The organism is Ruegeria sp. CH2 (genome assembly GCF_056537065.1).
Map to the genome: position 1 here is coordinate 53,963 of NZ_JBQFQV010000014.1, position 53,090 is coordinate 107,052.

At 59.1% G+C, this 53,090-nt stretch carries 67 protein-coding genes (2 of these 67 running past the window's edge); 33 read left to right on the forward strand and 34 right to left on the reverse strand.

Annotated elements, in window-relative coordinates; genetic code table 11:
- The 3 genes from ACR0M9_RS16855 to ACR0M9_RS16865 all read right to left on the reverse strand — a co-directional run.
- Positions 1 to 1,510, reverse strand: partial view of a chromosome segregation SMC family protein gene (locus ACR0M9_RS16855; protein WP_480774164.1) — the 5' portion only. It extends 1,946 nt beyond the left edge of the window; the window shows 1,510 of its 3,456 coding nt (coding positions 1–1,510); the start codon lies at positions 1,508 to 1,510; its stop codon lies off the left edge, out of view.
- A gap of 140 nt (positions 1,511 to 1,650) precedes the next feature.
- Positions 1,651 to 2,058: a hypothetical protein gene (locus ACR0M9_RS16860; protein ID WP_480774165.1), complete on the reverse strand. Its 408-nt coding sequence runs from the start codon at positions 2,056 to 2,058 to the stop codon at positions 1,651 to 1,653.
- Positions 2,059 to 2,102: 44 nt separating this feature from the next.
- Positions 2,103 to 3,296 (reverse strand): aminotransferase-like domain-containing protein, encoded by a 1,194-nt coding sequence (locus tag ACR0M9_RS16865; RefSeq protein ID WP_480487172.1) that lies wholly within the window; start codon positions 3,294 to 3,296, stop codon positions 2,103 to 2,105.
- A 150-nt stretch (positions 3,297 to 3,446) separates the two neighbouring features.
- On the opposite strand from ACR0M9_RS16865, the gene ACR0M9_RS16870 reads away from it, so the two are divergent.
- On the forward strand, positions 3,447 to 4,217 hold the full coding sequence (locus ACR0M9_RS16870) for an FCD domain-containing protein (RefSeq protein WP_480487174.1): 771 nt from the start codon (positions 3,447 to 3,449) through the stop codon (positions 4,215 to 4,217).
- Between the two features lie 23 nt (positions 4,218 to 4,240).
- Here ACR0M9_RS16870 and ACR0M9_RS16875 read toward each other — a convergent pair whose 3' ends face one another.
- The 7 genes from ACR0M9_RS16875 to ACR0M9_RS16905 all read right to left on the reverse strand — a co-directional run bounded on the left by ACR0M9_RS16875 (position 4,241) and on the right by ACR0M9_RS16905 (position 8,969).
- Positions 4,241 to 5,095: a hypothetical protein gene (locus tag ACR0M9_RS16875; RefSeq protein WP_480774166.1), complete on the reverse strand. Its 855-nt coding sequence runs from the start codon at positions 5,093 to 5,095 to the stop codon at positions 4,241 to 4,243.
- Positions 5,096 to 5,275: 180 nt separating this feature from the next.
- Positions 5,276 to 5,836 carry a F0F1 ATP synthase subunit B gene (locus tag ACR0M9_RS16880; protein WP_480487178.1) on the reverse strand — a complete coding sequence of 187 codons (561 nt, stop codon included), beginning with the start codon at positions 5,834 to 5,836 and terminating at the stop codon, positions 5,276 to 5,278.
- 5 nt (positions 5,837 to 5,841) lie between these two features.
- Positions 5,842 to 6,393 (reverse strand): F0F1 ATP synthase subunit B', encoded by a 552-nt coding sequence (locus tag ACR0M9_RS16885; RefSeq protein ID WP_209506152.1) that lies wholly within the window; start codon positions 6,391 to 6,393, stop codon positions 5,842 to 5,844.
- A gap of 86 nt (positions 6,394 to 6,479) precedes the next feature.
- Complete coding sequence (locus tag ACR0M9_RS16890; protein ID WP_005981269.1) at positions 6,480 to 6,704, reverse strand: F0F1 ATP synthase subunit C; 225 nt, start codon at positions 6,702 to 6,704, stop codon at positions 6,480 to 6,482.
- Between the two features lie 48 nt (positions 6,705 to 6,752).
- Positions 6,753 to 7,538, reverse strand: coding sequence for a F0F1 ATP synthase subunit A (locus tag ACR0M9_RS16895; protein WP_480538728.1), 786 nt, complete (start codon positions 7,536 to 7,538; stop codon positions 6,753 to 6,755).
- Positions 7,539 to 7,540: 2 nt separating this feature from the next.
- A complete protein-coding gene (locus ACR0M9_RS16900; protein ID WP_480483780.1) occupies positions 7,541 to 7,873 on the reverse strand; it encodes an AtpZ/AtpI family protein in 333 nt (110 codons plus the stop codon).
- Positions 7,874 to 8,057: 184 nt separating this feature from the next.
- The gene (locus ACR0M9_RS16905) at positions 8,058 to 8,969 is read right to left on the reverse strand and encodes a DMT family transporter (RefSeq protein ID WP_480774167.1); all 912 of its coding nucleotides are present in this window, start codon (positions 8,967 to 8,969) and stop codon (positions 8,058 to 8,060) included.
- Positions 8,970 to 9,053: 84 nt separating this feature from the next.
- Here ACR0M9_RS16905 and ACR0M9_RS16910 point away from each other — a divergent pair, with 84 nt between their 5' ends.
- Complete coding sequence (locus ACR0M9_RS16910) at positions 9,054 to 9,389, forward strand: ArsR/SmtB family transcription factor (RefSeq protein ID WP_480774168.1); 336 nt, start codon at positions 9,054 to 9,056, stop codon at positions 9,387 to 9,389.
- On the opposite strand, the gene ACR0M9_RS16915 is transcribed toward ACR0M9_RS16910, so the two are convergent.
- The 3 genes from ACR0M9_RS16915 to ACR0M9_RS16925 form a co-directional block, all read right to left on the reverse strand.
- On the reverse strand, positions 9,386 to 9,799 hold the full coding sequence (locus ACR0M9_RS16915; RefSeq protein WP_267367733.1) for a universal stress protein: 414 nt from the start codon (positions 9,797 to 9,799) through the stop codon (positions 9,386 to 9,388). The genes ACR0M9_RS16910 and ACR0M9_RS16915 overlap by 4 nt on opposite strands.
- A gap of 125 nt (positions 9,800 to 9,924) precedes the next feature.
- Positions 9,925 to 10,839, reverse strand: a complete 915-nt coding sequence (locus ACR0M9_RS16920; RefSeq protein ID WP_480774169.1) for a DMT family transporter — start codon at positions 10,837 to 10,839, stop codon at positions 9,925 to 9,927.
- Positions 10,836 to 11,714, reverse strand: coding sequence for a LysR family transcriptional regulator (locus ACR0M9_RS16925; protein ID WP_480774201.1), 879 nt, complete (start codon positions 11,712 to 11,714; stop codon positions 10,836 to 10,838). Before ACR0M9_RS16925 ends, ACR0M9_RS16920 begins: the two co-directional genes overlap by 4 nt.
- Positions 11,715 to 11,833: 119 nt before the next feature.
- Between ACR0M9_RS16925 and ACR0M9_RS16930 the strand changes: the two genes are divergently transcribed.
- A complete protein-coding gene (locus ACR0M9_RS16930) occupies positions 11,834 to 12,415 on the forward strand; it encodes an FMN-dependent NADH-azoreductase (protein ID WP_480487184.1) in 582 nt (193 codons plus the stop codon).
- A gap of 72 nt (positions 12,416 to 12,487) precedes the next feature.
- Positions 12,488 to 13,225: an aspartate/glutamate racemase family protein gene (locus ACR0M9_RS16935; protein WP_480774170.1), complete on the forward strand. Its 738-nt coding sequence runs from the start codon at positions 12,488 to 12,490 to the stop codon at positions 13,223 to 13,225.
- On the opposite strand, the gene ACR0M9_RS16940 is transcribed toward ACR0M9_RS16935, so the two are convergent.
- Entirely contained in the window at positions 13,226 to 13,756 is a 531-nt protein-coding gene (locus ACR0M9_RS16940) for a prolyl-tRNA synthetase associated domain-containing protein (RefSeq protein ID WP_480519429.1), read from the reverse strand.
- 87 nt (positions 13,757 to 13,843) lie between these two features.
- Between ACR0M9_RS16940 and ACR0M9_RS16945 the strand changes: the two genes are divergently transcribed.
- Positions 13,844 to 14,359: a hypothetical protein gene (locus ACR0M9_RS16945; RefSeq protein WP_480538736.1), complete on the forward strand. Its 516-nt coding sequence runs from the start codon at positions 13,844 to 13,846 to the stop codon at positions 14,357 to 14,359.
- Positions 14,360 to 14,362: 3 nt separating this feature from the next.
- Here ACR0M9_RS16945 and ACR0M9_RS16950 read toward each other — a convergent pair whose 3' ends face one another.
- Complete coding sequence (locus tag ACR0M9_RS16950; RefSeq protein ID WP_480774171.1) at positions 14,363 to 15,250, reverse strand: sulfotransferase domain-containing protein; 888 nt, start codon at positions 15,248 to 15,250, stop codon at positions 14,363 to 14,365.
- A gap of 258 nt (positions 15,251 to 15,508) precedes the next feature.
- Between ACR0M9_RS16950 and ffh the strand changes: the two genes are divergently transcribed.
- From ffh to ACR0M9_RS17005, 11 genes are all read left to right on the forward strand, one after another.
- Entirely contained in the window at positions 15,509 to 17,017 is a 1,509-nt protein-coding gene (gene ffh, locus ACR0M9_RS16955; protein ID WP_480774172.1) for a signal recognition particle protein, read from the forward strand.
- Positions 17,017 to 17,571, forward strand: coding sequence for a GNAT family N-acetyltransferase (locus ACR0M9_RS16960; protein WP_480546184.1), 555 nt, complete (start codon positions 17,017 to 17,019; stop codon positions 17,569 to 17,571). The genes ffh and ACR0M9_RS16960 overlap by 1 nt, the downstream gene beginning before the upstream one ends.
- A complete protein-coding gene (locus tag ACR0M9_RS16965) occupies positions 17,568 to 18,110 on the forward strand; it encodes a GNAT family N-acetyltransferase (protein WP_480774173.1) in 543 nt (180 codons plus the stop codon). Before ACR0M9_RS16960 ends, ACR0M9_RS16965 begins: the two co-directional genes overlap by 4 nt.
- Positions 18,107 to 18,403, forward strand: a complete 297-nt coding sequence (locus ACR0M9_RS16970; RefSeq protein ID WP_209506121.1) for a chorismate mutase — start codon at positions 18,107 to 18,109, stop codon at positions 18,401 to 18,403. The genes ACR0M9_RS16965 and ACR0M9_RS16970 overlap by 4 nt, the downstream gene beginning before the upstream one ends.
- 122 nt (positions 18,404 to 18,525) lie before the next feature.
- Positions 18,526 to 18,915, forward strand: coding sequence for a 30S ribosomal protein S16 (gene rpsP, locus ACR0M9_RS16975; protein WP_209506119.1), 390 nt, complete (start codon positions 18,526 to 18,528; stop codon positions 18,913 to 18,915).
- A gap of 12 nt (positions 18,916 to 18,927) precedes the next feature.
- Entirely contained in the window at positions 18,928 to 19,563 is a 636-nt protein-coding gene (gene bluB / locus ACR0M9_RS16980) for a 5,6-dimethylbenzimidazole synthase (protein ID WP_480774174.1), read from the forward strand.
- A 6-nt stretch (positions 19,564 to 19,569) separates the two neighbouring features.
- Complete coding sequence (locus ACR0M9_RS16985; protein WP_209506115.1) at positions 19,570 to 19,719, forward strand: hypothetical protein; 150 nt, start codon at positions 19,570 to 19,572, stop codon at positions 19,717 to 19,719.
- Positions 19,712 to 20,215 (forward strand): ribosome maturation factor RimM, encoded by a 504-nt coding sequence (gene rimM / locus ACR0M9_RS16990; protein ID WP_480774175.1) that lies wholly within the window; start codon positions 19,712 to 19,714, stop codon positions 20,213 to 20,215. Before ACR0M9_RS16985 ends, rimM begins: the two co-directional genes overlap by 8 nt.
- Positions 20,215 to 21,030, forward strand: coding sequence for a hypothetical protein (locus ACR0M9_RS16995; protein WP_480774176.1), 816 nt, complete (start codon positions 20,215 to 20,217; stop codon positions 21,028 to 21,030). The genes rimM and ACR0M9_RS16995 overlap by 1 nt, the downstream gene beginning before the upstream one ends.
- Positions 21,027 to 21,836: a tRNA (guanosine(37)-N1)-methyltransferase TrmD gene (gene trmD / locus ACR0M9_RS17000; RefSeq protein WP_480774177.1), complete on the forward strand. Its 810-nt coding sequence runs from the start codon at positions 21,027 to 21,029 to the stop codon at positions 21,834 to 21,836. Before ACR0M9_RS16995 ends, trmD begins: the two co-directional genes overlap by 4 nt.
- A 134-nt stretch (positions 21,837 to 21,970) precedes the next feature.
- Positions 21,971 to 22,396: a hypothetical protein gene (locus ACR0M9_RS17005; RefSeq protein WP_480774178.1), complete on the forward strand. Its 426-nt coding sequence runs from the start codon at positions 21,971 to 21,973 to the stop codon at positions 22,394 to 22,396.
- Here ACR0M9_RS17005 and ACR0M9_RS17010 read toward each other — a convergent pair.
- The gene (locus ACR0M9_RS17010) at positions 22,393 to 23,193 is read right to left on the reverse strand and encodes a glycoside hydrolase family 25 protein (protein ID WP_480774179.1); all 801 of its coding nucleotides are present in this window, start codon (positions 23,191 to 23,193) and stop codon (positions 22,393 to 22,395) included. The two genes, ACR0M9_RS17005 and ACR0M9_RS17010, sit on opposite strands and share 4 nt — an antisense overlap.
- A 379-nt stretch (positions 23,194 to 23,572) precedes the next feature.
- Here ACR0M9_RS17010 and rplS point away from each other — a divergent pair, with 379 nt between their 5' ends.
- Complete coding sequence (gene rplS / locus ACR0M9_RS17015) at positions 23,573 to 23,956, forward strand: 50S ribosomal protein L19 (protein WP_117869922.1); 384 nt, start codon at positions 23,573 to 23,575, stop codon at positions 23,954 to 23,956.
- Between the two features lie 11 nt (positions 23,957 to 23,967).
- A complete protein-coding gene (gene rpmE, locus ACR0M9_RS17020) occupies positions 23,968 to 24,189 on the forward strand; it encodes a 50S ribosomal protein L31 (RefSeq protein ID WP_267366773.1) in 222 nt (73 codons plus the stop codon).
- A 54-nt stretch (positions 24,190 to 24,243) separates the two neighbouring features.
- Here the strand turns inward: rpmE and ACR0M9_RS17025 are convergent, their stop codons facing one another.
- Both ACR0M9_RS17025 and ACR0M9_RS17030 read right to left on the reverse strand, forming a co-directional pair.
- Positions 24,244 to 25,854, reverse strand: coding sequence for an MFS transporter (locus tag ACR0M9_RS17025; protein WP_480774180.1), 1,611 nt, complete (start codon positions 25,852 to 25,854; stop codon positions 24,244 to 24,246).
- 120 nt (positions 25,855 to 25,974) lie between these two features.
- Positions 25,975 to 26,205: a hypothetical protein gene (locus ACR0M9_RS17030; protein ID WP_480774181.1), complete on the reverse strand. Its 231-nt coding sequence runs from the start codon at positions 26,203 to 26,205 to the stop codon at positions 25,975 to 25,977.
- 135 nt (positions 26,206 to 26,340) lie between these two features.
- Here ACR0M9_RS17030 and ACR0M9_RS17035 point away from each other — a divergent pair, with 135 nt between their 5' ends.
- A complete protein-coding gene (locus ACR0M9_RS17035) occupies positions 26,341 to 27,150 on the forward strand; it encodes a division plane positioning ATPase MipZ (RefSeq protein ID WP_480774182.1) in 810 nt (269 codons plus the stop codon).
- A 46-nt stretch (positions 27,151 to 27,196) separates the two neighbouring features.
- On the opposite strand, the gene ACR0M9_RS17040 is transcribed toward ACR0M9_RS17035, so the two are convergent.
- The 3 genes from ACR0M9_RS17040 to ACR0M9_RS17050 all read right to left on the reverse strand — a co-directional run bounded on the left by ACR0M9_RS17040 (position 27,197) and on the right by ACR0M9_RS17050 (position 29,684).
- Positions 27,197 to 27,739 (reverse strand): hypothetical protein, encoded by a 543-nt coding sequence (locus tag ACR0M9_RS17040; RefSeq protein ID WP_480487205.1) that lies wholly within the window; start codon positions 27,737 to 27,739, stop codon positions 27,197 to 27,199.
- Between the two features lie 181 nt (positions 27,740 to 27,920).
- On the reverse strand, positions 27,921 to 29,192 hold the full coding sequence (locus ACR0M9_RS17045; RefSeq protein ID WP_480774183.1) for an adenylate/guanylate cyclase domain-containing protein: 1,272 nt from the start codon (positions 29,190 to 29,192) through the stop codon (positions 27,921 to 27,923).
- A gap of 39 nt (positions 29,193 to 29,231) precedes the next feature.
- On the reverse strand, positions 29,232 to 29,684 hold the full coding sequence (locus tag ACR0M9_RS17050; RefSeq protein WP_480487209.1) for a MarR family winged helix-turn-helix transcriptional regulator: 453 nt from the start codon (positions 29,682 to 29,684) through the stop codon (positions 29,232 to 29,234).
- A gap of 57 nt (positions 29,685 to 29,741) precedes the next feature.
- On the opposite strand from ACR0M9_RS17050, the gene hmgA reads away from it, so the two are divergent.
- The 8 genes from hmgA to ACR0M9_RS17090 all read left to right on the forward strand — a co-directional run bounded on the left by hmgA (position 29,742) and on the right by ACR0M9_RS17090 (position 36,633).
- Complete coding sequence (hmgA, locus tag ACR0M9_RS17055) at positions 29,742 to 31,097, forward strand: homogentisate 1,2-dioxygenase (protein ID WP_267365046.1); 1,356 nt, start codon at positions 29,742 to 29,744, stop codon at positions 31,095 to 31,097.
- A 42-nt stretch (positions 31,098 to 31,139) separates the two neighbouring features.
- Positions 31,140 to 31,268, forward strand: a complete 129-nt coding sequence (locus ACR0M9_RS17060; RefSeq protein WP_480492720.1) for a hypothetical protein — start codon at positions 31,140 to 31,142, stop codon at positions 31,266 to 31,268.
- A gap of 44 nt (positions 31,269 to 31,312) precedes the next feature.
- Entirely contained in the window at positions 31,313 to 32,575 is a 1,263-nt protein-coding gene (gene fahA, locus ACR0M9_RS17065; RefSeq protein ID WP_480774184.1) for a fumarylacetoacetase, read from the forward strand.
- A gap of 87 nt (positions 32,576 to 32,662) precedes the next feature.
- Positions 32,663 to 33,613 (forward strand): MBL fold metallo-hydrolase, encoded by a 951-nt coding sequence (locus ACR0M9_RS17070; RefSeq protein WP_480507312.1) that lies wholly within the window; start codon positions 32,663 to 32,665, stop codon positions 33,611 to 33,613.
- A 134-nt stretch (positions 33,614 to 33,747) separates the two neighbouring features.
- Complete coding sequence (locus tag ACR0M9_RS17075; RefSeq protein WP_480774185.1) at positions 33,748 to 35,358, forward strand: FAD-dependent oxidoreductase; 1,611 nt, start codon at positions 33,748 to 33,750, stop codon at positions 35,356 to 35,358.
- A gap of 5 nt (positions 35,359 to 35,363) precedes the next feature.
- Positions 35,364 to 35,561, forward strand: coding sequence for a DUF2783 domain-containing protein (locus ACR0M9_RS17080; protein WP_209506076.1), 198 nt, complete (start codon positions 35,364 to 35,366; stop codon positions 35,559 to 35,561).
- 11 nt (positions 35,562 to 35,572) lie between these two features.
- Complete coding sequence (gene maiA / locus ACR0M9_RS17085; RefSeq protein WP_480774186.1) at positions 35,573 to 36,211, forward strand: maleylacetoacetate isomerase; 639 nt, start codon at positions 35,573 to 35,575, stop codon at positions 36,209 to 36,211.
- A gap of 86 nt (positions 36,212 to 36,297) precedes the next feature.
- Positions 36,298 to 36,633 (forward strand): DOPA 4,5-dioxygenase family protein, encoded by a 336-nt coding sequence (locus ACR0M9_RS17090; protein ID WP_480519392.1) that lies wholly within the window; start codon positions 36,298 to 36,300, stop codon positions 36,631 to 36,633.
- On the opposite strand, the gene ACR0M9_RS17095 is transcribed toward ACR0M9_RS17090, so the two are convergent.
- Positions 36,630 to 38,258, reverse strand: a complete 1,629-nt coding sequence (locus tag ACR0M9_RS17095) for an acyl-CoA synthetase (RefSeq protein ID WP_480774187.1) — start codon at positions 38,256 to 38,258, stop codon at positions 36,630 to 36,632. The genes ACR0M9_RS17090 and ACR0M9_RS17095 overlap by 4 nt on opposite strands.
- A gap of 221 nt (positions 38,259 to 38,479) precedes the next feature.
- On the opposite strand from ACR0M9_RS17095, the gene ACR0M9_RS17100 reads away from it, so the two are divergent.
- Entirely contained in the window at positions 38,480 to 39,871 is a 1,392-nt protein-coding gene (locus tag ACR0M9_RS17100) for an aminotransferase family protein (RefSeq protein WP_480774188.1), read from the forward strand.
- 92 nt (positions 39,872 to 39,963) lie between these two features.
- Here ACR0M9_RS17100 and ACR0M9_RS17105 read toward each other — a convergent pair whose 3' ends face one another.
- The 6 genes from ACR0M9_RS17105 to ACR0M9_RS17130 form a co-directional block, all read right to left on the reverse strand.
- A complete protein-coding gene (locus tag ACR0M9_RS17105) occupies positions 39,964 to 40,554 on the reverse strand; it encodes a YeeE/YedE thiosulfate transporter family protein (RefSeq protein WP_480483805.1) in 591 nt (196 codons plus the stop codon).
- Positions 40,555 to 40,558: 4 nt separating this feature from the next.
- Positions 40,559 to 41,134 (reverse strand): YeeE/YedE thiosulfate transporter family protein, encoded by a 576-nt coding sequence (locus ACR0M9_RS17110; protein ID WP_480774189.1) that lies wholly within the window; start codon positions 41,132 to 41,134, stop codon positions 40,559 to 40,561.
- 197 nt (positions 41,135 to 41,331) lie between these two features.
- Positions 41,332 to 41,697: a 50S ribosomal protein L20 gene (gene rplT, locus ACR0M9_RS17115; RefSeq protein ID WP_039523695.1), complete on the reverse strand. Its 366-nt coding sequence runs from the start codon at positions 41,695 to 41,697 to the stop codon at positions 41,332 to 41,334.
- 15 nt (positions 41,698 to 41,712) lie between these two features.
- A complete protein-coding gene (gene rpmI, locus ACR0M9_RS17120) occupies positions 41,713 to 41,913 on the reverse strand; it encodes a 50S ribosomal protein L35 (RefSeq protein WP_010443552.1) in 201 nt (66 codons plus the stop codon).
- Between the two features lie 183 nt (positions 41,914 to 42,096).
- Entirely contained in the window at positions 42,097 to 43,647 is a 1,551-nt protein-coding gene (locus ACR0M9_RS17125) for an alanine/glycine:cation symporter family protein (RefSeq protein ID WP_480487220.1), read from the reverse strand.
- Between the two features lie 13 nt (positions 43,648 to 43,660).
- A complete protein-coding gene (locus ACR0M9_RS17130; RefSeq protein WP_209506060.1) occupies positions 43,661 to 44,098 on the reverse strand; it encodes a universal stress protein in 438 nt (145 codons plus the stop codon).
- Positions 44,099 to 44,306: 208 nt separating this feature from the next.
- On the opposite strand from ACR0M9_RS17130, the gene ACR0M9_RS17135 reads away from it, so the two are divergent.
- Positions 44,307 to 44,741, forward strand: a complete 435-nt coding sequence (locus ACR0M9_RS17135; RefSeq protein WP_480483856.1) for an Lrp/AsnC ligand binding domain-containing protein — start codon at positions 44,307 to 44,309, stop codon at positions 44,739 to 44,741.
- Between the two features lie 32 nt (positions 44,742 to 44,773).
- Here the strand turns inward: ACR0M9_RS17135 and pyk are convergent, their stop codons facing one another.
- Positions 44,774 to 46,219, reverse strand: coding sequence for a pyruvate kinase (gene pyk / locus ACR0M9_RS17140; RefSeq protein ID WP_480483807.1), 1,446 nt, complete (start codon positions 46,217 to 46,219; stop codon positions 44,774 to 44,776).
- A 143-nt stretch (positions 46,220 to 46,362) separates the two neighbouring features.
- Between pyk and ACR0M9_RS17145 the strand changes: the two genes are divergently transcribed.
- The 3 genes from ACR0M9_RS17145 to ACR0M9_RS17155 all read left to right on the forward strand — a co-directional run bounded on the left by ACR0M9_RS17145 (position 46,363) and on the right by ACR0M9_RS17155 (position 47,829).
- Positions 46,363 to 47,100, forward strand: coding sequence for an N-formylglutamate amidohydrolase (locus ACR0M9_RS17145; RefSeq protein WP_480774190.1), 738 nt, complete (start codon positions 46,363 to 46,365; stop codon positions 47,098 to 47,100).
- Positions 47,101 to 47,186: 86 nt separating this feature from the next.
- Entirely contained in the window at positions 47,187 to 47,426 is a 240-nt protein-coding gene (locus ACR0M9_RS17150) for a DUF6868 family protein (protein WP_480554763.1), read from the forward strand.
- A gap of 88 nt (positions 47,427 to 47,514) precedes the next feature.
- Positions 47,515 to 47,829, forward strand: coding sequence for a DUF1244 domain-containing protein (locus tag ACR0M9_RS17155; RefSeq protein WP_480546169.1), 315 nt, complete (start codon positions 47,515 to 47,517; stop codon positions 47,827 to 47,829).
- Between the two features lie 40 nt (positions 47,830 to 47,869).
- Here the strand turns inward: ACR0M9_RS17155 and ACR0M9_RS17160 are convergent, their stop codons facing one another.
- The 3 genes from ACR0M9_RS17160 to dgcN all read right to left on the reverse strand — a co-directional run bounded on the left by ACR0M9_RS17160 (position 47,870) and on the right by dgcN (position 50,783).
- Positions 47,870 to 48,730 (reverse strand): D-amino-acid transaminase, encoded by an 861-nt coding sequence (locus tag ACR0M9_RS17160; protein ID WP_480774191.1) that lies wholly within the window; start codon positions 48,728 to 48,730, stop codon positions 47,870 to 47,872.
- 10 nt (positions 48,731 to 48,740) lie between these two features.
- Positions 48,741 to 49,706: an N-acetyl-D-Glu racemase DgcA gene (dgcA, locus tag ACR0M9_RS17165; protein ID WP_480774192.1), complete on the reverse strand. Its 966-nt coding sequence runs from the start codon at positions 49,704 to 49,706 to the stop codon at positions 48,741 to 48,743.
- A 75-nt stretch (positions 49,707 to 49,781) separates the two neighbouring features.
- A complete protein-coding gene (dgcN, locus tag ACR0M9_RS17170) occupies positions 49,782 to 50,783 on the reverse strand; it encodes an N-acetyltransferase DgcN (RefSeq protein ID WP_480487226.1) in 1,002 nt (333 codons plus the stop codon).
- 295 nt (positions 50,784 to 51,078) lie between these two features.
- On the opposite strand from dgcN, the gene ACR0M9_RS17175 reads away from it, so the two are divergent.
- The gene (locus ACR0M9_RS17175; protein WP_480774193.1) at positions 51,079 to 52,041 is read left to right on the forward strand and encodes an L-malyl-CoA/beta-methylmalyl-CoA lyase; all 963 of its coding nucleotides are present in this window, start codon (positions 51,079 to 51,081) and stop codon (positions 52,039 to 52,041) included.
- Between the two features lie 50 nt (positions 52,042 to 52,091).
- Here the strand turns inward: ACR0M9_RS17175 and ACR0M9_RS17180 are convergent, their stop codons facing one another.
- Positions 52,092 to 52,670 (reverse strand): PA14 domain-containing protein, encoded by a 579-nt coding sequence (locus ACR0M9_RS17180; protein WP_480774194.1) that lies wholly within the window; start codon positions 52,668 to 52,670, stop codon positions 52,092 to 52,094.
- A 119-nt stretch (positions 52,671 to 52,789) separates the two neighbouring features.
- Positions 52,790 to 53,090, reverse strand: partial view of an Lrp/AsnC family transcriptional regulator gene (locus ACR0M9_RS17185; RefSeq protein ID WP_480774195.1) — the 3' portion only. Its footprint extends 152 nt past the window's final position; 301 of the gene's 453 nt are visible here — the last part of the coding sequence; its start codon lies off the right edge, out of view; the stop codon is at positions 52,790 to 52,792.

Consider the following 53,090-nt stretch of genomic DNA (forward strand, 5'->3'; position numbering starts at 1 on the left):
CCACCAGCTTGGCAAGCGCGGTGGTTTCGGCGCGGATTGCACCCAATTCACCTTCGGCCTCGGACCGTTGCGCGCGTGCCTCGGCTTCGCGGGCCTGCGTTTCATTGCGCAGCTCATCTGCGGCGGCCAGCGCCTCTTCGGCGGCCTCGGCGGCTTCGCGGGCTTCTTCCTCACCCTCCTGCGCGGTTTCAAACGCCTCGCTGGCGCGGGTCAGGGCTGTTTTGGCCTCATCCACGGCCAGCCGGGCTTTTTCCTCTTCCCCCTCAGAGCGGGCCAGTGTCTTGCGGCTGTCTTCGACCAGACGCTGCGCCGACTGGTGACGGGCGACAAGACGCGCCATATCTTCGGTCTGCTGCGACAGGTGGTCTTCGCGGTCCTGAAGGATCGAAGCCGCTTCGCGGGCAATTTCTGCGGCTTCCGCCACCTTCGCGTCATGCCCTTCTGCAGCCTTGGCCAGTTCGCGGGCTTCCCATTCCAGCCGTTCGATCATCTGGCCCGCATCGCGGTTCAGGCCGGTTTCCCGTTCGATATCCTTTCCGAGCTGATGAATGCGGCTGGTCAGCGTTTCAATGGTCTGGCGCGCGCGGGTTTCCTGATCGGTCAGTTGATCGCGCTGCACCTGCTGGCGTTGCAGGACAGCGGCGGCGATGGCCTCTTCCTCGCGCAGGGGCGGCAGGGTTTCTTCGATCCCGGCCCTTTTTGCGGCGGCAGCGCGGGCCTCGGCCTCGGCGCGGGAGGCCTCGGAAATCCGGTCCCTTAGCTTGTCTTCGGCCTGCTGGCGGGCCATGTCGGCCTCTTTCCAGCGGCGATAGAGCAGCATTCCCTCGGCCTGACGCAGCTGTTCGCCGATTTCGCGATAGCGTGCGGCCTGACGGGCCTGACGGGCCAGTTGCGCAAGCTGCCCACCCAACTGCTCGAGCACGTCATCGACGCGGGTCAGGTTGGACTCGGTCGCTTTCAGCTTCAGCTCGGCCTCATGCCGGCGTTGATAGAGCCCCGAGATCCCGGCGGCCTCTTCCAGAATGCGGCGGCGGGCGCGGGGTTTGGCGCTGATCAGCTCGGCGATGCGGTTCTGCCCCACAAGCGCGGGGGAATGGGCACCGGTCGAGGCATCCGCGAACAGCATCTGCACATCGCGCGCGCGCACATCCTTGCCGTTGGTCTTGTAGGCGCTGCCGACATCGCGGGTGATCCGGCGCACGATTTCAAGCTGGTCGGTGTCGTTGAACCCCGCAGGCGCCAGACGTTCGGAATTGTCCATGGTCAAGACAACTTCGGCGAAATTGCGGGCGGGCCGTGTGGCGGCACCGGCAAAGATCACATCCTCCATCGCGCCGCCGCGCATGGATTTGGGGCGGTTTTCACCCATCACCCAGCGCAAGGCTTCCAGAAGGTTGGACTTGCCACAGCCGTTCGGACCCACCACACCGGTCAACCCGTCCGCGATGATCAGATCGGTCGGATCAACAAAGCTTTTGAAGCCGGTCAGTTTGAGCTTGCTGAAACGCAATGGCCGCGTGTCCCGTGATTCCTATGAATTGAAAGTCTGCGCAAGGGATGGGGTCCGAGTCAACGCAGTTGCGCAGGATATGGGAGATCAGTGCAAGTTATCCACAACATCTTGCCGAAATGCGCAGGAACACGCGTATGTCAGTATGGGCTGCATTCGAAGACCTGATAGCCGCTGTCGCCCCCGACATTTTCATAGATACCATAGTCGATACATTCATACCGGGGCGTCGAGATAGCGGTCAGCAACAGCCGTTCCCCCGCCTCGCGGTCACACCCCAGTACACCAACCGTGACAGCCGCGTCACCCAGCACGTCGAGGATCGGGCAGCCTGAAACCTGCGCCATGGCCAGCGCGGCGCGATCCCGAACAGGGCCAAGCCGCGGGGCGTATTGCGCGTTGATCCGCACCGCCTCGGCCAGATCGCCGCGCACGCGCACGTCGAACACACTACCGTTCACCGCCACGCGGGTGGCCGGAACGTCGCGGAAATGCGGGGTCCCGGCGGCGCAGGCGGCCAGCAGGAGCGGAGCGAGAAACCGGATCATGCCGCAGAGTTGCAGCAATTTGGTTAACAGAACCTTTCTGGACGTCAGGCGCGCAGAACTTCGCCTAACCGGCGGATACCTTCGCGGATCGTCGCCTCGTCCGAGTTCGAGAAGCTGAGCCGGATCGTGTTCGCCCCGCTGCCGTCGGGGAAAAACGCCTGCCCCGGCACAAAGGCCACTTTCACCGTATCCAGCGCCTGCGCCAGCAGGTCAGACCCGCTGATTCCCGACGGGAGTGTCACCCAGACGAACATGCCGCCTTCGGGGCGCGTCCAAGCCACCCCGTCGGGCATGTGCTGTTGCAGCGCACCCAGCATCGCATCACGGCGCGCGCGGTAAGTGTCGCGCACTTTCGGGATATGGGTGTCAAAGCACGCTTCCGCCACCTGATGCACGGCCATCTGGTTGATGGTCGCCGAATGCAGATCCGCCGCCTGTTTCAGCAGAACCATCTGCGAGATGATCGGCTTGGCCGCAACAACCCACCCCATGCGCAGACCCGGTGACAGGGTTTTCGAGAAGCTGCCACAGTAGATCGTCCGGCAGTTTTCGATCGATCCCTTGCGCTCCTGTTCCAGAGCCAGGATTGGCGGGATCGGATCGCCGTCATAGCGCAGTGCCTGATAGGCGCCGTCTTCGATCAACGCGCAGTCCAGTTCGTCGGTCAGGTCCAGCAATGCCTCACGACCCGGGCGGGTCAGGGTTTCGCCTGTCGGATTGGCAAAATCGGGCGACAGATAGGCGAATTTCACAGCGCCATCCCCTGCCGCAACCCTGAATTCATCGGCCCCCTTGTTGCCATTAAGCCGGTCAAAGCGCGGCTCATACGCGTTGAACGCGGCAAGCGCGCCCAGATAGGTGGGCCACCCGACCAAAGCCGTGTCGCCGGGGGACAGGAACAGCTTGCCCAGATAATCCAGCGCCTGCTGCGAGCCCGAGGTGATCAGGACGTTGTCCATGTCACATTCCACCCCGATTTCGCGCATGTGCTGCACCAGCCACCGGCGCAGGGGGGCATAGCCTTCGCTGACCGAATATTGCAGCGCCTGCGCCTGCATGTCCGGCCCCAATGCCTGCTGAAACGCCTGAGCGAAAGCTTCAGCCGGGAAAAGCGCGGGGTCCGGAATGCCACCTGCAAAGGAAATGATACCGGGCTGATCGAGCAGTTTCAGCAGCTCGCGGATTTCTGACGCCTTCATCCGGGAAGCCCGGGTGGCAAACAAAGGGTGATGGGACATGAGGCTCCTCCGATCTCATTTCGGCGCAGCCTATGCTTTCTCAAATTAAAGTCAACACTTCTGACCTAATATTTCAGCGGATGTGACCGGGTATTCTTGAACAGCCCCCCTGTCCATGGTCAAATGAGTTGACCAATTTCGGAACGGACCATGCCATTTCAGAAAGTTCAGACGGAAAAACTGTCACTTGCGGTCGTTCGCCAGATCGAGCTGTTGATCCTGCGCGGCATCCTGCGCCCCGGGGAGCGCCTGCCGCCCGAGCGTGAGTTGGCCGAACGGATGGGTGTGTCGCGCCCGTCCCTGCGCGATGCGGTGTCCGAGCTTCAGGAACAGGGGTTGCTGACAACAAAAGCCGGCTCCGGGATCTATGTGGCCGAGGTTTTGGGCTCGGCCTTTTCGCCGGCGCTGATCCGGTTGTTCAGCAGCCATGACGAGGCCGTATTCGATTACCTGTCCTTTCGCCGCGACATGGAGGGGCTGGCGGCGGAACGGGCCGCGCGGCTGGGATCAGAAAGCGACCTGAAGGTTGTTCAGACGATCTATGACAAGATGCGGGCGGCCCATGACCGGAACGCTGCGGACCAAGAGGCGCAGCTGGATGCCGAGTTTCATATGGCCATCATCGAAGCCAGCCACAATGTGGTGATGCTGCATATGATGCGGTCAATGTATGACCTGCTGGTGCAGGGTGTGTTCTATAACCGGCGGACAATGTTCCGGCAGCGCGCGACCCGCGAGGCCATTCTGGACCAGCACAGCACTATCAACGCAGCCCTTCAGGCCCGCGATCCGGCAGCCGCACGTCAGGCCGTCGAAACGCATCTGAGCTTTGTCGAACGCTGCATGATCGATCAGCAGAAGGCCGAGCGGAACGAGGCTGTTGCGCAGCAAAGGTTGCAGCACGAAACCCGTCAGGCCTAGCGCTTTCCAAGTGCCCTCAGGGATCAGGCGGCCCCGGTCTCGGGCTGGATCAGGTGTGACGGGAAAGGTGCGCCGCTGCCTTCGCCCAGATCGTCATTCGGGGCGATGGTTGTCAGGGCCGGGTCGATGAACAGCCGCGCGCCCCGGTCCCTGAGGTGTTTATGCAGCATCACATGCTCGCACACGAGGTCGCCCTTTTCGTCCCGGCAGGAATAGCGCAGGCCACGCAAGGCGCGGGTCTTGTACATTCCTGCACCGCCGAAGGCGCTGTCGACCGGTATCAGGGGCATATCGGACGGGATGTGGTACTGCCGGTCGAAAACCGCTGATTTCAGAAGAACTTTCCGCCACTTTCGGCGCCCGAACAGCGGTTTGCGCGTTGTCTGAATTCTTTGCCAGACGTCTTCGTCACACCAGCCCGCGCAACGCAGGGCGTAGATATCGTAATAGGCCGGTTGGGAATTGGCGAAGACACCTTCCCAGCGCGGTGCGGACCGTTGTGCGGCAGTCAGAACCGTCTGAACGTCCAGACAGACATTCGGCCCGTTCAGATCCAGCACCAGTGTCAGGTCGTGACCGCTGTCGCGTTCTTCCAGCCTGTTGAGGACTGCGTTTCTGGCCGCCGTGATCCGCTCGACCCGGTCTGGCAGTCTGGACGCCAGACCATCCATGCGGACAAGGTCCACATTCGGGTCGCGGCGCGCGAATTCGGACAGAACCCGATCTGTACGATCGGCGTTGTCGTTTGTCGCGATGGTCACGGAATAGCGGTGCAAGCGGGTGGTCAGGTCTTCGATCCTGTTGATGCTTTCGATCAGCGCGGCCCCGCCGTTCCTGACCACCCCAACAATATTCATCGAAACGTCTTCGCCTGCCACGGCCCGTCTTTCCCTGCTCTTTTCGCACCCTTAGACCCCAAGCGGAACATTCAGACCCTCTGAAGGGTACAGAATCCGGGTGATGTTGCGGTCAATACAATCAGCCCCGTCACCAAAACAAAAGACCCGACAGCGCAATGCTCTCGGGTCATCTGCGTTTTTTACCGGCCGGTGTCCCCGTCAGTGCAGCTTGGCGCCCACATCTGCGATCGAGGCATCGATCAGCTTGTTCGCCTGCGCGGCTGTCATCTGCTTGGCCAGAACCGAGCTGGCAGCGGCAATCGCAACCGAAACGGCCTGATCGCGCACGTCTTTAACGGCAGAGGCTTCGGCCGAGGCAATCTGGTCCTGCGCAGCAGCCAGACGGCGTTCGATCGACTTTTCGAGATCGACCTTCGCCTGGTCCGCAGCCAGAGCCGCGTCCTGTTTGGCCGCCTCGACTATCGCGTCGGCCTGTGCCTGCACTTCACGCTGCTTGCGCTCGTACGAAGCCAGCAGGCTGCGTGCTTCTTCATGCAGGGCGCGGGCTTCGTCCAGCTCGGCCTTGATGCCTTCGGCACGGTTGTCCAGCGCACCGCCGATCATGCCCGGCACCTTGAAGTAGAACAGGACCGCGATGAAAACGATGAAGCCCAGAAGGACGACAAAGTCAGTATTGCCAAGCGAGAAGAACGGACCGCTTGCAGCCAGCGCGGGGCTGGCGGCACCAACGGTCAGGATAAGGGCAAGAGTGTTCCGCATGTCACTTATCCTTTCATCTGCGCGTCAATGGCACTGTCGATGGCTTTGGCATCCGCCTCGCCGCCCAGCGCGGTGACCAGTTCAGCCGCCGTATCCTTGGCGACCACTTGAATGCTTTCCAGCGCACCGGCACGGATTTCGGCAATTGCCTTTTCCGATTCAGCCGCCTTTGCAGCGATTTCCGCATCCGCCCTGGCAATCGCATCATCCAGACCAGCCTGGATTTCTGCGCGTGCTTCGGCCGCGATACGCTGCGCTTCGGCACGGGCATCGGCCAGCGCCTTGTTATAGGCCTCCTCGGCCTCGACCGCTTTGGCCTTCAGATCTTCGGCCGCAGCCAGGTCATTTGTAATGGTCCCCCGGCGCTCGGCCAGGATTGCCGCGATGCGGGGCAGAGCCACGCGAGACAGGACCAGAAAGATGACGACCAGCGTAATGACCAGCCAGAAAATCTGGTTGGGGAACCAATCGAAGCAGAGCTGCGGCATCCCGATGGCAGAGCCATGCGAGTCGACGCACGCGCCAACTACTTCTTCGCTAATGGGTTCAGTCGCCATGATGTCCTCCGTCGGAACGTTGTCTTTACAACAGGTGGGCCGCTATGGCTTGGACCCACCTGCGCGTAAGGATCAGGTTCCGCAGATTAGACGGCGAACATCAGCAGCAGCGAGACCAGGAATGCGAAGATCCCCAGGGCTTCTGCGAATGCGATACCGATGAACAGGGTTGCGGTCTGCGAAGCAGCCGCCGAAGGGTTGCGCAGGGCGCCGGCCAGGAAGTTGCCTGCAACGTTGCCCACCCCGATTGCGGCTGCGCCGGAACCGATTGCTGCCAGGCCTGCGCCGATGTGTGCGAGATCGCCTTCCATGATGTATCTCCTTACGAATTGGAAGTTTCGATGTTGGGTTATCGGACCTTAGTGCGAAGGATGCAGCGCATCTTTCAGATAAACACAGGTCAGAATGGTGAATACGTAGGCCTGAATGAAGGCCACCAGGACCTCGAGACCGTACATTGCGGTGATCGCCAGAACCGACACGGGCGAAATCAGGGAAATTGCGGCAAAGCCCGCAAACACCTTGATCACCGCGTGGCCCGCCATGACGTTACCTGCAAGACGAATGGAGTGGCTGACGGGGCGCACGAAGTACGAGATCAGCTCGATAATCGCCAGAATCGGGCGCAGCGCCAGCGGCGCGCTGGAGACCCAGAACAGGCCCAGGAACGCGGCACCGTTCTTGACGAAACCCAGAATGGTCACGGTCAGGAACACGGCCAGCGCCAGCGGGATGGTCACGGCGAAATGCGACGTGGTGGTGAACGAGGTCGGGATCAGGCCCAGGAAGTTTGCGGTCACAATGAACATGAACAGGGTCATGACATAGGGGAAGTACTTGACACCGTCCTTGCCGCAGATGTCTTCCAGCATCTTGTAGATGAAGCCATAGGCCAGTTCCGCAATCGACTGCATCCGGGTCGGGACGATGGCGCGCTTTGATGTGCTGAGAACCAGCAGGCCAAAGATCGCCACGATGGCCAGGAACAGCCACAGGGTCACGTTGGTGGGGGTGTACCAGGCAATCTCGCCACCGAACAGCGGCTTGACGATGAACTGGTCCATCGGGTGAAACACCAGGCTGCTGGCTTCTGCTGCGTGGTCTGCGCCTTCGGCGCCGTGTGCTGCGGTGGTCTCGCTTGCCACGTTCAGTCCCTCTCGTCCTTTTCGGCCTGCATATGGGCCGCTTGTTTATCTTGAACCTCTTTCGCGCTGCGGAGCATAACCTTCACGCCCGCGACAAGGCCCAGCAATGTGAACAGCACCAGAAAGATCGGGATTGTCCCGAGCAGGCTGTCCAGCCCGTATCCGATGCCAAATCCGATCCCCAGACCGGAAACCATTTCGATGACCATCCTCCAGGCAAGCTCGCCCCCGGATATGTCACTGTCAGCGCGGGCAGCCGGTTGTCTGGCCTTTTTCGCCGCGTCGATCTTGGCCTCAAGCTGCGCCATACGCTGCTTTTGGTCGTCATCGGTCACGGACGGAATCCTCGCGCTGTCTTGCGCATGGTGCTAAGGCGCGAAAGGCCCAGAGTCAACGGCGTTGATGGCGTGAAATGACGCAGGTTAGTGTGTTGTTTTTAAACTGTTATTACTGGTTAACTCGTCCAGCCAAATTGCTTGCCCATGCCCTGAACGGCAACAATCTCCCAAAAACCCATATTCAACCTTTTGGTTGATCTTTGTGCGTGCGCTGAGGCCACAGGTGTCGAACAAGGCGTCCGTCGATCAGCAAGAGCCCGGCAAAAATCGCCGCCATGCCCATCAAATGTTCGGGTTGCAGAGTTTCCCCCAGAACCCAGGTTCCAAGTATCAGGGCGGAAACCGGCGCGATCAGCGTGACGGTCGAAATGTTGGTTGGCCCGACTCTGGGCAGCAACCAGTAGAAGGCAATGAAAGCGGCCGAGGTCAGCACAAAACCGATCATCAGCAACGAAAGCCATGTTTCAGTGTGCTCGATCACCGGCAGGCCTTCACGCCAAAGCGCCAGGGGTAAAATCGCCAATGTCGCTCCTGTCAGGGCCAGGGCGACCAGCACCACCGGCTGCATGTCACGGAAGGCCCGCGCAATGTTGACGGAAAACGCGTAACAGATCGGCGCGCACAGGGTCAGCAGAACCGCCCAGAACTGAGAGGTTTCGCCATTGCGCAAAATCGGGACGGACAACACGACAATCCCGATGAAGCCGCACAACACGCCAAGCGATTTCAACAGCGTCGCACGCTCGCTTCCCGGCCAGAAATGCGAAACGATGACGGCAAAGGCCGGTGTTGTCGCATTCACGATCCCTGCCACGCCGGACGCGATATGCTGCTGCCCAAGCGCATAGAACGCAAATGGAGCTGCATAGCTGAGCGCCCCGAACCCCAGCAGACCGATGGCACGCCGGAGTGTCAGGTGAACCGGCATGCGGGCGGCAATCACATAGATCCAACAGCCCAGCGCCCCAAATGCAACGCGTCCCAACGATACGGATAGCGGCCCAAGTTCGCGCAGCAATATGGCATTGAACATGAAAGACATGCCCCACCCGATGCCAAGGACGCAGATCACCAGCCAGTATTTCAGCGCCATAGCCGCCCCCTTTGCGCATCGCCGCTGAACAGTGACGTGATGGGGGAAATTGTCAAACGGGTTCTCGCCCATTAGGAAAGACCCATGTCCAACGATCTCGACACCGTGTTTGCAGCCCTTGCCGACCCCACCCGCCGCGCCATTCTGGCGATGCTGCTGGAGGACGATATGGCCGTGACGGATGTGGCCGAGCCGTTCGAGATGTCGCTGGCGGCGATCTCGAAACATCTGGTCATCCTGACCAAGGCCGGGCTGATATCACAGGAAAAGCGCGGCCGGGTGAAATGGTGCAAGCTGGAACCCGACGCGCTGCGCAACGCTTCGGTCTGGATGCAGGGGTTCGGTCAGTTCGAACCCATCAACCTGGATGCGTTCGAACGGTTTCTGGAAGTCGAGCTTCCGATCTCGGACGAGACCTAGCGCACCACAAAGACCGACATGCTGGCATGTTTGGCCAGATATCCGGCGTGGCTGGAAAAGATGTAGTCGGTGATCCGGGGCGCATGGGTGCCCACGATGATCAGATCTGCACCGATCTCTTCCGCTGCGCGGGTCAGGTCGCTGTCCACTTCGGCAGCAACATCGACCGAGTGTATCTTGCGCACCGCAACTTCGGCCGCGCCTTCTGATGCAAGCTGTTCGGTGAAGTCGGCCAGTTGCTTGTCTATCTCGGCCTCGGTTTCCGAGGATGCACCCATATGGGCCCCGCTGACACTGACCAGAGTGATCTTGGCGCCCTGCCATTTTGCCACCTGCGCGGCGACATCTGCGGCCTTTCGAACCTCGGGCGGCAGGTGGCGGTCAATCGGCAGCATGATATGTTTGAACATAATCTCCTCCTTTTGTCCGCCTTCCAAGGTAGTCCTGAGACCAAGGGCCTGCCTTGATCTGGCTCAACAGATTTTGCCTTTGGAATTCGTGGGCAATCCGTACCGGTTTCAGACCGGGAGCGGCCTTATTCAGCTGCCCGGCGTTGGGGGCTGTTGCGCGGGGCCTCTTCTTTCAGCAGCATCAGCAGGGCAATGACCGTCAGCGCCACACCGCCCAGGATCAATCCCGTCGGGACAGGTTTGCCCAGCGCGATTTCCCACAGGATCACCCAGCTTGGCACCAGATAGGTATAGGCCATGACCTTGGCCGACGGCAGCCGAAGCGAGGAGAATTGCACCAGAACGAAACTGGCCGCTGTTGCGAAGAATGAGATATAGAACAACCCGATCCAGACAATGGCGGGAAGAGCTGCCCAATCGGTCGCCTTCAGGTCGGACCAGCCGAACAGGACCAATAACAGGCACCCGGCAACCAGCGTTCCGAACGTGAACACGACGGCAGGTTCTCCGCGGTTCAGCCTGCGGATCATGGGGGTATAGATCGCGTGCGCAACACATCCCCAGAAATAGATGATCTCGCCCCCGCCGATCTGGAAGGCGCGGAACATCTGCCAGTCGGCCCGAAAGATCACCCATAGCGCCCCAATCGCACCGATGGTCAGGGCCATTGCCATGCGCGGCGTGGTGATCTGGCGCAGCAGGACCCAACCCGCAATGGCCGAGACAACGGGGGTCAGGGTGAAAACCGCGGCAGCGCTGACCGGCGGGGCAGTTTGCAGCCCGTAAAACATCAGGACAAAGTAGGTGGCGAACAACCCGCCCAGCACCAGATACCGCCAAGGCGCCTGTGCGGCACTGCGGGACAGACCGGTTGTCGCCAATGCCGCCACACCAATCACCACAGCCGCAATGGCAAAGCGCACCGCATTCAAGGCAGCAGGGGCAATTTCGTTGGCAATCATCGACCCAAGCGAGAAGCTGCCTGCGACTAGGGCCGAAAAGGCCAGCATGGCCAGATGGCCACGCATCTGCGGGTTCATGGACACCAGCCTTTGGAGGCTTCTTTCAGAAAACTCAGGAACGCTTGCACCTTGGTCGTTCGGTGCAGGTCCACATGGGTCACCAGCCAAAGGTTGCCGAACCATTCCGGAAGCGGGTCGATCACTTCGACCAGAGTGTCATGACGGGCGGCCTCCCAACGGGCCATAAAGCCGATACCGGCCCCGGCCAGAACGGCCTCGCGCATACAGAAATTGTTAGTGCAGCGAAAGGTGATGCGGTCGGCGGATACCGTGTTACGCAGCCACCGGGTGAACGGCGCGCGGCTGCTTTCATCGTCAGAGCTGACGAAGTGGTGGTTTCCGAAATCCTCGATGCCTGAGGGTTTGCCGTGCCGTTCGATATACGAGGTGCTGGCATAGAGGCCGACTTCTTCCTGCCGGAAAGGTTGCACAACGTTGTCGGGTTGATCCGGGGCCGATCCCGCACGGATTGCAACATGCGCCTCGCCATATTCCAGCCGGAACAGGCGGTCTCCGGTCAGGTAGCGCACGATCAGCTCGGGGTGCACCTTTTGAAATTCGGTCAGCGTCGGCACCACCAATGGCGCGATGGAGCCCAGCGACGTCACCACCAGTTCGCCCGATACATCGTCACCGCGCCCCTTCATCCGGCCGACAAGCTGGTTGAACTGGTCTTCGGTAGCCTGCGCCACGCGCAGCAAATCGTCGCCCGCTTCGGTCGGGGTGTATCCCCGCGCATGGCGCTGGAACAGTTTGACACCCAACCGGGCCTCGATCGCGTCGATGTGGCGGATCACCGTGGCGTGGTGCACGCCCAGAACCTCGGCCGCACCGCTGACGGTTCCCATGCGTGCCACCTGATAGGCGGTCCTCACCTCATCCCAATTGTCCATCGTCACACCGTTCTGTGCAATTTCCAACAATAACTGTTGATGTATCCGAGTTTTGTTCGCAAACGCAACAGCCATATTGGGATCAGAACAAGATTACCCTGACCTTAAGGACCCAGAAAATGGCTAAAACCATCCTGCATATCGACGCCTCTGCCCGCCGCGTTGCTTCGACCACCCGCGACCTGTCTGACAGCATCGTCCGGCAGTTGGGTGCGGACCGCATCATCCGCCGCGACCTGGCTACCCCCCTGCCCCTGCTGACCGAAGACTGGATCGCCGCCAACTTTACCCCGGCCGAGCAGCGCGACGACCTGCAGCGCGACCGGCTGGCCCTTTCGGACGCGCTGGTGACCGAATTGCAAGAGGCCGATACCATCGTTATCGGCCTGCCGATCTACAACTTCTCGGTCCCCGCTGCATTCAAGGCCTGGATCGACCTGGTCGCCCGCGCGGGCCTGACCTTTTCCTATTCGGAGAACGGCCCAAAAGGGTTGCTGGAGGGGAAACGCGCCATTCTGGCAATCGCGTCGGGCGGTACTGCCGTCGGATCCGAGATCGACTTTGCCACCAACTATGTGCGTCACGTTCTGGGCTTTATCGGCATCCATGATGTAGCGGTCATCGCTGCGGATCAGATGGCGGTGAACCCCGAAGCCGCGTTGGAAAGCGCCAAAAAGGCGGTGACAGAACTGGCGGCCTGATCGCCTCTGGTCATTGAGCCCTGAAACGTCCAGTCTGCTGGTCAGATGGAACTGGCGGACTGGATGGCGCGCATGAAAAAGATCGGAATTCTGGGCGGTGTGGGTTGGGCCTCGACCGTGGACTATTACCGTGCCATTGCCGAGGGTGCCGGGCGTCACTTTGCGGCGCGCGGCCACGGCGCGCCCTTGCCGATCCCTGCCATGACCATCGAGTCCGTCACACAGGCCAAGACCCGCGCCTTGCGAGGTGTCGCCGGGGACGAAGCCAGCTGGGCGGCGTTTGATGCGGTGTTTCGCGACGCGCTGCTGACGCTGGAGCGCGCGGGATGCGATTTTGGCATCATAGCGTCCAACACCCCGCACGCGCGGCTGCACGCGATCAGACAGGGTGTTTCCATGCCCATCCTCAGCATTTTCGATGCAACGGCAGAGGCCACGGCCAGCACAGGCGTGTCAAACGCATTGGTGCTGGGAACAACCGTGACAATGCAGGCCACCAACTATGCGGATCGTCTGGCGGCCGAGGGCATCACCGCGAATGCGCGGCTGCCCGACTCCGAGATTTCCGAGATGCAGGCGATGATCGACAGTGATTTCTACGGTGGTGCCTCTGATGCGGCCCGCGCAAGACTGCTGGCCTTTTGCAACAAACATGCCCGTCCCGGAACCGCCATCCTGCTGGCCTGTACCGAGCTGCCGCTGGCCTTTCCAAAGCATCTGGATGACCCGGTATTCGAGGCCGACGGGCACCTGTTCATCAACCCGTCCGCCGCGCATGTCGCCGCCGCGCTGAAACTGGCGCTTGAGTGATCAGGGCAGCCACATAACGGTGCAACCGATGCGATCGAAGAACGCCATCACGTCGGATTGTTTCATCACAACGGTACGGTCATTGACCAACGGGTGCATATAAATCACCTCGGCCCCTTGGGCAGCGGCGTCCATGAAGAACTGCACATTGTTCTGCACACCGTTGATCATCGCCAGCGGGCTGACCGCGCCGGGGCGAATACCTAGGTTCTGCAACAGCCGGTCTGCCGACCCAAAGGACAGGGCGCCGACACCCAGTTCTGCGCCCAGCGCCTTGAGGTCAATCTCGCGGCTTTGTTCCAGCGTCACCAGGTAGTTGCGCTTTTTCTTGTCGCGCAGATACAGGTTCTTGACCCGCAACGCGTTCTCGCCCGGCACCATGAACTGGCCTTCTACGGCCTTGGAGTCCTCGACCGTGCGCAAGGGAACATGGGTATGCAGGCGGTAGGGCAGCCCCCAATCATCCAGCTGCGCCAACAGCGCGTCAGAACTGAGCGGCAATGTATCCTGAAATGTGGATGATGCGTCCATGAGGCCCTCCTGTTTGTAGCGCTCATCGCGCAACATGGCAGCGAATTCAAGCTGGGGCAGAGCAGAAAACGGTGCTAGCGTGCCGCCATGAAAGTCACACGAAACACTCCGACCCAACTGATCCTTGCCGACACGCCCTGGTTCATCGGAATCATGCTGGTCTTTTTCATACTGGCCTTTGTCGGCGCAGGGCTGGTCATGGTCAGTGACGGCGGCGAGAATATCTGGTTCGGGCTGTTCTTTGCACTAATCGGCGGCGGGCTAGGTGTCGGGGCGTTCTGCGTTTTCGTGCGGCGGGTTCAGGTCATTCTGGACCGCACAAAGAACCGCATTCTGATCCGCAGGCAGTCTGTCTTTGGCTATGAAGCGGTCGAGCATCAGCTGTCCAGCCTGTCCCATGCCGAAGTTGAAAGCTCGACTTTCCGCAGCGACAGCAGCAGTTCGACGCTGTATCGCCCGGTTCTGGTGCTGGACAAGGGAATGAGCGAAGGGCGTCATCCGATTGTCGATGCGTTCTCGAACGGGCGCGGCGCGCATAAACTGGTTGACGCGGTCAATGCATGGCTGCCCGCGCAGCAGGAAGACACGAAGGAACAGGCCTGACGATTACAGGACTTGTCCGTGCTCCAGCCAGGCTCGATCGGCCGGTGTCACCATTTCGGACAGGCGCGCGTCGTATCGGGCCATGTCATCGGCGGTCAGCTTGCCCTCCCATTTGTTGCTGGTCCCGGACGAGAAGAACTGCGCGTAGTCCTGAAACGCGCTTTTGAAACCAGGCTGCTGCGAAGCGCGCCGGGCGTTTTCCTTCATTGAACCAAAGCTTGCGGCCTCAGCGATATCGTCGATCAATTCTGGCGCGATCTCGGTCCCCAAGATGTTTGCGATCCGCGCCACCTGCCCCGGCAAATCGCGGCTGAGTTCGGCGTAGTGCAGGAAATGGATGTTTGGCAGATGCCGGAACGCGCAGAATGAACGGTAATGGTGGACGTATGAGGCCAGCGTCAGATCGTCGGTGCCCTTTGACGAGGCGGGCCGGTCCAGAAACATCGCGAAGGCTTCGGAAAGATCATCGGGAAACAGGTAGTCCAGCCAGTCGTCTTTCATGTTTTCCACATGGCGGCGCAGCGAGAAATGCACGTCAACCGGATGGCGATGCACCACCAGATAGGTCGCATCCGGGGAATAGGTGATCCCGTCCAATGGCGTGTGGGTCTTGATGCACCGTCTGTGCGTCTGTGCGGCAAGTATTCTGTCCTGCTCCTCACGATCTCTGAACCCGCAATCGAGCCAGGGAGAGACCGCGTTGTTGTACACGACTGGATCCGCGGTTTTGGTGATCAGCATTCGTACCAGCGTCTGCGTCCACGTGGTGCCGCATTTGGGAGGCGTGCAGACAAAGATGTCGTCGGGACGGATTACGAAGTCGGACCAGATATCGGTATTCGTGACTTCACCGACATAATCCCTGGTGCGCTGCGGCAATGGTTGACTCATGACCAAACTCCAAAACTGACCCCGACCTTTGGACGCTACACCAAGTGGCCAGATGCTCAAAGCGTTTGCCTTGACTCGCAGCGCCCAGAGGCGTAGATGACCGCCAAACATCCGGAAGCGTCTTGATCTTCCGGTCCCTTGAGTCGTTCAGGGATCGCCCCCCACCAGCGAGTTTCGCCCGTGGGGGCGTTTGTGCATTTAACCGACGCATCCTATCTAGGACGCGCCATCAGATAACCGGCTAAGGAGGCCGAAGGCATGTTTGAAAATCTATCCGAACGCCTTTCCGGCGTCTTTGACCGGCTGACCAAACAGGGTGCCCTGTCTGAAGAAGACGTCAAGACCGCCCTGCGCGAGGTCCGTGTTGCCCTGCTCGAGGCCGACGTCTCGCTGCCGGTGGCGCGTGAATTCGTCAAGAAGGTGCAGGACCAGGCAACCGGTCAGGCGGTGACCAAGTCGATCACCCCCGGCCAGCAGGTCGTCAAGATCGTGCATGACGCGCTGGTCGATACCCTGCGTGGTGAGGAAGACCCCGGCAAGCTGAAGATCGACAACCCGCCTGCCCCGATCCTGATGGTCGGTTTGCAGGGTTCGGGTAAGACCACCACCACTGGTAAGCTTGCCAAACGCCTGAAAGAGAAAGAGGGCAAGAAGGTCCTGATGGCCTCGCTCGACGTTTATCGCCCGGCGGCGATGGACCAGCTGGCGGTTCTGGGCGCGCAGGTCGGCGTTGATACGCTGCCGATTGTACCGGGCCAGAAACCCGTCGACATCGCCAAGCGCGCCAAGCAGCAAGCCACATTGGGCGGCTATGACGTCTATATGCTGGATACCGCCGGTCGCCTGCATATCGACGAAGTGCTGATGGACGAGGTCGAGCAGGTCCGCAATGCGGTTGACCCGCGCGAGACCCTGCTGGTGGTTGACGGCCTGACCGGTCAGGTCGCCGTTGAAGTGGCCGAAGAATTCGACGCCAAGGTCGGCATCTCGGGCGTGGTCCTGACCCGGATGGACGGGGACGGGCGCGGTGGTGCGGCGCTGTCGATGCGCGCAGTGACTGGCAAGCCTATTCGCTTTGTCGGTCTGGGCGAGAAGATGGACGCGCTGGAGACCTTTGAGCCGGACCGGATCGCCGGACGTATTCTGGGCATGGGCGACATCGTTGCCCTGGTCGAAAAGGCCCAGGAAACGATGGAGATGGAACAGACCGAGCGCATGATGAAGCGCATGGTCAAAGGTCAGTTCAACATGAACGACCTGAAGATGCAGCTGGAACAGATGATCCAGATGGGTGGCATGCAGGGCATGATGGGCATGATGCCGGGCATGGGCAAAATGGCCAAGCAGATGGATCAGGCGGGTCTGGACGACAAGATCCTGCGCCAGCAGATCGCCTTGATCCAGTCCATGACCAAACGCGAACGCGCCAACCCACAGCTGCTGCAAGCCAGCCGCAAGAAACGGATTGCAGCCGGTTCGGGAATGGAGGTCAGCGACCTCAACAAGCTGCTCAAGATGCACCGGCAGATGTCGGACATGATGAAAAAGATGGGCAAGATGGGCAAAGGCAAGATGCTGAAACAGGCCATGAAGGGCATGTTCGGCAAAGGCGGCCCCAGCCCCGAAGACATGGCAACCGGCATGGACCCCAAGGCACTGGAACAGGCGGCCAAGGCGATGGGCGGCAAAATGCCCGGCGGACTGCCCGGCCTGGGCGGAGGCATGGGGCTGCCTCAGGGCCTGAGCGGGTTTGGCAAGAAGAAGTAATGAACGCCATCGCCCAACATATCCCCCGGCTTGAAACCGAGCGCCTGATCCTGCGCGCGCCGTCCGAGGCTGATCTGGACGCCGATACCGCGTTTTTCGCCAGCGATGCGGCGAAATTCGTCGGCGGGCCACTGCGCCGGGATGAGGTCTGGCGACTGATCGCTTCGCTGCTGGGCCACTGGTCCCTGCGCGGTTACGGGTTCTGGAGCGCCGAAGAAAAAGCCTCGGGCACTTATGTCGGGCGGATCGGGCTTTGGTGCCCCGAAGGCTGGCCCGAACCCGAAATCGGCTGGACCCTGATGAACCATGCCACCGGCAAGGGATATGCGACCGAGGCGGCACTGGCCGCGCGGTCTTATGCGTATGATGTTCTGGGGTGGGAGACGGCGATCTCGCTGATTGATCTGGACAATCATGCCAGCAAGGCCGTGGCGAAACGGCTGGGCGCGCAGTTCGAGTATCACTATGACCATCCCAAATTCGGCAAGTCCGAGATTTGGCGGCACCCCGCGCCTGCCGATCTGGTGAATGGCGGGATGGAGGCCTACGCATGACCGCGTTCACCATCCCCACCGTTGAAACCGAACGCCTGATCCTGCGTGCCCCGCATCTGGATGATCTGCCTGCGCTGACCGCATTCTTTGCGACCGAGCGCAGCCATATGGTGGGCGGACCCCGGGACGCGCTGGAAAGCTGGGGCATGTTGGCCAGACGCCTTGGGCACTGGGCGTTGAAAGGATTTGGCCTTTGGCACCTGACCGAGAAATCCAGCGGTCGGTTCGCAGGCAACGTCGGCCTGATTAACGCCCCCGGCTGGGACGAGCCTGAACTGGGCTGGACCGTGATGGAAGATTTCGAAGGCAAAGGCTTTGCCTACGAGGCGGCGCTTGCCGCCCGGTCCTATGCGGCGCGGCATCAGGGCCTGAACGGGGTGATTTCGTATATCGCCCACAAAAACGACCGTTCGCGCGCTTTGGCCGAGCGGTTGGGTGCAACGCTGGAGCGTGACAATGCCGAACTGCTGGGCCAGTCCTGCCAGGTGTGGCGGCACCCCAAGATTGACGTTTCGACAGCCGAAAGGACCGGCCAATGAACAACCCCGTGACACGCGCGGCTGCATTGCTGAAAGAGCATCGCGAAAGCATCGACCGGCTGGATGCGATCCTTGTCTATACGCTGGGCGAGCGGTTCAAACACACACAGGCCGTTGGCAAGCTCAAGGCCGAACACAACCTTCCCCCGTCCGATCCCTCGCGTGAGGCCACGCAGATCGCACGGCTTGAAGACCTGGCGAAAGAGGCCGATCTGGACCCCGATTTCGCCAAGGCTTTTCTGAATTTCATCATTCAGGAAGTCATCCGACACCACAGGAAACACCAAGGGTGAACCAGAGGTTCAGCAAGTTAGAAGTGAACCAGAGGTTCAACAAACACCAGAATTAACCGGAAAAGACACCGGCCAATCAAATACACGCCTCCGGCGTGATGCCATTCAAAGGAGATACCACCATGGCAATGAAAATTCGTCTCGCCCGCGCAGGCTCGAAAAAACGTCCGTTTTACCGCATCGTGGCGGCTGACAGCCGGATGCCGCGCGACGGCCGTTTCATCGAGAAACTGGGCACCTACAACCCGCTGCTGCCGAAAGACAGCGAAGAGCGTGTGAAAATGGATATGGAACGCGTTCAGCACTGGCTGGATCAGGGCGCCCAGCCCACCGACCGTATCGCACGCATGCTGGAAGCTGCCGGCACCCGTGACAAGGCCGAGCGCAACAACCCCAACAAGGGTACCCCGGGCAAGAAAGCTCAGGAACGCGCGGAAGAGAAAGCTGCAAAGGCTGCGGAAGCTGCCGAAGCAGCTGCTGCACCGGCTGAAGAAGCGGCTGCAGAAGAATAAGCAGGCCGAAGCGTGCGGGATCAGACCTTTACTGACGCATTTCGCACGCAGTTCGATCTGTTGTTGCGGCTCCGGCGCGATGTGCGCCGGTTCCGAGGCGACGCGGTAGACGAGGCAGTGCTTGCGCGCTGCCTCGACGCGTTTCGGCTGGCCCCGTCGGTTGGGCTAAGCGAACCGTGGCGCGTGATCCGCGTCGAAAGCGCCGCAGCCCGGGCTGCGGCGCTAAGGAATTTCCAAACCGCCAACGATGACGCCCTGGCGGGCTATTCCGGCGACAGGGCGCAGCTTTACAGCCGCCTGAAACTGTCGGGAATGCAGGAAGCGCCGGTGCAACTGGCCGTGTTCTGCGACGACAACACCGACAAGGGAATGGGTCTCGGCGCGGGCTCGATGCCCGAGATGCGGCGTTATTCCGTGGTCTCTGCGATCACCCTGTTCTGGCTGGCCCTACGGGCAGAGGGGCTGGGGCTGGGCTGGGTATCCATTCTGGACCCCGAACAGATGGCGCGCGATCTGGATGTGCCGGGCAACTGGCGTCTGATCGGGTATTTCTGTGTCGGATGGCCGGAACAGATATCTGACACCCCCGAACTTGAGCAGGTTGGCTGGGAAAACCGGGCCGACAGCCTGAAGATCGAAACAAGGTAGGGCCGCATGTTCGGATTGATACGCCTTCCCATTCTGCTGCTGATCGCCTTTATTGTGGGCGTGTTCTTTGAGCGCAACAATCAGCGCGAAGCCTGCGAAGGGCTTGGCGAGTGGAGAAACGGGATCTGTTTGACGACGGGGGCTGCCAATGAATGATCTGATCTGCGTCGGCAGCGTCGCGGGGTCTTATGGTGTACGCGGTGAAGTGCGCCTGAAAAGCTTCTGCGCCGTTCCCGAAAATATCGAGACGTATTCGCCACTGACGGATGAAACCGGCAAGGAACGTTATCCGGTGGTTCTGACGCGTACGATCAAGAACGGTTTTGCCGCCCGTCTTGGCGGGGTCGAAACCAAGGAACAGGCAGATGCCCTGAACGGTTTGCGCCTGTTTGCGCGGCGCGATCAGTTGCCCTCGTTGCCCGATGACGAGTTCTACCACACAGACCTGATTGGGCTTGAGGTCTATGACACCGGCGGCACCCTTCTGGGCAAGGTCAAATCCGTGCAGAACCACGGGGCCACGGACCTGCTGGAACTACACGGGCCGGGCCTGAAGGCGACGGTTCTTCTGCCGTTCACGATGCAGGTGGTGCCAACCGTCGATCTGGAACAGGGCCGCATCGTGGCCGACCCGCCCGAAGGCCTGATCTGATGCGACGTGTTCTGCTGCATCTGGGTTTTCACAAGACCGGCATGACGGCAGCACAGTCCTTTCTGCACGAAAACCGCGAGCTGATCTGGCCGCATTTCGCTCTGGTTCTTCCGTATAAGACCCGCAAGGCCGGGTTGAACGAAGCGGCCACGCGCCATTCGATCTATCGACTGGATGACACGCTGGCGGGTTTTGGCGGTCAGCTGCACACTTTTTTCGACGGTCTGGATTTCGGAGCACGCCGGGGATTGATCCTGAGCGAAGAGAATTTTCTGGGCCTGCGCCCCAGCAGGAACAAAAGCGAAGGATACGGGGCGGCACCCGAACTGGCGGAAACGGTCGTCAGCGTGCTGCGCCGCCGTCTGATGGGCGAGGAAACCGACATCTCCATCTATCTGTCGTTGCGCAATCGCGATGAGTGGCTGCGCAGCCTTTGGGCGCATGATCTGCACCTGTCGCGCATGGTTCAGGACCTGGACGGATTTTGCGCCGATCTTGCGCATCTGCCATCGCCACAGGACACGGCAGACCGGATCAGGGACCGGTTGCCAACTGTCACGGTACAGACCGCGTGGATGGAAGCGCTGAAAGGCCACCACCTTGGACTAGGCGCACCATTTGCCGAATTTCTCGCCCTGCCACCCGGAAAATCTGCACGGCTTGTGAAGCCCGCGCATGAAAGCCTTCAGCTGTCCGACGACGTTCTGAGGGAAATGCTGGCCCTGAACCGATCATCGCTGGACGAAGCGGCATTGATCACTCAGAAAAAGGCCCTGATTCGAACCGCCCAACATGAATTGGCCCGCCAGAAATGACTGACAAACCCAGCAAATCCTATGGTCGCAAGGCGATCCGGGCCACGCTGAAACCGCGTGAGCTGATGACACCCACCCCGGACCTGCATGGCGTCTGGAAGGCGAAGATCATCACCCTGTTTCCAACCGCTTTTCCGGGCGTTCTGGGAGAAAGCCTGACCGGCAAGGCGCTGCAGGAAGGGTTGTGGCAGCTGGAAACCGTGGACTTGCGGCAATTCGGCGTCGGCAGGCATCGCAACGTGGATGACACGCCTGCCGGGGGCGGCGCGGGTATGGTTTTGCGGCCCGATGTGTTGGGCGAAGCCATTGAGCACACCATGGCGGGCATTCAGGGCAACTGGCCACTGATTTACCTCAGCCCGCGCGGGCGGCGCATGGACCAGCGTATGATGCAGACCCTTGCACGCTGCGATGGCATGACCCTGCTGTGTGGCCGGTTCGAAGGCGTGGATGAGCGTGTACTGGAGCATTACGGTGTGCAGGAGGTCTCGTTGGGGGATTTCGTGATGACCGGCGGTGAGATTGCGGCACAGGCCCTGATCGATGCCACGGTGCGCCTGATCCCCGGCGTTCTGGGCAATCAGGCCTCGACCGAAGAGGAAAGCTTTTCCTCGGGCTTGCTGGAGCATCCGCAATACACCCGCCCTGCGGATTGGAAAGGCCGCCCGATACCCGAGGTTCTGATGTCGGGCCACCACGGCCGCATCGCCGAATGGCGTCACAAGATGGCTGAGGACATTACCCGCGAGCGGCGCCCGGATATCTGGGCCGACTATGCAAAATCCCGATCGGATTCGTCTGATTAGAACGCCCGAATGTTGCAGACATGCCTTAGGTTCTGTGTTTGCCGGAATTCTATTTGCAGTTGATCGTCCTCCAAAATATGCACGTTTGAAAGCCCTGCGTTTTCAGGACCTTAAAACGAAAGACTAATTGCATAATGAAGAAGTTATTGCTTGGCGCTTTTCTGGTTGCCTCTGCCTGCACGACCAAACCACTGGGGATGTCCGTGCCAACGCAAGCCGGTCACAATCTGCATTCGGCGCGGGTTGCGGTCGATTCCTGCTCTCAGGAAGCTGACGAAGGTGGAAACAGCGCCGTCATCGGGGGATATGCAACGAATATCCTGCTGTGGGGTATCCTCATCGGCCCTGCGATTACCGCCCCGATCCAGGACGAACTGCGCACGCAGGGCGAAATCGATCAGGTGGACCGTTGCCTGCAAGAGCGCGGCTTCGAACGCCGGGAACTGAGCGCAGGTGAATCGTTCTGGGTGCGCAACGCCTTTGGGGAAGAGCGGGAGCGCCGGTTGGACCATCTGGTTGGCGGCGGCACTATGGAAACCTACGGTACTCCTAAGACCTAACCCCCGACCTTCCATCTGGCCCAGACGTCTGGTGTGCCGTTGAAGGTGTTGATGTCTACCCGGCCCTGAACGCCCGGCACCAGACCGGTGCCGGTATATTGCCAGAACCGCCAGACCGCGCGGGGATAGACAGTGCGGGGGTGGCCCGCAACCGATCTCAGCCAGAACTCGGTCTTGGGCAGGCGCCCGATATCGGTGTCTTCATAGAAATCCACCGTGGTATAGACGATCGGGCGGCGGCCATAATGTCGTTCGAGAATGTCCAGAAAACGCTGCGCCTCGGCGCGGACGGTTCTGCCATCAGGGCGCAGCGTGCAAGTCTTGGAATGCGGCGTCCATTCCATATCCAGCACATGCGGCAGGTCTGCCCCTTTGGGCACGTTCTGGATGAACCAGCGGGCCTGTTCCCGGGCCGAGCGGCAGAAATAATAATAGTGATAGGCGCCCCAGGGCACACCAGCCGACTGTGCGCCGCGGCGGTGATCATCGAACAGGGGATCGGCCACGTCGCCGCCTTCGGTCGCCTTCAGAAAAACAAAGCTGACGCCTGATGCCCGGGCCGTGCGCCAGTCAATCGGCCCCTGCCAGCGTGAAACGTCAAGGCCATGGATCGGGTATTGTCCGGGGTGACGCCCTTCCCAGTCATGGGGATCCGCGTCGCCAAAATCGGGGTAGATCACAAGCGGTGCTGTCCTGTCCACGCCCGGAACGGGTTCTACGGCCTGAGGTTTCGGGCCGCCCCGCCCGCAAGACATCAGCGCGACGGCCGTTATGGCCAGCATGAATGCCAATCGCATCATAGGGTCCTGTCTGAAATATCTGCTCATATTATTTGCCTCAGAATGCCTGATCTGGGCCGCTTGGCAACGCCTTACTTTCAGGCTGGCGGATTCCTACCGGCGCCTTGGGCAAGACAGGGCGTTTTTCCCTTGATCCCTGCCGGCAATACCCTTAAACGACCGCAATCCGGTGCCGCGTTCTGCGACTCCGGTGTTTTGGTTTGCACCATGGCGTGACGTCCCGCTTTCTTCGGCAGGGATGCGCCGGGTCAGGCCAGACCAAAGGAACATTCGATCTGACCTCTGGCGGGCTGTACGCAGGACCCGGTGAAGACCAAGAGCTCTCAGGCCGTACCCAACTTCGTGGACCAACCACGAGCAGATAGGAGAAACTGCGATGGACCTGATCGCACAGCTTGAGGCGGAACAGATTGCCGCCCTGGGGAAAGACATCCCCGATTTCAAAGCCGGTGACACTATCCGTGTCGGCTATAAGGTGACCGAAGGGTCGCGCACCCGTGTGCAGAACTACGAAGGCGTCTGCATCGCGCGCAACAACGGCAACGGCATTGCCGGTTCGTTCACCGTTCGCAAAATCTCGTTTGGCGAAGGCGTGGAGCGTGTGTTCCCGCTGTATTCGACCAATATCGACAGCATCACCGTTGTCCGCCGTGGTCGCGTTCGCCGCGCCAAACTGTACTATCTGCGCTCGCGTCGCGGTAAATCCGCACGTATCGCAGAGGTCACCAACTACAAGCCTAAAGCTGGCGCCGAAGCGTAAGGAGCGGAAAGATGAAAAAAGACATCCATCCCGATTATCACGTCATCGACGTCAAGATGACCGATGGCACCGTCGTTCAGATGAAATCCACCTGGGGCAGCGAAGGCGACCAGCTGGCACTGGAAATCGACCCTTCGGTACATCCTGCATGGACCGGTGGTTCGTCGCGCCTGTTGGACGCTGGCGGCCGCGTGTCGAAGTTCAAGAAGAAATACGAAGGCCTGGGTTTCTAAACCTTTGCCACAGTCTTTCAAAGGAAGGTCGCCAGCGGGCGGCCTTCTTTCGTTTCAGGCCCCTGCTTTCCCCGGTTTCTGATCCTTGGGTTTCGTGAGTTCGGCCGCGTCGTGCAATGGCGGAACCGGACCGCGCAGCAACAGCAGCGCGATCACCAGCCCGATACAGGCCGCGATAGCAGCCATGAGCATCGCCGCATCAAATGCATTATCCTGCAGGTCACGCAATGCTTTGGCTAGTGTTGAGCCTGTTGACGGGTCAAGCCCGGCAATCAACTGTTCCACCTGTGTTGCCGTGCCATGCGTCAGGGCGCGCGCAAGGTCGCCGCGCTGTGCCGACCCGTCGGGCAGCGCCGCGATGACTTCGGACAGGCCGGAGCGGATGGTCAGGGACGCGGCCAGACCGCCGACAACCGATCCCATCGTGGCCCCGAAATACAGGAATGTGTTGATCACCCCGGACCCCTGTCCGACATGTTCGTCGGGCAGCAACCGAAGCCCGAGACGGGGCAGCAACGAAAAACAAATGCCGATGCCAACCCCCACAATGATCAGCTTCCACCAGATTTCAGCATAGCTGTCGATGTTCGAGGTTGTTGTCAAAAGCAGGAAGCCGCAGGCCATCAATCCCATTGCGACGGTCACCGGCCATTGAAAACTGTATGGCGCAAGCAGGCGCGGAGCGGTGACGGAAATGACAAACATGCTCAGGCTTAGCGGCAGTATCGCGACGCCTGCCTCAACCGGTGAATAGCCGAACGCGTCCGGGGATTGGACGAACACGTTGAAATAGATAAAGAAACAAAACAACGCAAATCCCACAAAGAACATCCCCGTTGCCGCCATAAGGTAGCGCGGGTGCCGGAAATATCGGAACTCGACCAGCGGATCGTCGCTGCGCCGCGAGGTATAAACCAGACCGACAGCCGCCAAAGCGGCGACCCCCAAAGGAACAATGGTCAGGGCATTGTCCCATCCGCGTGCTTCACCGTTGCTGAGTGCGAATGACAATGGACCCAGAAGCAAGACAATAGCTATCGCCCCTGCGGTATCGAATTTCGCACCCTGAAGGCGCGTATCCGGGACATAGTTTTTCCTGCTGACCTGCAGGCCGATCACAAACGCAATGGCAAGTAACACAAGGTCTGTGGCGAATACCCCGCGCCAGCTTAGGAAATTGGCAAAACTTCCTCCGACTATGGGCCCGATGCCTATCGCAAGGCCCACGATCGCGCCCCACACACCGGTCACGCTGGCCCGTTCTTCCTCGGGCGTTGCGGCGGTCAGCAGGGACAATGAGGTGCCGAACAGGGCCGCAGCCCCTGCCCCTTGCGCGCCACGCCCAATCAGCAGCATCGACGCGTTCTGTGAAAACAGCACCGAAGCCGAGCCACAAGCAAACACGATCATGCCAAAGAAAAAGACACCCATCTTGCCCGTGATATCCCCAAGCCGACTTACAATCGTCACAAGGGCCGCGCTTGCCACCGTATAGATCGCCATCACCCATTGCAGACCCGAGGGCGTCAGATCGAACTCGGCCTTCAGATATGGAAGGATGGTCGCAACAGCGGTGGTGTTGAAGCCAACGACCATCATGCAAATGGCCGTCATTGCAAGAACAACGCGTGAACCGCCTGAACTGTCCGCAGCAGTGTCCGGCATGCCTATGCCCCTTTCACCTGCTTTGAAGATGAACCAAAGAGGACCTGCGCAAAGCCTGCGAGGTTATTCGATGTAAATCTGTTTGGTATTTAATCAAATTTTCCGTCCCCCGCATAGTTTTCACGATCCGGCCCAACCGGCGCTACCGCGAAAGGACCCATTGGGCGGGCGATCTGTGCGTGTATGAATCAGGCTAAAGGCGCGATTGATTCCGACGCGGATCGTTGCAGGCAGCGGTTGGTGTATGCGTTCGGAAACACGCACTGACGCGGCGATTTCGCTGCCAAACCCGTGATCAGATGGCAGATCGTGGCAGATCACCAGACAGGCACCTTCGCGTAACCCGCGCACGGCGCTGTGTTTTCCAAAATAGAGTCCGATAATGCCAAAAAGCGCCGCTTGAGGTTCTTTTCATCGCAGGCGACACAACATATAGTGGGTGCCAACAACGTGTAGTCAAACACGGCAAGACTTGGGAATACAAGCATGGCACATATCATTGTGGTCGGGAACGAAAAAGGCGGCGCTGGCAAATCGACCGTGTCGATGCATGTGGCAACCGCATTGGCCCGACTGGGGCACAAGGTCAGCACGCTTGATCTGGACCTGCGGCAACGCAGCCTTGGACGGTATTTCGAGAACCGGAACAACTTTCTGAAAAGCGCGGACCTGACACTGCCCAGCCCACGCCATCACGACCTGCCCGAGATCGATGCCAGCACGTTGAAACCGGGCGAAAACATCTATGACCACCGCCTGTCTGCTGCCGTGTCACAACTGGAAAGCGACAGCGACTTTATCCTGATCGACTGCCCCGGCTCTCATACCCGGCTGAGCCAGGTGGCCCATTCGCTGGCCGACACGCTGATCACGCCTTTGAACGACAGTTTCATCGATTTTGACCTGCTGGCGCGGATTGATTCAAAGGGTGAGAAAATCCTCGGCCCGTCCGTCTATTCCGAGATGGTCTGGAACGCCCGGCAATTGCGGGCGCAGGCCGGGCTGAAGCCCATCGACTGGGTCGTTGTGCGCAACCGCGTCGGTACCCAGCGCATGGTCAACAAGGAAAAGATGCAGCGCGCGATCGAAATGCTGTCGCAGCGTATCGGCTTCCGCGTCGCCGCGGGCTTTTCCGAACGGGTGATCTTTCGCGAACTGTTTCCGCGCGGCCTGACCCTGCTGGATCTCAAGGATATTGGCGTCAAACAGCTGAACATCTCGAACATCGCGGCACGGCAGGAACTGCGCGACATGATGCGAGAGCTGAACCTGCCGGGTGTCGAGATCGACTTCTGATCAGCTGTATTGGAGGTAGGGACGCGGACGAAGCGGATATCTATCGTCAATGAATGTCGTTCTGGTGTGCGGGAACTCTTGGCACATCAATCGCCAAGGAACTGACCCATTTACATTCGTGGCCGTTACGAGCAGCGACGATCCGGTCTTCAACATGACTTGCCTCCCAAACAGCAACGCATTCCAATCCAAGGCACTCGCTCAGAAGCGCTGGCCGTTCCCAGCCTTGCTCCGCAAAGTCTGAATGATAAAGCGAAAGAGCCCCAGAAACATTGTCCTGCTTGAAACGGTAGTCTTCCTTCATCACATCACTTCGAGGCTCAACCCAGCCAACTTTCAGCCAAAAACCTCTGCTAATAACGTCACGGTAGACAAAGGACTTGAACAATATCGGTAGGTGAATCAGATCTTTGATTGCCGGGCGCTCTGAGAAATATCCTTCAAAAACCGCGACGAAATACTCTTCCCCAAGTTGCCCATATGCCCAACAGTTTTCAGCTATTGGAATCTCAACTAAAGCCCCAGCTTGCCAGCGCTGCCGTTTTGTAGCTTGGCCTCTTTGTGCTCGTAGAAAGTTATTCGTGCCCATGCTTCGTGCATCGCACGCTCAGCACCTATTCTCAATGTCAAAGAAGGCCTCAAACCAGCCCTTCGTTCAAATCCTCGCTGCCCTCGAACATCCGCTCCAACCCGCCGTTCTTGTCCGGTAGAACAAAGGTGCTCCCTCAGGACTTTCAGTTTCGGAACCGCTGAACGGGGCAGCCTCGGTTTCACCCGGTAACTGATGGCCCGCCGGGACTGTATACCGTGAACAGCTCTTTGGGTTCGTTCACCCCGCGCAGCATGTAGCGCCCGACCGAGATGAGGTCTTGTGCGCAGGGGCGTGCCGCGACCGCGACGTCGTCCGAGATCAGGATTCGCTGACCCAGCGACCGGTGCATACCCGCGATGCGGGCGGCCTGATTGACGGCGGGGCCGATCACCGTGAAATCCAGCCGCGTTTCAGACCCGATATTGCCATACAGGATTTCGCCGGAATGCAGGGCCAGCGTGAAATTCGCAACCGGCAACCCCTGCGCCTGACGTCTGGCGTTCAATTCATCCATACGGGCTTGCAGCAAGGGCACCGCGCTGAGCGCGGCACGGGCGTCCTCGTCGATTTCGCCGACATCGAACATGGCCATCAGCCCATCGCCCATGAATTTCAGGATATTCCCACCCTTGTCGTGCACAACGCCCACGGCCACGGCCAGGTAATCATTGAGCATGTCGATGATCTCGTGACCCGGCAGATCTTCAGACAGGTTGGTGAACCCTTCCAGATCGAAATTCCAGATCACCGCATCGATCTGCTGCAATGATCCGCGACGAATCTCACCCGACAGGACGCGGCGCCCGGCATCACGACCCAGATAGACCCGCATCAGGTCTTCGGTCAGGTTCTGGTTCTTGGCGGATTTGAGCGCCAGCCCCAGATGCGGCAATACCGCATGAATGTGCCTGAGATCGCTGTCATCAAACCCGGACGGCGCATCGCTGGCCCAGGACATCAGGACGCCATCACTGACTTTTTTGGTACCGTCGGGGCGCATCTTCCCCGACCCCTCATACGAGATGCCGGTGGCATAATAATCGGTCGCCCCAACCTCTCTCAGGTCGTTCAACAACGGAAATCGGCTGGGTTCATTATGGTCGACCAGTTTGACCCGGATTTCATCCAGATCCTCGTTCAGCAGCGCATAAAGCGGGCTTTGTTGCCACATTTCGCTGGGCGTATCCGTGTTTTCAAACTTCTCGGATTCACCGCCGGTGCTTTTGTACCAGCTATATCCGGTTCCGCCATAAACCGGGTGCAAGGTCGACTGCGCCGCATGAAACCGCATCAGCGGAATGCCCATATCGACCAGGCTGGTGCAGAAGCCTTCCAGCAACTCTTCCTGCCCGGCACCCTCAAGCCCCTTCTGGACCAACCAGTCGATCAGGGTGTGTGTGGACACCTTGGCAGGTTCGAATGACGTCATTTCAAATTCCGTATCAAGCATGACACATATCTGGGGACGGCAGGTGCCAATTACCAGTGGTCAGTCCACACCAGCCAACCGTCGCAACATCTGGCGCAGCAAGGCGGCCTCTTTTTCGCTGAACAGGTCCGACAGCCTGGCGTCATAGCTTGCCGCCACCCCGTACAAGTCGCGATACACGGCTTGCCCGGCGGGTGTCAGTGTCAGCCATTCCGCCCGCCGATCAGCCTCGTCCCGTGTGCGTTTCAGGTACCGGCGCTCCTCGAGCTTGGAGACTGCACGGCTGATCTTGGTCTTGTGCATTCTGGCCCGTTCACCAATTTCCTTGGCGGTCATTTCGCCAAACAGCCCCAGATGGAACAGCACCCGCCATTCGGTTCTGAGCATTCCGTACCGCCCCTTGTAGACAGCCTGAAATTCCAACGAGGCGCGCTCGGCCGCCTGGTTCAGCAGGAACGGCAGAAAATTCTGCAGGAAAAAGTCATCATTTTTTTCAGATTCGTCATGTGTCATGCTTGTTAGTTACAAAATCAACTATTAACCGACAAGCAGCAAACGGAGGAATACGTAATGAACCGTCCGACGGATCCGCATTCATTGACGCAAGCAGCAACGCCTGTTGGTACCCATGCCGGTTACATGCCCGGCTTTGGCAACGACTTTGAAACCGAGGCGCTGCCCGATGCGCTGCCGCAGGGGATGAACAGCCCGCAAAGGTGCAACTACGGGCTTTACGGTGAACAGCTGAGCGGCACGGCCTTTACCGCCAACCCGCCTGAACGCACCTGGTGCTATCGTATTCGCCCGTCGGTAAAGCATTCGCACCGTTACGAAAAAATCGACCTGCCCTATTGGAAATCGGCCCCCTGCATCGACCCGGATGTGATCAGCCTGGGCCAGTATCGCTGGGACCCGGTGCCGCATTCCGATGAAGGTCTGAACTGGATGACCGGGATGCGGACCATGACGACGGCGGGGGATGTGAACACCCAGGTTGGCATGGCCTGCCACATCTATCTGGTCACCGAATCCATGGTCGACGACTATTTCTTCTCGGCTGATTCCGAGTTGCTGGTGGTGCCACAGGAAGGGCGCCTGCGCTTTGCGACTGAACTGGGAATCATTGACCTTGAGCCCAAAGAAATCGCGATCATCCCGCGTGGACTGCTGTACCGGGTTGAAGTTCTGGAAGGCCCGGCACGCGGCTTTGTCTGCGAGAATTACGGCCAGAAATTCGAACTGCCGGGTCGCGGTCCGATCGGGGCCAACTGCATGGCCAACCCGCGCGATTTCAAAGCTCCGGTCGCTGCCTATGAGGATCGTGAAACCCCGTCGACCGTGACGATCAAATGGTGCGGCCAGTTTCATACCACTAAAATCGGACACAGCCCGTTGGATGTGGTGGCGTGGCACGGCAATTATGCACCCTACAAATACGATCTGCGCAACTATTGCCCGGTTGGCGCGATCCTGTTTGACCATCCCGACCCGTCGATCTTTACCGTTCTGACGGCACCCTCTGGCCAGCCCGGCACCGCAAATATCGACTTTGTCCTGTTCCGCGAACGCTGGATGGTGATGGAGGATACGTTCCGCCCGCCCTGGTATCACAAGAACATCATGTCCGAGCTGATGGGCAACATCTACGGTCAATACGATGCGAAACCGCAGGGCTTCGTTCCCGGTGGCACCAGCCTGCACAACATGATGATCCCGCATGGCCCCGACAGGGAAGCCTTTGACAAGGCGTCCTATTCCAATCTGGGGCCGGAAAAGCTGGACCAGACGATGTCGTTCATGTTCGAAACCCGGTTCCCCCAGCACCTGACACCGTTTGCCGCCAATGAGGCACCGCTGCAGGACGACTATATCGACTGCTGGACATCGCTTGAGAAGAAGTTCGACGGCACACCGGGCAAGAAATGACCCTCAGACCGGGTTCGCCAGACGGCACCCGTCCTGACGGCGATGAACATACCCATTCCGGTTGCAGACGTCTTGTCGCCGCAACCGGAAAACAAAGACGGGACCCTGGCAGTCGACATGCTGCAACTGCGCCCGCTGTGGGCTTTGGCGCCTGTCTATTCGGGGTTATGATCGTTTCGAACCACGTACCAAATATAGCAAAATAGGGGCAAAATATGCCTTTGATGAAGTCCTGGGTGGCCTCGGCCAATGACGCGGCGCATCCGTTTCCACTGAACAACCTGCCTTACGGTGTCTTCTCGACCGAAGGCAATGATCCGCGCTGCGGCGTGGCCATCGGTGACATGATCCTCGACGTTACCGCCGCCGAGGCCGAGGGTCTTGTCGCGCTGAACGACTATCCGCTGTTCGACGTGCCCTATTGGAACGATCTGATGGAAGAAGGCCCCGCCGTCTGGGCCGCCCTGCGCGAGCGGCTGACCGCGCTTCTGTCCAAAGGGTCGAAAGAGCAGGAGACTGTTGAACCGCTGCTGGTGCCGATGGCCAAAGCCACGCTGCATATGCCGCTGGTTGTCAGCGAATACACAGACTTTTACGCCGGCAAGCAACACGCCCAGAACATGGGCGCCATCCTGCGCGGCTCGCCCGATCTGCCGGCAAACTGGCTGCATATCCCGATCGGGTACAATGGACGAGCCTCCTCGGTCGTGGTGTCGGGCACGCCGATCCACCGCCCCAATGGCCAGACCAAGGCCCCCGATGCCGAGATGCCGTCCTTTGGCCCCTCGAAACGGCTCGATATCGAGCTGGAGATGGGCGCCATCGTCGGCACCGGGTCGGAGTTCGGCCAGCCGATCACGGTGGACGAGGCCGATGCGATGATCTTTGGCTATGTGCTGCTGAACGACTGGTCGGCGCGCGATATCCAGGGCTGGGAGTATCAACCGCTGGGGCCGTTCCAGGGCAAGGCATTCGGCACCTCGATCTCTCCGTGGATCGTGACGGCTGCCGCGTTGGAGCCGTTCCGCGCGCCCACCCCCCCGCGTGAGAAAGAGCTTTTGCCCTATCTCAAGGGCAGCAAGGACGGGCTATACGACATCGAGCTTGAGGTTCTGATGCAGCCCGAAGGCGCCGACCGCGCCTCGGTCATCGCCAGGACCAACTATAACCGCATGTATTATTCGGCGGCTGAGCAGCTGTGCCATCACGCCATTGGCGGCTGCGCGATGAACCCGGGCGATCTGTTGGGCTCGGGCACCATCTCGGGGCCGGAACGCAGCGAATTCGGCTCGCTTATGGAACTCAGCTGGGCCGGGCGCGAGCCATTTACGCTTGAGACCGGCGAGACCCGCAGCTTTATCGAAGACGGCGACACAATGACCCTGACCGGCGCTGCCAGGGGCGATGGCTATACCATTGGCTTTGGCGATTGCACCGGCACCGTTCTGCCTGCACTCAATTCCCCATTCGGGCGATGACGCACTGAGCTTCATCTTTTTCCAAATACTCCCGCCGGAGGCATCCAACCTCTGCCTTCCGCGCAACCGCAAAAGGACAAAACCAAGATGGCCAAAGCATTCGCGTCCCAGGGGGACATGTCGGAAAAGAAAATCTCGTTCACTGAAGTGGGCGAAGGGCTTTATGCTTTCACCGCCGAGGGTGACCCGAACTCGGGCGTGATCATTGGCGATGACAGCGTGATGATCGTCGAGGCACAGGCGACCCCGCGCCTGGCCAACAAGGTGATCGAATGCGTGCGGTCTGTGACCGACAAGCCGATCACCCATGTGGCGCTGACCCATTACCACGCAGTGCGGGTTTTGGGTGCCAGCGCTTTTGGCGCGCAACAGATCCTGATGTCCGACATGGCCCGCGCCATGGTGGTGGAACGCGGTCAGGAAGACTGGGACAGCGAATTCCAGCGCTTCCCGCGCCTGTTCGAAGGGCATGAAAGCATCCCCGGCCTGACCTGGCCCACCACCACATTCAGCGACACGATGACCGTTTATCTGGGCAATCGCCGGATCGACCTGATGCATCTGGGGCGCGCCCATACCGCCGGTGATATCGTCATCCACGTGCCAGACCAGAACGTGATGTTCACCGGCGACATCGTCGAATATCACTCGGCCTGCTATTGCGGTGACGGGCATTTCAACGACTGGGGCGACACGCTGGACGAGATCAAGTGGTTCGATGTCGACGCCATCGCACCGGGACGCGGCGATGCGCTGGTTGGCAAGGACATGGTCAATGCCGCCATCGAAAACACCCGCGATTTCGTCGAAAGCACCTACCGCCCGGCGGCCAGGGTTGCGGCGCGCGGTGGCAGCCTGAAAGAGGCATGGGATGCCGTCCGTGCCGAATGTGACCCGAAATTCGCCAATTACGCGATCTACGAACACTGCCTGCCGTTCAACGTCGCCCGCGCCTACGACGAAGCCCGTGGCATCGACACACCCCGCATCTGGACCGCCCAGCGCGATCTTGAGATGTGGGAGGCCCTGCAAGGGTAAGGAAAAACGGCCCAGTTTGATCCAGATCGTTTTAGGCGGCGGGATTCAATGAAACCATATGCCAAAGGCTTCGGCACATGTTGCCGGGGCACAGGACATGCAGCACTTTGGCCCATCTGCTTGGGGGGAAGCCCATGAACAAGATCTTTGAAACTCCGCTTTACGGCTATGAACGCAGTCCGGATCAGGACAGCCCGACGCCAGTTCGGCGCAAGGTTATCGTGATCGGCGCGGGCCCGGTTGGTCTGGCCGCCGCGATTGATCTGGCGCAGCAAGGGGTCGACGTCGTGGTTCTGGATGAGAATGACAAGGTCAGTTTCGGCAGCCGCGCCATCTGTTTCTCGCAACGCACGCTGGAAATTGCCGACCGGCTGGGATGCGGGCGCCGACTGGTCGACAAGGGCGTCCTGTGGGACCGGGGCAAGGTCTTCTTCGATGATCGGCAAGTCTATGACTTCAACCTGCAACCGGATGAAGGTTATGCCAACCCTGCCTTCATCAACCTTCAGCAATACCATTTTGAGAACTATTTCGTTGAACGGGTCCGCGAGTTGCAGGCAGAAGGCGCACCGATTGAGATACGCGGACGCAACAAGGTCGAGGCGATTGGCACGCATGACGATCACGTGCGGCTGGAGGTCGAGACACCAGAAGGACCTTACACAATCGAAGCCGAATGGCTGATTGCCTGTGATGGCGCGACATCCCCTGCCCGGCGGATGTTGGGCATTGATTTCGAAGGACGGATATTTGAAGACAACTTCCTGATTGCAGACGTGATCATGGATGCGGATTTTCCGTCTGAACGCTGGTTCTGGTTCGATCCGCCGTTCAATCGCGGGCAATCCGCGTTGTTGCACAAACAGCCCGACAATGTGTGGCGCATCGACTTGCAGCTGGGTTGGGATATCGACAAGGAACGCGAAAAGCGCCCCGAGAACGTGATCCCCCGCCTCAAGGCGATGCTTGGGGATGATGTCGAATTTGAGCTGGAATGGGTCTCGATCTATACGTTCCAGTGCCGTCGCATGGAAAGCTTCCGCAAGGGCCGTGTCCTGTTTGCGGGCGACAGCGCGCATCAGGTCAGCCCCTTTGGCGCGCGCGGGGCCAATTCCGGCCTTCAGGACACCGACAACCTGTGTTGGAAACTGAAGCTGGTTCTGGACGGGAAAGCACCTGAAACTCTGCTGGACAGCTACAACGCCGAACGCGTGTACGGGGCGGACGAGAACATCCTGAATTCCAGCCGGTCGACCGATTTCATCACCCCGAAATCCGAGATGTCGCGGATCCTGCGCGATGCGGTACTGGACCTGAGCGAGCATTATGACTTCGCGCGCCCGCTGGTGAATTCTGGCCGCCTGAGCCAGCCCTGCACCTATGATGGATCTTCGCTGAATTCTGCGGACGCGCTGAACGGCCCCGCCGGAACGCGTCCGGGTTCGGCCTGTCCAGACGCTCCGCTTGGTGACGAGTTTCTGCTGCCCAAGCTTGCAGGCAAGTTCACGCTTTTGACTATCGATGCAGACGCCCCAGATACCCTGGAAGAAGATGGGATCGAGGTCACGCGACTGGCGCTGTCGGTCAAGGATGATATGACACTGGCCCTCAAACGCCGCTATCTGGGCGACGCGACCAGCGCAGTCTACCTGATCCGCCCGGACCAGCATGTGGCCGCCCGGCGTGACAGTTACGAAGAAAACACCTTCCGGCACGCGATCCGCAGAGCCTGCGGTAAGGAGTAAGCCCCATGTCAGACCTGATCCTAACCCCGAACATCAAAAACGCCGATGACTTCTATGCCGAACTTCTGGCCGCGCATGAAGGCCTGGAAAAAGCAGACAGCGACGCGCTGAATGCGCGGCTGGTACTGGTGTTGGCCAACCACATCGGTGACAGTACGGTGCTGACGGACGCCCTTCGCGCTGCCGCTTTGACTGACAGTTGACAGGCCCGGACGTGAGCGACGTCGTCCTTTATGACTATTGGCGATCCTCGGCCAGTTACCGGGTGCGGATCGCCCTGAATCTGGCCGGGATCGCGTATCGCCCGGTTGTTGTCGATCTGGTGGGCGGCGCACAAAAGGGCGATGAACATATCGCGCGAAACCCGCAGGGCTTTGTGCCGGTTCTGGATATTGACGGGCTGCGGTTGACGCAATCGCTGGCCATCCTCGACTATCTGGACCGGACCCGGCAGTTGAACCTTCTGCCTGATGATCCGGCGGAACGCGCGCGTGTTCAGGCGCTGGCTTATGCGATCGCCGTCGACATCCACCCAGTCTGCAACCTGTCGGTTGCGCGCTATGCCACGACCCTGAGCCATAACGCCCCCGACATGCCCGGCGACTGGATGCGGAATTTCATCAAACCCGGGTTGCAGGCGTTCGAAACCATGTTGGGTGATTTCGAACAGGCCCCCTACTGTGTTGGGTCAAAGCCCGGTCTCGCCGACCTCTGCCTGATCCCGCAGATCTATAACGCGCGCCGGTGGCAGGTTGATTTGTCGGATATGCCCCGCCTGCTGCGGGTTGAAGAGGCCTGCGCCAATCACCCGGCCTTTGTCGCGGCACATCCCGACGCACATGCGCCGGGTTAACATTGCACAGACCCTGTGTGCATGCGCAGCTAGGTTTTTTTCCTTTTAGGCCTTAGCTTTGAGCCAACAAAGCAGACGAGGTTCCTATGCCCGAGATCACCGGCTATCACGCCCATGTCTATTTCGACGCCGACACGCAGGACACCGCGCGGCAGGTCTGTGAAGAGGCGGCCCGCCTGTTCCCTGTTCAAATGGGCCGGATGCACGCCCGAAACGTCGGCCCCCATTCGCGCTGGAGCTGCCAGCTGGGCTTTGCTGCCAGCGCATTCGACCAAGTCATCCCATGGCTGATGCTGAACCGGCAGGGCCTGACGGTCTTCACGCACCCGGAAACCGGTGAACATCTGGAGGATCACCGCGACCGCGCGATCTGGATGGGTGAGATGCTGGCGTTGGACCTGTCGATCTTCGACAATCTTTAACCCAGCGCCCGTGCCTGATCCCGCAGAACGAATTTCTGCACCTTGCCGGTAGATGTCTTGGGCAGAGTGCCGAACACAACCGTTTTGGGTGCCTTGAAATGGGCCATCCGGTCTCGACAGAAGGCGATAAGCTCTTCCTCGGTTGCGGCTGCGCCGGGTTTCAATTCGACAAAGGCGCAGGGCGTTTCGCCCCATTTCTCATCGGGACGGGCCACCACGGCGGCCTCCATCACCGCCGGATGCTTGTAGAGGATACCTTCGACCTCGACAGATGAGATATTCTCGCCGCCCGAGATGATGATGTCCTTTGAACGGTCCTTGAGCGCGATATAGCCATCGGGGTGCATGACACCCAGATCACCGGACGCGAACCAGCCGCCGTGAAAGGCCTTGTCGGTAGCGTCGGGATTCTTGAGGTATCCTTTCATCACCACGTTGCCCTGCATGAATATCTCACCCATGGTTTCGCCATCAGCCGGAACCGGTTCCAGCGTTTCCGGGTCGGCCACCATCAGTCCGGACAACGCGGTATAGCGCACCCCTTGCCGCACCTTGAGGGCCGCGCGGTCTTCAGGCCCTTTGCTGTTCCATTCTTCTTTCCATGCGCAGACAACCGAAGGCCCATAGGTTTCGGTCAGGCCATAGACATGCGTGACCTCGACACCCATCGCCTCCATCGCTTCGATCACGGCCGCAGGCGGCGGGGCACCTGCCGTCATCACTTTGATCTGGTGGTCAAAGTCCTTCAACTCATCCGGAGCGTGGGCCAGCATGTTCAGAACGATCGGCGCACCGCAGAAATGGGTCACTTTCTCGTCCCGGAAAGCAGCATAGATCGGTTCGGCCCGCACCGCGCGCAAGCAAACGGAAACACCTGCATTGGCTGCCATGGCCCACGGGAAGCACCAGCCGTTGCAGTGGAACATCGGCAGGGTCCACAAATAGACCGAATGCTTGGGCATATCCCAGTCCAGCAAATCGGACTGCGCATTCAGGGTCGCGCCGCGATGGTGGTAAACCACGCCCTTGGGGTTGCCCGTGGTGCCCGAGGTATAATTCAATGTGATCGCGTCCCATTCGTCCGCTGGCAGTGACCAGTCAAACGCTGGGTCGCCTTCGGCCAGCAGGGCATCATAGGTCAGGCGGCCCAGCTTTTCACCGCCGTCGAAGGTGGGGTCTTCGATATCGATGACCAGAATGTCATGATCGACCTGTTGCAGTGCATCTTTCACCACATCCGAAAACTCGGGGTCGACCAGCAGCGCCTTGGCTTCGGCATGGTTCAGGATGAATGCGACAATCGGTGCATCCAGCCGCGTGTTGATTGCGTTCAGAACAGCGCCCGTCATGGGCACGCCAAAATGCGCCTCGTACATTTCCGGGATGTTGGCCGCGATAATCGACACTGTGTCACCCCGTCCAATCCCACGCGCTGTCAACGCACTCGCCAGACGCCGGCAACGGGCATAGGTTTCAGCCCAGGAATACCGGCGATCCCCATAAACCACGGATGGATAATCCGGGTAGACCTGCGCCGTCCGTTCAATGAACGTAAGGGGCGACAGGGGTGTGTAATTTGCCCGGCATTTGTCCAAATGACGCTCGTAGATATGTGTCGCTGCCATCCGCTGTCCTCCCGAAACGCAGTTTGGGCGAATTGAGCACAAAGTTCGCGTTCTGACAAACCCGTAGAAATACGGCGGCAAAATCGACTGGCAATACGGGATGATACGATCTGGCCCTATCTACAGCAGGGCTTTCGCGGTGATCTGAAGCATCTTAAACACATGCTGGGATGTGGTATTCCCATATCCCGCGCACCGCTTCCTCACTGAAAGGACATGTCATGGACGGCACGTTCAACGAAAACGATCTTTCCCGCGTAGTCGAGGCTGACCGCGCCCATATCTGGCACCATCTGATCCAGCATAAACCCTTTGAAACCAATGACCCTCGCATCATTGTCGAGGGCAAGGGCATGCGTGTCTGGGACCAGAAAGGCAAAGAGCATCTGGATGCGGTTTCTGGCGGCGTCTGGACCGTCAATGTCGGCTATGGCCGCAAATCGATCTGCAAGGCGGTTTACGATCAGCTGATGAAGCTGTGCTATTTCGCCAATTCGGCCGGTTCGATCCCGGGTGCGCTGTTTGCCGAGCAACTGATCGACAAGATGCCGGGCATGAGCCGCGTCTATTACACCAATTCAGGTTCCGAAGCGAACGAGAAGGCGTTCAAGATGGTGCGCCAGATCGCGCACAAGAAATATGGCGGCAAGAAAACCAAGATCCTGTACCGCGACCGGGACTATCACGGCTCGACGCTGGCGACCATGTCGGCAGGCGGTCAGGACGAGCGCACAGCGCAATACGGCCCCTTCGCACCTGATTTCGTGCGCGTGCCGCATTGCATGGAATACCGCAAGCACGAGCTGGATGGTGCACCCAAAGAGAATTTTGGCGAATGGGCCGCAGATCAGATTGAAGCCGTCATCCTGCGTGAAGGCCCCGACACCGTTGGCGCCCTGTGCCTTGAGCCGGTAACAGCGGGCGGCGGTGTGATCGAAGCGCCTGAAGGATACTGGCAGCGCGTGCAGGAGATCTGCAAGAAATACGACGTGCTGCTGCATATCGACGAGGTTGTCTGTGGCGTGGGCCGCACCGGCACGTGGTTCGGGTACCAGCAATACGGTATCAAGCCCGATTTCGTGACCATGGCCAAGGGCGTTGCGTCAGGCTATGCCGCGATTGCCTGCATGGTCACCACCGAGGAAGTCTTTGACATGTTCAAAGACGATGCCGCGGACCCGATGAACTATTTCCGCGATATCTCGACCTTTGGTGGGTGCACCGCTGGTCCGGCAGCGGCCATCGAGAACATGCGCATCATTCAGGATGAAAACCTGTTGCAGAACTGCACGGATATGGGCGCGCGTATGACGAACAACCTTCTGGCGCTGATGGACAAGCACAAGGTCATCGGCGATGTGCGCGGCAAGGGCTTGTTCCTGGGGGCCGAACTGGTTGTGGATCGCGGCACCAAAGAGCCGGTGGACGAGAAACTGGCGCAGGCCGTTACTGCCGACTGTATGGCACAGGGCGTGATCATCGGCGTCACCAACCGCTCGATCCCCGGTCGCAACAACACGCTGTGCTTCTCGCCTGCGCTGATTGCTACGGCCGATGACATCGACCAGATCACCGACGCGGTTGACGGCGCGCTGGGGCGTGTGTTCGGGTAAGATCACCGATATCCCTAAAAAAAGAAACCGGCGCGTGTTGCGCCGGTTTTTTTGTCGGGATGCTGGTCGTGAATGTGTACGTTCAGCCGTGATTATTCGGCCGCAACACCAACCTTTTCACCGGTTGCGATCAGGCTGTCCGGAAGAACGAAAGCAACCAGAACAAAGACGGCACCCAGTGCGATACCGAGAATATCGCCGGACATTAACAAAACACCCTCGTAAGCGGATCCCGGAACTGTACCCAGGGTGACTTTGCCGCCAGCAATTCCATCGAGCAGACCCGTGGCCTTCCAGGCCGGATATGTCGCCATATAGGCCGCAGCACCCAACAAACCACCGACGATGAAGAACAAGGCGTCACGGCGACCGGACGCAGCGGCGCAGACCCCTGTTCCCGGACAGTAGCCCGATGCAGCCCAGCCCGCACCCAGTAACAATCCGCCAATGAAGACACCGACATAGGCCGATTTCACCGACATATGGCCGACATCCACAAACCCCAGCATCTGCCCGCCGAACATGAGGATCGAACCGGTTCCGATTGCCAGAAGGATCGTTTTCATCAGCTGGAGTCGACGCAGTGTCAGCATGCCCACAATCCAATTTGGATTCGCTGCGCCAATCCGGTCAAGTACGGCTCCGAAAGCGGCGCCAATGATGATCGCAAGAATGATTTCCATCGCCTTATCCTTTCCGGTAGATCAGCATTGCCGTAGGAATTGCCGCTGCAAATGCCCCGGCTGCAAAGATATAGCCTGACAGGGCTGTCTGCATCATACCGGACATCATGTGACCGGATGTGCACCCACCCGCCAACCTGGCCCCATAGAGGACGACAAAGCCGCCCAATAGCGCAACCAGGTTTCGAGCCCAGGGCGTATCGCCGTAGTTTTCGCGCCAGATCATGGGCAGCTTGCCCTCTCCGCGTTCCAGACCACCGCGCGCCTTGACCGACAAGAACGCCCCCGCGGCCATAGCCAAAACGAAGACAAAGCTGTAATTCAACGGATTGGATACGTACTTGGCGTATTTGCCATTGGATTTCGCCATGTATGCGTTGGATGAACTGTAACCGTCATCCGTCTGCGTCACGAATTCCGAATTGACGGTGTCCGCGATAATTCCGTCAAGGATGACGAATTGGGTCGAAACACCGATCGGCTTCACCAGAAGAACTGCCCCGAAGAACACGAGCCCTAGCAGAACACCTCCAACTTTCCAGTTTAGTGTCATGATTTCACCCTTTTCATTTATATTCATAAAATCATATATAATATGATCCGAGGGCTGTTACATGATCTAGATCAAACCGGTCATGCCTGAAACTGGTTGGCGTCATCCCAATGCAGAAGGGATGGATGCCCTGATCCAAGAAGCGCTTGGAATGCACCGCATGTTGCAACAAAAAAGACCGCCCCAAAGGGACGGCCTTTCTTTCACTGTCTCTTTTCAGAGGTTCAGGCAGCCAGAGCAGCCTGAGCTTTGGCGACGATCGCGCCGAACGCTTCCGGTTCGTGCACGGCCAGGTCGGCCAGAACTTTGCGGTCCACTTCGATACCGGCCAGGTTCAGACCGTTGATGAAGCGGGAATATGTCAGAGCCTCGTCATGGCTGCGCACAGCAGCGTTGATCCGCTGGATCCACAGCGCGCGGAAGTTGCGCTTGCGGTTCTTGCGGTCACGGGTCGCGTACTGGTTGGCCTTGTCGACGGCCTGAGTTGCGACTTTGAAGTTGCTCTTGCGACGACCATAATAGCCTTTTGCGGCCTTGATGATCTTCTTGTGACGGGCGTGAGTTACGGTTCCACCTTTAACGCGGGACATCTCTTACATCTCCTCTTAGCGGTCGTAGGGCATGTAGCCCTTGACGATCTTTGCGTCGGGGGCGGACAGGGTGGTGTTGCCACGGGCGTCGCGGATGAATTTCTTGGTCCGCTTGATCATGCCGTGCCGTTTGCCGGCCTGGCCAGCAAGGACCTTACCGGTCGCAGTCACCTTGAAGCGCTTCTTGGCGCTTGATTTGGTCTTCATCTTAGGCATTTCCGTCTCCTTTTTCGGGTTCGGTTTCAGACGCGACTCGGCATGCCATCTCGGCCGGTCACGCGATCAGATGCGCCGTTTACGCAAGTTCGGTCATACTGGCAAGGGGGTTTGGACCAGAATCTGTGCTTTTTGCAGCCTGGTCAGGCACCGGGGCGACACAAGCCGCCCCGGTGATTGGATTTAGTGTTCGAATTTGCGGATTTCACCGCTCTTCAGCCTTGCGGAGTAGGACGCCAGTTCCTGCCGCACCACTTTCATCAGGAAGTAGAGAGCAAAGACGTTCACAACCGCCATCGCAAAGATCGCCGCATCCGAGAAGTCGATAACGGGGCCGAGGTTGGCCGCAGCGCCGATCACCACGAAGACACAGAAGATGACCTTGAAGATCAGCTCTTTTGTGTGTCCTTCTCCGAACAGGTAGGTCCAGGCCTTGAGGCCATAGTAGGACCAGCTGATCATGGTCGAGAAGGCAAACAGGATCACCGCAATCGCAAGGATGTACGGGAACCAGCTGAACGCGCTGCCAAACGCGGCAGAAGTCAGGCTGACACCGGAATTTCCATCCACTGTTGCGATGGCGGAACCCGCTTCGTTCAGCATGTAGTTGCCGGTTTCAGGATCGATGATCAGCTGTTGCGTGATGATGATCACCAGCGCCGTCATGGTACAGATCACGACGGTATCGATGAAGGGTTCAAGCAGCGATACAAAACCCTCGGTGATCGGCTCCTTGGTCCGAACCGCCGAGTGCGCGATAGCTGCAGAGCCCACGCCCGCCTCGTTCGAGAATGCCGCGCGCTTGAAGCCCTGGATCAGCGCGCCGACCATGCCCCCTGCAACGCCCAGCCCCGTGAAGGCACCGGCAAAGATCTGACCAAAGGCCCAGCCGATCATGTCCGCATTCATCGCGATGATGACCAGTGCAGTGGCAACATACAGCACACCCATGAACGGCACGACCTTTTCAGTCACCCGAGCGATGGATTTCAGACCGCCAACAATGACCATGAACACGACCGCAGCAAAAACAATACCGGTAATCCAGCCCGGATAGTCGCCAACGATACCTGCGATCTGCTGATGTGCCTGGTTGGCCTGGAACATGTTCCCGCCGCCCAACGCGCCCAGAATACAGAAGATCGAGAACAGCACCGCCAGGATCTTGCCACCGGGCAGACCCAGCTCGTCAAAGCCCTTGGACATGTAATACATCGGGCCACCTGAAACGGTGCCGTCTTCGTATTCGTTGCGGTATTTCACGCCCAGCGTACATTCGGTGAACTTTGATGCCATGCCCAGAAGGCCCGCAAGGATCATCCAGAATGTTGCACCCGGCCCACCGATGCCAATGGCAACGGCCACACCCGCGATATTCCCCAAGCCCACAGTTCCGGACAGCGCCGTGGCCAATGCCTGAAAGTGGCTGACCTCGCCCGCGTCGTTGGGATCGGAATAGTCACCTTTGACAAGGCTGATCGCGTGACCAAAGAACCGCAGCTGCACAAGCGCGAAATACAGTGTGAAAACCGATGCAGCAATCACCAGCCACATGACGATCCACGGAAAGCTGGTTCCGGGCAGCGGTGCAAAGATGAAGCTGACAAACGGTCCGGTCAGGTTTGCAAAGGCCTGATTGATTTTTTCATCCAGTCCCGGCGCCTCTTGTGCAAGGGCAGGGCTGGCGGCAATGGTGGCGGCCGTTACGGCGCCAAGTGTTTTTAGCGTTCTCATTTTAGCCCTCCCCTCAGTTCACGACCGTAACCGGAACGTCGGCATGCATTACCAGATATTGCGTCGAACTGCCGAACAGGCGTTTCTTGATCCCGTCCGCAGATGCCCGACCCACGACGATTTGCGAGCCTCCGTTTTCGACCGTGATGGCGTTCAGCGTTTCCGCAACATCGCCATGGCGCACAATGCCCTGCGCCTCGAATCCCGCAGCCCTGAGGGCCTCTACAGCAGGTGTCACGACACGCGACATTGCCAGGTCAACCTCTTCTTCGCGGCGCTTGTGGCGCTGGGCGTTTTCTTCAGGTGTCTGGAATGTGTAAGGTGACCATTCGATCACATAAGCGACCAGCAAATCGCACGTTCCGATCAGCTTTGCCAAATCCTTGGCAAAGGCAATCGCACGCTCGCCGGTTTCAGTCCCGTCGAGTCCTATGACAATCTTTGTTGTCATTTCGTTCCTCCGTTTTTGTTGTTAAGGCCGGGGCCCACGCCCCCGGCAGGGCGGCCGGAACTTGGAACTTTTCAACAAGACCGCCCTTTGGTAAGTATTAGGAAATTTCACTAGGAATTGGAGATTTTTTTGGGCCAATTTCAGTGTAATTTATCGTATTACGCCAAAAATACAGGGAATTTTACTGATTAGCAGAGATTTAGACAATATCGATCAACGCATCCTGCACGAGCTGGAGGCCAATGGCAGGCTCTCGATAGTTGAGTTGGCGGCGCGTGTGAACCTGACCAATACGCCCTGTTCCGAGCGTGTAAAACGACTTGAGAAGAATGGCTATATCAAAGGGTACAGAGCCGTTGTCGACAAAGAAAGAATGGGGCTGGCACTGCTGACCGTGGTGCAGGTATCCTTGGTCGCAACTGCGGAACAATCCCTTGTGAAATTCAATGAAGCCGTTCGGAGTGTTCAGGAAATCGAAAGCTGCCTGATGGTGGCGGGCTCGTTTGATTATCTTCTGACCGTTCGAACGCGCGATATTGCGCATTTCCGGCTGGTGCTGGGCGAGAAGATCAACAAGCTGCCGGGCATACACCAGACCAGCTCTTTTACAGTTATGGAGATTGTAAAAGAGCCGGTTGGCTGACACGACACTCGGGCCCGAGTGTCGGCCTTCGGTTATTCCGGATCCGTGCTGTAGATCAGCCGTTCATCACACGGGGCCACGCGCAGAATGTTAGTCGTGCCCGGTACGTTGAACGGGACACCGGCCGTAACCACGATCTGATCGGTTTCGGTTGCAAACCCCCCTGCCCGCGCCGCGCGGGCCGCGTTGACCACGGCGCTTTTGAACCGCTGGAGTTCTGGCGTCATGACGCAATTGCAACCCCAGCTCAGGCAAAGCCTTCGCGCAGTTCCCATCAGCGATGTCATCGCAATGATCGGAACACCGGGACGTTCACGGGCTGTCAATGAGGCGGTGGTTCCACTTTGCGTAAAGCAGCAGATGGCCTTGATATCGGTCTTTTCAGCAATCTCGCGGGCAGCCGCAACAATGGCATCGGCCACAGTGCTTCCTTTTGCCGTGCGGGACGCGGCGATAATCTGGGAATAGGTCGGGTCGGCCTCGACCTCGATGGCGACCTTATTCATGGTCTGCACAGCCTCAACCGGATAAGCACCTGCCGCCGATTCCGCGCTGAGCATAATGGCGTCCGTGCCCTCATAGATCGCGGTGGCCACATCCGACACTTCGGCGCGGGTGGGCATCGGGCTTTCGATCATGCTTTCCAGCATCTGGGTGGCGACAATGACCGGCTTGGCGGCACTACGGCACTTGCGGACCAGCCTCTTTTGAATGGGCGGCACCGCAGATACCGGCAGTTCCACACCCAGATCGCCCCGCGCCACCATAATCCCGTCCGACGCATCAAGGATGTCGTCGAACGCCTCGACCGCCGCCGGCTTTTCGATCTTCGACAGGATCGCGGCGCGTCCATCAGCCAGCGCGCGGGCCTCGAACACATCCTTGGCGCGTTGCACGAAACTCAGCGCCAGCCAGTCAACGCCCAACTGGCAGACAAACTCCAGATCACCACGGTCCTTTTCCGACAAGGCCGCCAGCGGCAGCACCACATCCGGGACGTTCACACCTTTGCGGTTCGAGATCGTACCGCCGACCTCAACTGTGCAATTGGCAAAGTCCTGACCACAATCCTCAACGATCAGACGGATCTTGCCGTCATTGACCAGAAGGCGCGCGCCCGGTTCAAGGGCCGCGAAAATCTCGGGGTGCGGCAGGCACACGCGGGTGGTGTCGCCGGGGGCTGGATCAAGGTCCAGACGGAACGCCGCGCCCTCTTCCAGTTCCTCAGCATCATTTGCAAAAACACCAACCCGCAGCTTGGGGCCCTGAAGATCAGCCAGAATGGCAATCGGGCTGTCCAGATCCTTTTCAACCTGCCGAATGATCCTGTGGCGTTCGCGAATCTCATCATGGCTGCCGTGGCTCATGTTCAGACGGAACACATCCGCCCCGGCCTCGTGCAGGGCGCGAATGGTGTCATAGTCACTGGACGCCGGTCCCAGCGTCGCCACGATTTTTACATTTCTCAGGCGTCGCATTGGTCTTGACCTCCTCATGCCGGTTCAGATTGCGCAGATCAGCTTTTGCAAAATGTTACCGCAAACACTGCTGTGGCGCTTATTGCGCAATTCCCTTTTTAAAGCAACTGCCCTACACCTGCGACAAACTAGATGACAGGCTTATGACTTACACCCCGTTTTTTGTTCACGGCGCGGATCGCCCGTCCCGATGGCTGATCACATGCGACCACGCAACCAACATCGTCCCCCCCGAGGTCAATGACGGAGACCTTGGCCTGCCGCGCGAGGATATGGAGCGCCATATCGCCTATGATGTCGGCGCGTATGAGGTATCAAAACATCTGGGCGAGATTCTGAACGCGCCGGTGATTGCCGCCAATTTCTCGCGCCTCGTAATCGACCCGAACCGAGGGGAAGATGACCCCACGCTGTTGATGAAACTGTATGACGGGTCGATCATTCCCGGCAACCGCAATGCCGATGCCGCCGAACGCGAACGCCGCCTGAACATGTGCTATCGCCCCTACCACACAGCGTTGGCCGAGTTGGCGGCACTTCCACATGCGGTAATTGTGTCGATGCATTCCTTCACGCGTCAGCTGCGCGGACGTGATCCGCGTCCGTGGCACATTGGTGTGCTGCACACGCCGGACGAGCGGTTCTCGCGTCCTTTGATCGAACGGCTGCAACAGGAAGATGACCTGTGCGTTGGTGTTAATGAACCCTATACCGGCGTTTTGCCGGGTGATGCGATTGACAAGCACTGCACCGCTTTTGGCCGTCCCAATGCATTGATCGAGCTACGCAATGATCTGATCGCCGATCATGCCGGACAACGGCATTGGGCCGAGCGGCTGGCGGTAATCCTGCAAGAAGCGCTGGACGCCAGCGACCTTTGACCGCAAGGTTTTCAGGGACGTTCCACCCCTCACGCCATTGTGAGCAATGCCTCTGATCCCCATATAATGCGGGAAAGGGGATCGTCATGACACATGAGTTTCTGACAACGTTTTTCGGTTGGATGGCCACGCTTAATATCGCGGTTTTGCTGTTCACCACCGTCATGATTCTGCTTTTGCAGGACTGGATCGCTGGCATTCACGGCAGGATGTTTCAGATGGATCGCGCCGACGTGAAACGTGCCTATTTCAGATACCTTGCCAACTACAAGATCCTGACACTGATCTTTTGCATCGTGCCCTGGCTGGCCTTGAAACTGATGTAGGTAGCGCTGACCACAAGCGCCGTTGTTGTAACGACACGGCAGGATTGTTAGGTCAGACGCAACACACACTGCCTTCCGGAGCCACAAGATGGACAAGCAAACCGAAATCGAACTTCAGGCTGCCGCCTTTCGTCGGCTGCAAAAGCACCTGATGGAAGACCGTACCGATGTGCAGAATATCGACATGATGAACCTTGCTGGATTCTGCCGAAACTGCCTGTCGCGCTGGTATCAGGAAGCAGCCAATGAAAAAGGCATCGAGATGGGCAAGGAAGAAGCCCGCGAAGTTTTTTACGGCATGACCATGGATGAGTGGAAGACCAACTACCAGACCGAAGCCAGCCCCGAGAAACAAGACGCCTTCAAGGTTGCCTTCGAAGAAAATGTCACCAAAAAAGGCTGACGCCTGAGAAAAGGCCCGCCGCTGCAGCGGGCCTTTTTCTTCAGATCGCCGCCTTGCGGCTTTCGTCCAGATAAATCTCGCGCAAACGCTTGGCAATCGGACCCGGTGTTCCGTCGCCCAGCGCCACACCGTCGATCTCGACCACCGGCATCACAAAAGCACTGGCCGAAGTTGTGAATGCCTCGTCCGCCTCTTTGGCCTCGTCGATGGTGAACAGACGCTCTTCCACCACCATCTGCGCCTCAGCCGCCATCCGCAGCACGGCCTTTCGGGTAATACCGTGCAGGATATCGTTGGACAGAGGGCGGGTAACAATCTTGCCGTTCTTGACGAAATAGGCGTTGTTGCTGGTGCCCTCGGTCACAAAGCCGTCCTCGACCAGCCATGCGTCGTCGCACCCCGCTTTCTTGGCCATCATCTTGCCCATCGACGGGTAAAGCAATTGCACCGTTTTGATGTCACGGCGGCCCCAGCGGATGTCTTCGATCGAGATGATCTTGGCACCTTTCCTTGCCGCCGGGCTGTCAGCCAGCCCGGGCTTGTTCTGCGTGAACAGAACGAGGCTGGGCTTGGTATCTGCCGACGGAAACACGAAATCCCGGTCGCCATCGCTGCCGCGCGAGACCTGCAAATAGACCAGACCTTCCTCGATGCCGTTCAGCTCGATCAGCTTGCGGTGGATCTCCAGCAGTTCATCCTTGGTGCAGGGCTCGGCCATCTCAAGCTCGTCCAGCGAACGCTTCAGACGGACTGAGTGACCTTCGAATTCGATCAGCTTGCCGTCCAGCACACTGGTGACTTCGTAAACCGCGTCCGCAAACAGGAAGCCACGGTCAAAAATGGAAACCTTGGCCTCAGTCTCGGGCAGGTATTCGCCATTTACGTAAACGGTACGTGTCATGTTCGTCTCCTCAGCCCCAAAGTGCGGCCGCAGGCGGGTGCACTCCGGCGTCGTCAAAATTCAGCGGGGTGTCGCGGTCTTCGGCCAATAGAAGCGGGCCGTCAAGGTCCGTTACCATCGCGCCCTGTGCCAGCAATGTCGCAGGCGCCATGGCAAGCGAGCTGCCAACCATGCATCCCACCATTATGTCATAGCCTTCGGCAACTGCCGCCGTGCGCAACTCCAGCGCCTCGGTCAGGCCCCCGGTCTTGTCGAGCTTGATGTTGATGACATCATATTTGCCCTTCAACTTGGGCAGGCTGGCGCGGTCATGGCAGGACTCGTCAGCACAGACTGGCACCGGGCGCTTCATCCCGATCAATGCGTCGTCATCTCCTGCGGGCAAGGGCTGTTCCACCAACGCCACGCCCAGCCGCACCAGATGCGGGGCGAGGTCGGCGTAAACCTCGGCCGACCAGCCTTCGTTTGCATCCACAATGATCTTGGAGTTCGGCGCCCCTGCTCGCACTGCCTCAAGTCGGGGCATATCATCGGGCGTGCCCAGCTTGATCTTCAAAAGCGGGCGATGCGCGTTCCCGGCGGCCTGCGCCTGCATTGCCTCGGGGGTGTCCAGCGACAATGTATAGGCGGTGATCTCGGGGCCGGGCTTGGGCAGACCTGCCAGGTCCCAGGCGCGTTTGCCGGTTCGTTTGCACTCCAGATCCCACAAGGCGCAATCCACGGCGTTTCGCGCGGCACCTGCTGGCAGCAGACCCATCAGCGACCGGCGGTTGACATCCGCGGGCAGACCGGCAATCTCGGCCTCTACGGACTCCAGCGTTTCGTCATAACGCGCATAAGGAACGCATTCGCCCCAGCCCTGATGAGTTCCGTCCGACACCCGAACCGTCAGCACCTTTGCTTCGGTCCGCGACCCGCGCGAGATGGTGAAGACCTGCGCCAGCCGGAACACATCGCGAGAAACCTCAATCTGCACGCACCCGTTCCTTCATCTTTTCCCAAATACTCACGCCGGAGGCGAAACAGCCCCGCCTCCGGCGCATTGTTCAGATCACATTGCGGCCAGCGCGTCCACCAGCTTGCCCGAACCAAAGCGGAACGGGTCGGTCGCAGGCAGGCCCATATCCGCTTCGATCTTGGCCAGGTAGGCGGTCGCGTCAGCCTCGGACATGTGCTGCGTGTTGACCGAAACGCCAACAACCTGACAATCCGGGTTTGCCACTTTGGCCAGTGCCAGCGCGGTGTCGCGCAGGGCCTCCAATGTCGGCAGTTGATAGGTTGGCAAGCCGCGCATATGCGCACGGGTCGGTTCATGGCTCAGGATCAGGGCGTCCGGCTGGCCGCCATGGATCAGTGCCATGGTCACGCCGGAATAGGATACGTGGAACAATGATCCCTGCCCTTCGATCAGATCCCAGTGATCCTCGTCATTGTCCGGTGTCAGCCATTCGACCGAACCAGCCATGAAATCGGCAATGACTGCGTCCAGCGGCACACCGTCACCGGTGATCAGGATGCCGGTCTGGCCGGTCGCGCGGAAGGTCGATTTCATCCCGCGCTCACGCATCTCGGCGTCCATCGCCAGCGCGGTGTACATCTTGCCAACCGAACAGTCTGTTCCGACGGCCAGACACCGCTTGCCCTTGCGCTTGATCCCGTTTGCGATCGGATAATCGATCTCGGGCACCCGTACATCATGCAGTTTTCGCCCGGTTGCTTCGGCAACGGCTACCAGGTCGGGCTCATCCCGCAGCAGGTTATGCAATCCCGAGGCCAGGTCGAACCCTTCCTCAAGCGCCATAACCAGAACCTTTTTCCAGTCCTGGCTGATCACACCGCCGCGGTTTGCCACGCCGATCACCAGCGTCTTGGCTCCGGCTTCTTTCGCTTCGGTCAGGGTCATGTCAATCAGGCCCAGATCGGCCTTGCAGCCATCCATTCGATACTGGCCCACGGCGTTTTCCGGACGCCAGTCCTTGATCCCAACAGCCACTTTGGCCGCCAATTGGTCGGGCGCATCGCCCAGGAACAGCAGGTACGGTGTCTCGATCATTGCGGTCACTCCTTTGATTCCGGGGCAGGCTAGAGAAGCGGCAAAACGAGCGCTTCGCGTTTTGGCCCGTCAACCACGAGCTATGCGCGAGTTTCTTGTGCAATATTCGCAATATGCGCAAAAATCTTCGAAGTTTTCAAAATGATTAAACTTTAATCGCCCCAGTCGGGCAGTTTTGAAGCCGCTTTCTGCAACCGCATTGCCGCAGATGCACAATCGCTCTTGCGCCGCACCACGCAATTTAATACCTCATTGAGCAGAAAAATCGTAATTTCATTACTCAGACGAGGTCCAGATGAGCTTTCGCATCCAACCTGCCGCACCGGCGCGCCCCAATCGCTGTCAGCTGTTTGGCCCGGGGTCGAACACCAAACTGTTCCCGAAGATGGCAGCATCCGCCGCAGATGTGATCAACCTCGATCTTGAAGACTCGGTTGCACCTTCGGACAAGGATGCGGCCCGCGCCAATGTCATCGAAGCACTGAACACCGTGGATTGGGGCAACAAATACATGTCCGTTCGCATCAACGGATTGGACACCCCGTACTGGTATCGCGACGTTGTCGATGTACTGGAACAGGCGGGCGACCGTCTGGATCAGATCATGATCCCCAAAGTCGGCTGCGCGGCGGATGTCTATGCGGTAGACGCACTGGTTACCGCCATCGAACGCGCCAAAGGTCGTGCCAAACCGATCAGCTTCGAAGTTATCATCGAATCCGCGGCTGGCATCGCCCATGTCGAAGAAATCGCGGCCTCCTCGCCTCGTTTGCAGGCTATGAGCCTTGGCGCGGCTGATTTTGCCGCTTCGATGGGGATGCAAACCACCGGCATCGGTGGCACGCAGGAAAACTATTACATGCTGCACGAGGGTGCGAAACACTGGTCCGATCCATGGCACTGGGCGCAGGCCGCCATCGTTGCCGCGTGCCGCACCCATGGCGTGCTGCCAGTCGACGGGCCCTTCGGTGATTTCAGCGATGACGAGGGGTACATTGCGCAGGCCAAACGCTCGGCCACGCTGGGCATGGTCGGTAAATGGGCGATCCACCCCAAGCAGATCGCGCTGGCCAATCAGGTGTTCACCCCATCAGAAGAAGCCGTGTCAGAGGCCCGAGAGATTCTCGCCGCGATGGAACAGGCCAAAGCCAATGGCGAAGGTGCGACAGTTTACAAAGGACGTCTGGTCGACATCGCGTCGATCAAGCAGGCCGAGGTGATCGTGGCACAGGCCGAACTGATCGCGGCCAACGGCTGAGAAACAAAAAAGGCGCCTGACCCGGCGCCTTTTTCAGGTGTTTTCTGGCGTCACCGCCCAAAGACAGCATTCGGCGTCCAGGTGAACCTTTCGCCTTTTTTACCCGACTTCATCATCAGACAGGATGTTCCAAGCTTCTGGAAATAGATGATCTTGAGCGGGTACCACCCGGCCTTGGGCACTTCGACTTCGGTCCGCTGGTTGGCCTCGCAGCCCTGAATACCCGTGACATAGCCGATATTCTGGCCTCCGACGAATGCTTCTATCCCGTCATTCGACCAGGTTTCCAACTCGTAAACCCCAGGCGAGTCGAACCGCATATATCCCGTAATCTCGGCGGCAACATTGTAAGCTCCGTCGAATGTCATGACATTGTCACCCTGATTGGTGTCCCTGTAATCCAATCCCTGCAACGGTTGCCCAGGCTGTGCTTTGGACAGCATGCTTTTTGCCTGACTCAGATCGCGGATCTTCTTGTGTTGATTACCTGTACCAACATATTTCACATTCAGCCCCGCCTTCGGAGAAGGCTGCGGGTTGGCAGGTTGCAGTTTCAGCGGGGCAGACAAGGCGGCCCCGGCAACCACTGACAAGGCAACTGCGGCCGCCACTGTTCGAACGCGTTTCATCGTAATCTCCCTGTTTGCGTGCCGTTATGGCTGTGCATATCCACTGGCAACGTCATTTCCACGACATTAGGCCGTGAGTTTTCGCCCTGCAAGTGAGTGTGCCTTCACAATTCAAGACGTCACGCCCGTAAATTCTTGGGCGAACCCATAACCACATAGGATGTGATCGAGGTGACATGCGGCAGCGTTCCCAACACCTCGGTATGGAAGGTCTTGTAAGACGGCAGGTCTGCACATTCGACCCGCAGCAAGTATTCGATTGTTCCCGTGATGTTGTGGCACTCAACAACTTCCGGCGCTTGTTGGAGCGCGCGTTCAAACCCCTCCTGCGCGGCCTTCGTATGCTCGCCCAGCCCTACACCGATGTAGGCGACAAAGCCGATACCCATCGCCGCCGGGTCCAGAACTGCGCGATACCCC

Bases quoted from the DNA above. Each gene is read 5' to 3' on its own strand.
- ACR0M9_RS17075 (WP_480774185.1), top strand. From the start codon at position 33,748: ATGAACAAGATCTTTGAAACTCCGCTTTACGGCTATGAACGCAGTCCG.
- rplS (WP_117869922.1), top strand. From the start codon at position 23,573: ATGGACCTGATCGCACAGCTTGAGGCGGAACAGATTGCCGCCCTGGGG.
- rpmE (WP_267366773.1), top strand. From the start codon at position 23,968: ATGAAAAAAGACATCCATCCCGATTATCACGTCATCGACGTCAAGATG.
- ACR0M9_RS17110 (WP_480774189.1), bottom strand. From the start codon at position 41,134: ATGAATATAAATGAAAAGGGTGAAATCATGACACTAAACTGGAAAGTT.
- ACR0M9_RS16870 (WP_480487174.1), top strand. From the start codon at position 3,447: ATGCCATTTCAGAAAGTTCAGACGGAAAAACTGTCACTTGCGGTCGTT.
- ACR0M9_RS17150 (WP_480554763.1), top strand. From the start codon at position 47,187: ATGACACATGAGTTTCTGACAACGTTTTTCGGTTGGATGGCCACGCTT.
- ACR0M9_RS16950 (WP_480774171.1), bottom strand. From the start codon at position 15,250: ATGAGTCAACCATTGCCGCAGCGCACCAGGGATTATGTCGGTGAAGTC.
- ACR0M9_RS16945 (WP_480538736.1), top strand. From the start codon at position 13,844: ATGAAAGTCACACGAAACACTCCGACCCAACTGATCCTTGCCGACACG.
- rpsP (WP_209506119.1), top strand. From the start codon at position 18,526: ATGGCAATGAAAATTCGTCTCGCCCGCGCAGGCTCGAAAAAACGTCCG.
- ACR0M9_RS16880 (WP_480487178.1), bottom strand. From the start codon at position 5,836: ATGCGGAACACTCTTGCCCTTATCCTGACCGTTGGTGCCGCCAGCCCC.
- ACR0M9_RS17060 (WP_480492720.1), top strand. From the start codon at position 31,140: ATGAACATACCCATTCCGGTTGCAGACGTCTTGTCGCCGCAACCGGAA.
- ACR0M9_RS17025 (WP_480774180.1), bottom strand. From the start codon at position 25,854: ATGCCGGACACTGCTGCGGACAGTTCAGGCGGTTCACGCGTTGTTCTT.
- ACR0M9_RS17105 (WP_480483805.1), bottom strand. From the start codon at position 40,554: ATGGAAATCATTCTTGCGATCATCATTGGCGCCGCTTTCGGAGCCGTA.
- ACR0M9_RS17155 (WP_480546169.1), top strand. From the start codon at position 47,515: ATGGACAAGCAAACCGAAATCGAACTTCAGGCTGCCGCCTTTCGTCGG.
- ACR0M9_RS17090 (WP_480519392.1), top strand. From the start codon at position 36,298: ATGCCCGAGATCACCGGCTATCACGCCCATGTCTATTTCGACGCCGAC.
- ACR0M9_RS17005 (WP_480774178.1), top strand. From the start codon at position 21,971: ATGAAGAAGTTATTGCTTGGCGCTTTTCTGGTTGCCTCTGCCTGCACG.
- ACR0M9_RS16940 (WP_480519429.1), bottom strand. From the start codon at position 13,756: ATGGACGCATCATCCACATTTCAGGATACATTGCCGCTCAGTTCTGAC.
- ACR0M9_RS17040 (WP_480487205.1), bottom strand. From the start codon at position 27,739: ATGGGCACGAATAACTTTCTACGAGCACAAAGAGGCCAAGCTACAAAA.
- ACR0M9_RS16885 (WP_209506152.1), bottom strand. From the start codon at position 6,393: ATGGCGACTGAACCCATTAGCGAAGAAGTAGTTGGCGCGTGCGTCGAC.
- pyk (WP_480483807.1), bottom strand. From the start codon at position 46,219: ATGCGACGCCTGAGAAATGTAAAAATCGTGGCGACGCTGGGACCGGCG.
- ffh (WP_480774172.1), top strand. From the start codon at position 15,509: ATGTTTGAAAATCTATCCGAACGCCTTTCCGGCGTCTTTGACCGGCTG.
- ACR0M9_RS17175 (WP_480774193.1), top strand. From the start codon at position 51,079: ATGAGCTTTCGCATCCAACCTGCCGCACCGGCGCGCCCCAATCGCTGT.
- ACR0M9_RS16995 (WP_480774176.1), top strand. From the start codon at position 20,215: ATGCGACGTGTTCTGCTGCATCTGGGTTTTCACAAGACCGGCATGACG.
- ACR0M9_RS17130 (WP_209506060.1), bottom strand. From the start codon at position 44,098: ATGACAACAAAGATTGTCATAGGACTCGACGGGACTGAAACCGGCGAG.
- ACR0M9_RS16920 (WP_480774169.1), bottom strand. From the start codon at position 10,839: ATGAACCCGCAGATGCGTGGCCATCTGGCCATGCTGGCCTTTTCGGCC.
- hmgA (WP_267365046.1), top strand. From the start codon at position 29,742: ATGAACCGTCCGACGGATCCGCATTCATTGACGCAAGCAGCAACGCCT.
- trmD (WP_480774177.1), top strand. From the start codon at position 21,027: ATGACTGACAAACCCAGCAAATCCTATGGTCGCAAGGCGATCCGGGCC.
- ACR0M9_RS16890 (WP_005981269.1), bottom strand. From the start codon at position 6,704: ATGGAAGGCGATCTCGCACACATCGGCGCAGGCCTGGCAGCAATCGGT.
- ACR0M9_RS17095 (WP_480774187.1), bottom strand. From the start codon at position 38,258: ATGGCAGCGACACATATCTACGAGCGTCATTTGGACAAATGCCGGGCA.
- ACR0M9_RS17070 (WP_480507312.1), top strand. From the start codon at position 32,663: ATGGCCAAAGCATTCGCGTCCCAGGGGGACATGTCGGAAAAGAAAATC.
- ACR0M9_RS17125 (WP_480487220.1), bottom strand. From the start codon at position 43,647: ATGAGAACGCTAAAAACACTTGGCGCCGTAACGGCCGCCACCATTGCC.
- ACR0M9_RS16915 (WP_267367733.1), bottom strand. From the start codon at position 9,799: ATGTTCAAACATATCATGCTGCCGATTGACCGCCACCTGCCGCCCGAG.
- ACR0M9_RS17050 (WP_480487209.1), bottom strand. From the start codon at position 29,684: ATGACACATGACGAATCTGAAAAAAATGATGACTTTTTCCTGCAGAAT.
- ACR0M9_RS17080 (WP_209506076.1), top strand. From the start codon at position 35,364: ATGTCAGACCTGATCCTAACCCCGAACATCAAAAACGCCGATGACTTC.
- rimM (WP_480774175.1), top strand. From the start codon at position 19,712: ATGAATGATCTGATCTGCGTCGGCAGCGTCGCGGGGTCTTATGGTGTA.
- ACR0M9_RS17180 (WP_480774194.1), bottom strand. From the start codon at position 52,670: ATGAAACGCGTTCGAACAGTGGCGGCCGCAGTTGCCTTGTCAGTGGTT.
- ACR0M9_RS16960 (WP_480546184.1), top strand. From the start codon at position 17,017: ATGAACGCCATCGCCCAACATATCCCCCGGCTTGAAACCGAGCGCCTG.
- ACR0M9_RS16935 (WP_480774170.1), top strand. From the start codon at position 12,488: ATGAAAAAGATCGGAATTCTGGGCGGTGTGGGTTGGGCCTCGACCGTG.
- rpmI (WP_010443552.1), bottom strand. From the start codon at position 41,913: ATGCCTAAGATGAAGACCAAATCAAGCGCCAAGAAGCGCTTCAAGGTG.
- ACR0M9_RS17160 (WP_480774191.1), bottom strand. From the start codon at position 48,730: ATGACACGTACCGTTTACGTAAATGGCGAATACCTGCCCGAGACTGAG.
- ACR0M9_RS17145 (WP_480774190.1), top strand. From the start codon at position 46,363: ATGACTTACACCCCGTTTTTTGTTCACGGCGCGGATCGCCCGTCCCGA.
- rplT (WP_039523695.1), bottom strand. From the start codon at position 41,697: ATGTCCCGCGTTAAAGGTGGAACCGTAACTCACGCCCGTCACAAGAAG.
- fahA (WP_480774184.1), top strand. From the start codon at position 31,313: ATGCCTTTGATGAAGTCCTGGGTGGCCTCGGCCAATGACGCGGCGCAT.
- ACR0M9_RS17100 (WP_480774188.1), top strand. From the start codon at position 38,480: ATGGACGGCACGTTCAACGAAAACGATCTTTCCCGCGTAGTCGAGGCT.
- ACR0M9_RS16860 (WP_480774165.1), bottom strand. From the start codon at position 2,058: ATGATCCGGTTTCTCGCTCCGCTCCTGCTGGCCGCCTGCGCCGCCGGG.
- ACR0M9_RS17010 (WP_480774179.1), bottom strand. From the start codon at position 23,193: ATGCGATTGGCATTCATGCTGGCCATAACGGCCGTCGCGCTGATGTCT.
- ACR0M9_RS16965 (WP_480774173.1), top strand. From the start codon at position 17,568: ATGACCGCGTTCACCATCCCCACCGTTGAAACCGAACGCCTGATCCTG.
- ACR0M9_RS17035 (WP_480774182.1), top strand. From the start codon at position 26,341: ATGGCACATATCATTGTGGTCGGGAACGAAAAAGGCGGCGCTGGCAAA.
- dgcN (WP_480487226.1), bottom strand. From the start codon at position 50,783: ATGATCGAGACACCGTACCTGCTGTTCCTGGGCGATGCGCCCGACCAA.
- ACR0M9_RS16970 (WP_209506121.1), top strand. From the start codon at position 18,107: ATGAACAACCCCGTGACACGCGCGGCTGCATTGCTGAAAGAGCATCGC.
- ACR0M9_RS16905 (WP_480774167.1), bottom strand. From the start codon at position 8,969: ATGGCGCTGAAATACTGGCTGGTGATCTGCGTCCTTGGCATCGGGTGG.
- ACR0M9_RS17045 (WP_480774183.1), bottom strand. From the start codon at position 29,192: ATGCTTGATACGGAATTTGAAATGACGTCATTCGAACCTGCCAAGGTG.
- ACR0M9_RS16930 (WP_480487184.1), top strand. From the start codon at position 11,834: ATGGCTAAAACCATCCTGCATATCGACGCCTCTGCCCGCCGCGTTGCT.
- ACR0M9_RS16865 (WP_480487172.1), bottom strand. From the start codon at position 3,296: ATGTCCCATCACCCTTTGTTTGCCACCCGGGCTTCCCGGATGAAGGCG.
- ACR0M9_RS16985 (WP_209506115.1), top strand. From the start codon at position 19,570: ATGTTCGGATTGATACGCCTTCCCATTCTGCTGCTGATCGCCTTTATT.
- ACR0M9_RS16925 (WP_480774201.1), bottom strand. From the start codon at position 11,714: ATGGACAATTGGGATGAGGTGAGGACCGCCTATCAGGTGGCACGCATG.
- ACR0M9_RS16910 (WP_480774168.1), top strand. From the start codon at position 9,054: ATGTCCAACGATCTCGACACCGTGTTTGCAGCCCTTGCCGACCCCACC.